Annotated in this window: 44 protein-coding genes and 1 pseudogene (2 of these 45 cut by a window edge); 28 read left to right on the top strand and 17 right to left on the bottom strand. The window is 72.1% G+C overall.

What is annotated here, in order from left to right; all coding sequences use genetic code 11:
* The 3 genes from ACZ6TU_RS06445 to ACZ6TU_RS06435 all read right to left on the bottom strand — a co-directional run.
* Positions 1-133, bottom strand: partial view of a cold-shock protein gene (locus ACZ6TU_RS06445; protein ID WP_030730357.1) — the 5' portion only. Its footprint begins 71 nt before the window's first position; the window shows 133 of its 204 coding nt (coding positions 1-133); the start codon lies at positions 131-133; its stop codon lies beyond the left edge, outside the window.
* Between the two features lie 429 nt (positions 134-562).
* Positions 563-1,804, bottom strand: a complete 1,242-nt coding sequence (locus tag ACZ6TU_RS06440; protein WP_469547094.1) for a PP2C family protein-serine/threonine phosphatase — start codon at positions 1,802-1,804, stop codon at positions 563-565.
* A 128-nt stretch (positions 1,805-1,932) separates the two neighbouring features.
* Positions 1,933-2,124, bottom strand: coding sequence for a hypothetical protein (locus tag ACZ6TU_RS06435; protein ID WP_467674580.1), 192 nt, complete (start codon positions 2,122-2,124; stop codon positions 1,933-1,935).
* A gap of 336 nt (positions 2,125-2,460) precedes the next feature.
* On the opposite strand from ACZ6TU_RS06435, the gene ACZ6TU_RS06430 reads away from it, so the two are divergent.
* Positions 2,461-2,856: a DUF6188 family protein gene (locus tag ACZ6TU_RS06430; protein ID WP_469547092.1), complete on the top strand. Its 396-nt coding sequence runs from the start codon at positions 2,461-2,463 to the stop codon at positions 2,854-2,856.
* Between the two features lie 42 nt (positions 2,857-2,898).
* On the opposite strand, the gene ACZ6TU_RS06425 is transcribed toward ACZ6TU_RS06430, so the two are convergent.
* The 3 genes from ACZ6TU_RS06425 to ACZ6TU_RS06415 all read right to left on the bottom strand — a co-directional run bounded on the left by ACZ6TU_RS06425 (position 2,899) and on the right by ACZ6TU_RS06415 (position 5,078).
* Positions 2,899-3,339, bottom strand: coding sequence for a DUF5990 family protein (locus ACZ6TU_RS06425; RefSeq protein WP_469547090.1), 441 nt, complete (start codon positions 3,337-3,339; stop codon positions 2,899-2,901).
* Between the two features lie 44 nt (positions 3,340-3,383).
* Positions 3,384-3,638 (bottom strand): hypothetical protein, encoded by a 255-nt coding sequence (locus tag ACZ6TU_RS06420; protein WP_467674586.1) that lies wholly within the window; start codon positions 3,636-3,638, stop codon positions 3,384-3,386.
* Between the two features lie 144 nt (positions 3,639-3,782).
* Positions 3,783-5,078 carry a Cmx/CmrA family chloramphenicol efflux MFS transporter gene (locus ACZ6TU_RS06415; protein ID WP_469547088.1) on the bottom strand — a complete coding sequence of 432 codons (1,296 nt, stop codon included), beginning with the start codon at positions 5,076-5,078 and terminating at the stop codon, positions 3,783-3,785.
* A 152-nt stretch (positions 5,079-5,230) separates the two neighbouring features.
* Between ACZ6TU_RS06415 and ACZ6TU_RS06410 the strand changes: the two genes are divergently transcribed.
* From ACZ6TU_RS06410 to ACZ6TU_RS06395, 4 genes and pseudogenes are all read left to right on the top strand, one after another.
* Positions 5,231-6,139, top strand: coding sequence for a helix-turn-helix transcriptional regulator (locus ACZ6TU_RS06410; protein WP_469547086.1), 909 nt, complete (start codon positions 5,231-5,233; stop codon positions 6,137-6,139).
* Positions 6,140-6,299: 160 nt separating this feature from the next.
* Positions 6,300-6,674 (top strand): hypothetical protein, encoded by a 375-nt coding sequence (locus tag ACZ6TU_RS06405; protein WP_467674592.1) that lies wholly within the window; start codon positions 6,300-6,302, stop codon positions 6,672-6,674.
* A 207-nt stretch (positions 6,675-6,881) separates the two neighbouring features.
* Positions 6,882-7,193 (top strand): annotated as a pseudogene (locus tag ACZ6TU_RS06400) (MarR family winged helix-turn-helix transcriptional regulator); the annotation flags it as partial.
* Between the two features lie 550 nt (positions 7,194-7,743).
* Entirely contained in the window at positions 7,744-10,947 is a 3,204-nt protein-coding gene (locus ACZ6TU_RS06395; protein WP_469547083.1) for a family 78 glycoside hydrolase catalytic domain, read from the top strand.
* A gap of 27 nt (positions 10,948-10,974) precedes the next feature.
* Here ACZ6TU_RS06395 and ACZ6TU_RS06390 read toward each other — a convergent pair whose 3' ends face one another.
* On the bottom strand, positions 10,975-11,349 hold the full coding sequence (locus tag ACZ6TU_RS06390; RefSeq protein WP_469547081.1) for an FG-GAP repeat domain-containing protein: 375 nt from the start codon (positions 11,347-11,349) through the stop codon (positions 10,975-10,977).
* A gap of 151 nt (positions 11,350-11,500) precedes the next feature.
* Between ACZ6TU_RS06390 and ACZ6TU_RS06385 the strand changes: the two genes are divergently transcribed.
* The 3 genes from ACZ6TU_RS06385 (at position 11,501) to ACZ6TU_RS06375 (ending at position 17,536) form a co-directional block, all read left to right on the top strand.
* Positions 11,501-14,617, top strand: coding sequence for a fibronectin type III domain-containing protein (locus tag ACZ6TU_RS06385; RefSeq protein WP_469547079.1), 3,117 nt, complete (start codon positions 11,501-11,503; stop codon positions 14,615-14,617).
* Positions 14,618-15,019: 402 nt separating this feature from the next.
* Entirely contained in the window at positions 15,020-16,546 is a 1,527-nt protein-coding gene (locus ACZ6TU_RS06380; protein WP_467674599.1) for an SDR family oxidoreductase, read from the top strand.
* A 156-nt stretch (positions 16,547-16,702) separates the two neighbouring features.
* Entirely contained in the window at positions 16,703-17,536 is an 834-nt protein-coding gene (locus ACZ6TU_RS06375; RefSeq protein WP_469547373.1) for an alpha/beta hydrolase, read from the top strand.
* 223 nt (positions 17,537-17,759) lie between these two features.
* Here the strand turns inward: ACZ6TU_RS06375 and ACZ6TU_RS06370 are convergent, their stop codons facing one another.
* On the bottom strand, positions 17,760-19,133 hold the full coding sequence (locus tag ACZ6TU_RS06370; protein ID WP_469547076.1) for a COG1470 family protein: 1,374 nt from the start codon (positions 19,131-19,133) through the stop codon (positions 17,760-17,762).
* A 274-nt stretch (positions 19,134-19,407) separates the two neighbouring features.
* Here ACZ6TU_RS06370 and ACZ6TU_RS06365 point away from each other — a divergent pair, with 274 nt between their 5' ends.
* The 4 genes from ACZ6TU_RS06365 (at position 19,408) to ACZ6TU_RS06350 (ending at position 26,635) form a co-directional block, all read left to right on the top strand.
* Entirely contained in the window at positions 19,408-20,085 is a 678-nt protein-coding gene (locus tag ACZ6TU_RS06365) for a helix-turn-helix transcriptional regulator (protein WP_469547372.1), read from the top strand.
* Positions 20,086-20,241: 156 nt separating this feature from the next.
* Positions 20,242-23,499 carry a hypothetical protein gene (locus ACZ6TU_RS06360; RefSeq protein ID WP_469547074.1) on the top strand — a complete coding sequence of 1,086 codons (3,258 nt, stop codon included), beginning with the start codon at positions 20,242-20,244 and terminating at the stop codon, positions 23,497-23,499.
* The gene (locus ACZ6TU_RS06355) at positions 23,496-24,200 is read left to right on the top strand and encodes a Pvc16 family protein (RefSeq protein ID WP_469547072.1); all 705 of its coding nucleotides are present in this window, start codon (positions 23,496-23,498) and stop codon (positions 24,198-24,200) included. Before ACZ6TU_RS06360 ends, ACZ6TU_RS06355 begins: the two co-directional genes overlap by 4 nt.
* Positions 24,201-24,583: 383 nt before the next feature.
* Entirely contained in the window at positions 24,584-26,635 is a 2,052-nt protein-coding gene (locus tag ACZ6TU_RS06350; RefSeq protein WP_469547070.1) for an AAA family ATPase, read from the top strand.
* A gap of 27 nt (positions 26,636-26,662) precedes the next feature.
* On the opposite strand, the gene ACZ6TU_RS06345 is transcribed toward ACZ6TU_RS06350, so the two are convergent.
* A complete protein-coding gene (locus ACZ6TU_RS06345) occupies positions 26,663-28,366 on the bottom strand; it encodes an eCIS core domain-containing protein (protein ID WP_467674608.1) in 1,704 nt (567 codons plus the stop codon).
* Positions 28,367-28,612: 246 nt separating this feature from the next.
* On the opposite strand from ACZ6TU_RS06345, the gene ACZ6TU_RS06340 reads away from it, so the two are divergent.
* The 13 genes from ACZ6TU_RS06340 (at position 28,613) to ACZ6TU_RS06280 (ending at position 42,335) form a co-directional block, all read left to right on the top strand.
* Positions 28,613-30,172 carry a phage tail sheath family protein gene (locus ACZ6TU_RS06340; protein WP_467674610.1) on the top strand — a complete coding sequence of 520 codons (1,560 nt, stop codon included), beginning with the start codon at positions 28,613-28,615 and terminating at the stop codon, positions 30,170-30,172.
* Between the two features lie 35 nt (positions 30,173-30,207).
* Positions 30,208-30,648, top strand: coding sequence for a phage tail protein (locus tag ACZ6TU_RS06335; protein WP_086853787.1), 441 nt, complete (start codon positions 30,208-30,210; stop codon positions 30,646-30,648).
* Positions 30,645-31,139 (top strand): hypothetical protein, encoded by a 495-nt coding sequence (locus tag ACZ6TU_RS06330; protein WP_469547067.1) that lies wholly within the window; start codon positions 30,645-30,647, stop codon positions 31,137-31,139. Before ACZ6TU_RS06335 ends, ACZ6TU_RS06330 begins: the two co-directional genes overlap by 4 nt.
* Complete coding sequence (locus ACZ6TU_RS06325; protein ID WP_166681600.1) at positions 31,136-31,294, top strand: DUF6760 family protein; 159 nt, start codon at positions 31,136-31,138, stop codon at positions 31,292-31,294. The genes ACZ6TU_RS06330 and ACZ6TU_RS06325 overlap by 4 nt, the downstream gene beginning before the upstream one ends.
* Positions 31,295-31,298: 4 nt before the next feature.
* Positions 31,299-34,424, top strand: coding sequence for a hypothetical protein (locus tag ACZ6TU_RS06320; RefSeq protein WP_469547064.1), 3,126 nt, complete (start codon positions 31,299-31,301; stop codon positions 34,422-34,424).
* Between the two features lie 92 nt (positions 34,425-34,516).
* Positions 34,517-34,942 (top strand): phage tail protein, encoded by a 426-nt coding sequence (locus tag ACZ6TU_RS06315; RefSeq protein ID WP_467674617.1) that lies wholly within the window; start codon positions 34,517-34,519, stop codon positions 34,940-34,942.
* A gap of 64 nt (positions 34,943-35,006) precedes the next feature.
* A complete protein-coding gene (locus ACZ6TU_RS06310; RefSeq protein WP_467674618.1) occupies positions 35,007-35,729 on the top strand; it encodes a CIS tube protein in 723 nt (240 codons plus the stop codon).
* Positions 35,726-37,549, top strand: coding sequence for a VgrG-related protein (locus tag ACZ6TU_RS06305; RefSeq protein WP_467674620.1), 1,824 nt, complete (start codon positions 35,726-35,728; stop codon positions 37,547-37,549). The genes ACZ6TU_RS06310 and ACZ6TU_RS06305 overlap by 4 nt, the downstream gene beginning before the upstream one ends.
* 33 nt (positions 37,550-37,582) lie before the next feature.
* Complete coding sequence (locus ACZ6TU_RS06300; RefSeq protein ID WP_467674621.1) at positions 37,583-37,900, top strand: PAAR domain-containing protein; 318 nt, start codon at positions 37,583-37,585, stop codon at positions 37,898-37,900.
* Positions 37,900-38,322 carry a GPW/gp25 family protein gene (locus ACZ6TU_RS06295; protein WP_467674623.1) on the top strand — a complete coding sequence of 141 codons (423 nt, stop codon included), beginning with the start codon at positions 37,900-37,902 and terminating at the stop codon, positions 38,320-38,322. Before ACZ6TU_RS06300 ends, ACZ6TU_RS06295 begins: the two co-directional genes overlap by 1 nt.
* Positions 38,322-40,283 carry a putative baseplate assembly protein gene (locus ACZ6TU_RS06290; RefSeq protein WP_467674624.1) on the top strand — a complete coding sequence of 654 codons (1,962 nt, stop codon included), beginning with the start codon at positions 38,322-38,324 and terminating at the stop codon, positions 40,281-40,283. Before ACZ6TU_RS06295 ends, ACZ6TU_RS06290 begins: the two co-directional genes overlap by 1 nt.
* Positions 40,280-40,843, top strand: coding sequence for a phage tail protein (locus ACZ6TU_RS06285; RefSeq protein WP_469547057.1), 564 nt, complete (start codon positions 40,280-40,282; stop codon positions 40,841-40,843). Before ACZ6TU_RS06290 ends, ACZ6TU_RS06285 begins: the two co-directional genes overlap by 4 nt.
* Positions 40,844-40,847: 4 nt before the next feature.
* Positions 40,848-42,335, top strand: a complete 1,488-nt coding sequence (locus ACZ6TU_RS06280) for a zinc ribbon domain-containing protein (protein WP_469547056.1) — start codon at positions 40,848-40,850, stop codon at positions 42,333-42,335.
* A gap of 30 nt (positions 42,336-42,365) precedes the next feature.
* Here the strand turns inward: ACZ6TU_RS06280 and ACZ6TU_RS06275 are convergent, their stop codons facing one another.
* Positions 42,366-43,526: a hypothetical protein gene (locus ACZ6TU_RS06275; protein WP_469547371.1), complete on the bottom strand. Its 1,161-nt coding sequence runs from the start codon at positions 43,524-43,526 to the stop codon at positions 42,366-42,368.
* Positions 43,527-43,889: 363 nt separating this feature from the next.
* Here ACZ6TU_RS06275 and ACZ6TU_RS06270 point away from each other — a divergent pair, with 363 nt between their 5' ends.
* Positions 43,890-45,251 carry a lipase family protein gene (locus ACZ6TU_RS06270; RefSeq protein WP_469547052.1) on the top strand — a complete coding sequence of 454 codons (1,362 nt, stop codon included), beginning with the start codon at positions 43,890-43,892 and terminating at the stop codon, positions 45,249-45,251.
* A gap of 49 nt (positions 45,252-45,300) precedes the next feature.
* Here ACZ6TU_RS06270 and ACZ6TU_RS06265 read toward each other — a convergent pair whose 3' ends face one another.
* From ACZ6TU_RS06265 to ACZ6TU_RS06250, 4 genes are all read right to left on the bottom strand, one after another.
* The gene (locus ACZ6TU_RS06265) at positions 45,301-46,173 is read right to left on the bottom strand and encodes a sugar phosphate isomerase/epimerase family protein (RefSeq protein WP_469547050.1); all 873 of its coding nucleotides are present in this window, start codon (positions 46,171-46,173) and stop codon (positions 45,301-45,303) included.
* Complete coding sequence (locus ACZ6TU_RS06260; RefSeq protein WP_467674634.1) at positions 46,170-47,006, bottom strand: alpha/beta fold hydrolase; 837 nt, start codon at positions 47,004-47,006, stop codon at positions 46,170-46,172. The genes ACZ6TU_RS06265 and ACZ6TU_RS06260 overlap by 4 nt, the downstream gene beginning before the upstream one ends.
* An 83-nt stretch (positions 47,007-47,089) precedes the next feature.
* Complete coding sequence (locus tag ACZ6TU_RS06255) at positions 47,090-48,187, bottom strand: class I mannose-6-phosphate isomerase (protein ID WP_469547048.1); 1,098 nt, start codon at positions 48,185-48,187, stop codon at positions 47,090-47,092.
* A 55-nt stretch (positions 48,188-48,242) separates the two neighbouring features.
* On the bottom strand, positions 48,243-49,085 hold the full coding sequence (locus ACZ6TU_RS06250; RefSeq protein WP_467674638.1) for an SDR family oxidoreductase: 843 nt from the start codon (positions 49,083-49,085) through the stop codon (positions 48,243-48,245).
* 327 nt (positions 49,086-49,412) lie between these two features.
* Here ACZ6TU_RS06250 and ACZ6TU_RS06245 point away from each other — a divergent pair, with 327 nt between their 5' ends.
* Positions 49,413-51,107, top strand: a complete 1,695-nt coding sequence (locus ACZ6TU_RS06245) for an NAD-dependent malic enzyme (protein ID WP_469547045.1) — start codon at positions 49,413-49,415, stop codon at positions 51,105-51,107.
* Between the two features lie 50 nt (positions 51,108-51,157).
* Here ACZ6TU_RS06245 and ACZ6TU_RS06240 read toward each other — a convergent pair whose 3' ends face one another.
* Positions 51,158-52,639 (bottom strand): MFS transporter, encoded by a 1,482-nt coding sequence (locus ACZ6TU_RS06240; RefSeq protein WP_469547042.1) that lies wholly within the window; start codon positions 52,637-52,639, stop codon positions 51,158-51,160.
* Positions 52,640-52,699: 60 nt separating this feature from the next.
* Here ACZ6TU_RS06240 and ACZ6TU_RS06235 point away from each other — a divergent pair, with 60 nt between their 5' ends.
* Complete coding sequence (locus ACZ6TU_RS06235; RefSeq protein ID WP_467674644.1) at positions 52,700-53,671, top strand: helix-turn-helix transcriptional regulator; 972 nt, start codon at positions 52,700-52,702, stop codon at positions 53,669-53,671.
* 268 nt (positions 53,672-53,939) lie between these two features.
* On the opposite strand, the gene ACZ6TU_RS06230 is transcribed toward ACZ6TU_RS06235, so the two are convergent.
* Together ACZ6TU_RS06230 and ACZ6TU_RS06225 are read right to left on the bottom strand one after the other, a co-directional pair.
* Positions 53,940-55,439, bottom strand: coding sequence for an alginate lyase family protein (locus ACZ6TU_RS06230; protein WP_469547039.1), 1,500 nt, complete (start codon positions 55,437-55,439; stop codon positions 53,940-53,942).
* A 233-nt stretch (positions 55,440-55,672) separates the two neighbouring features.
* Positions 55,673-57,671 carry the 3' portion of a GH59 galactosidase gene (locus ACZ6TU_RS06225; RefSeq protein WP_469547037.1) on the bottom strand. The gene runs 977 nt beyond the window's last position, so only the last 1,999 of its 2,976 coding nucleotides appear in the window; its start codon lies off the right edge, out of view — the gene reads right to left on this strand; its stop codon occupies positions 55,673-55,675.

The following is a 57,671-nucleotide window of genomic DNA, read 5'->3' as shown; positions in this document are numbered from 1 at the left end:
CTTCCAGCAGCTCACGGAAGCCCTGGGCAGAGATGTTCGAGTAGTGGGCGAAGACGTCGGCGCCGCCGCCGTCCTGCTCGATGAAGCCGAAGCCCTTTTCCGCGTTGAACCACTTCACGGTACCAGTAGCCATGTCAATTCTCCTTCGGAGACGATGTTCGGAATTCGCCCTGTGCGGATTCCGCGTCGCCGTGCTGATTACCCCGTAGGAAAATGAACCTTCTGGCAACCACACCTGCAACTTGAGATCGACAGTAGCATGGCGCGACCGGCCCTGTGCGGATCGATAATTCCGCCCCGTCCGGTGGCCGAGGAATACTCGCCGTGTGCCGCATAAATTTCTCATCTCGCAAAAACAGATATTGGTCCCGTGTGGCTGCACTGTTCCTGCCGCGTCCTCCCGGCCGCAGCCCCATGACCTCCCTCGATGAGTCCTGAGCCGCGGCTGTCCCCATCAGAGGACGGGACAACGGCGAACGCGCCGGGACGCCACGATCGCGATGAAGGTCACATCGGCATACGGGTGACCTGTTCGTGGAGTGCGTACGGCAGGTGCCCGGAGTCATTCGAGGGCGGCGAGATGATCGGCGTCGCCGCCTCGCCACTCGACGAGGAAGATGGTCGCGTCGTCGGTCGTGATGCCGCCACGCTCGTGTTTCAGGGCGTGGGAGAGCGCTCGCACCACCGCCCGTACCTCGGTGCGGTCGCGGAGGATCCGGTTGGTCCACTCGATGAGCTGTTCCTCACCGAACTCTTCCCCGCCGGTCTGGTGCTCCTCGATCAGGCCGTCGGTGAAGCACAGCAACCGGTCCCCGGCTTGCAGCATCCGCTCGCTGACCACCGGCTCCTCACCGCCGAAGCCGACCGGCAGCGTCGTCGGGCTCTCCAGCCGGTCCACCACGGCGCGATCACGGATCAGGAACGGAGCCGGGTGGCCGGCGTTGACCCACTGCAGCCGGCCCGTGGCGATGTTCAGCACCATCATCTGCGCGGTGACGAAGTGGTCCTGGCCGAACTGCTCGTTGATGGCCCTGTCCATGAACGCGTACACCTGGGACAGATCGGTTTGGGCCCGTCGCGTGTGGCGATAGGCACCGACGGCCACCGTCGCCATGGTCGCCGCATCCAGCCCGTGGCCCATCGCGTCGAGCATGGCCACGTGCAGGATGTCGCCGTTGAGGGCGTAGTCGAAGCTGTCGCCGGCCACGTCGTAGGCGGGCTCCAGGATTCCGGCCACCTCGACCTGCGGGACGGCCATCGACAGCGGGGGCAGCAACGACCACTGGATCTCCGCGGCCACGCTCATCGGGGCGCTGCGGCGGGCCTGGAAGAACTGGTCGGTGTAGGCGTCCTTGGTGACGATCATGTCCGCGACCAGACCGGCGAGTCTGCGGAGCAGCCGCCGGTCGTCGTCATCGACGCTGTCCAGGGTGACGGCCATCGCCCCGATCTGGTCGCTGCCGTCCAGCAGCGGCAGGAACATCCGCACACTGCCGTCCTGCGGCACCTCGACCGTTCTGCGGCTCAGGAACGCCTCGCCGGCGGGAGAGTCCTCGACCGCCTCGGGGCCGCCGACCTTCAGCCTCCGGCCCGGCAGTGGCACCAGCAGCACCTGCTCGTAGTCCTGCAGGAGGATGGAGACCTCCCGCCCCCCGACCCTGGCCACCTCTTCCGCGACGAGTGGGGCGATCAAGTCCGGCGGCATCTCGTGGGCCCGGTCCAGCAGCACACCCAGCAGTCGTTCGCCGAACCCCTCCGACCGGTCCACCCCGATCCTGTCCGGCTTGCGCCCACCGTCCGTCATCGCTGTCTGCTTCCCTTCGTCCCGGGGCAGGGGGAGCCCGTCGGGCGGTGGTGTCCACGCGGTCTTCGCCAGGCGGCCGGGTGCCCGGGGTTCGTCGAACCGACGGGGGCGTCGGGTAACGCCGACGTTCAGGCAGCGCCGCTGACGCCCGGGGCGACGAAGCGCCTGTGGAGAGGGAAGAACTCCGGCCGGGGGTCGCTCTTCACCCCCAGTTCGCCCTTGAGCACAGGGTCGATCCTGCCGGCGATGAACCGGGCGAAGTGCTCCTCCGACTCCCGGATGTCGACCACGTTCAGGCCGTCGGCGGTGAACCACGCCACGTGCGACACGCACCCGTCCGGGTACTCCTCTTCCCAACGCACCCTCTGGCGCGCCGCGTCGTACAACTCGGGCGTGATCTCGGGCCGGACAAAGTCATCGCGACTGCCATGGAGGTGCCTCTCAATCGCCTCGCCTCGTCTCGGCGCGGACTGCGCGGGGTACGCAGACGACGCTAAGCAGCTCGGGCCTGCCAGGCACCTCGGGGCGAGCCATTCGTGCGCTGTGGGCACGGCGCCGTGGATCGGCGGGGTTCAACCCTGGGAATTGGGCTGTGCCATCGGACGTCGAGTCCTATGTTTGCAGCCTGCCGAGGACATGGAGGAGGGGGAGGCCGGGTGAAGGTTCCTACGGCGTTGATCGGTGCTCGGGTGGAGAGCACAGCGTTCAGTCTGCAGGTTTCGCTGACTCTCTGTGCCTTGGACCCGGAGGAGGGGTACCGGCTGGGTGCCGAGTTGGTATTGGACACGCCGTTTCTGTTCCGGGACGCCACCGGCGAGTGGCACGAGCTGGACCCCGGCACAGGTGTGAGTCTCGCCCCCGTTCTGGCGCTCTTCGGGCAGTCAGTGGTTGCGGTCGATGTCCGCGACCGCGGTGTGTTGGTCATCGACTTTCAGGACGGTGCAGGGCTTTGGGTGGGCCCGGACCCGCAGTTCGTGTCCTGGCGTCTGATCGGGAGCGGAATCGAGCCGATCACGGTGGGGCCTGGTGGCGAGGAGAACTGGGAGCGCTGACCACCACGCGGTGGCCGGCCGTCCTCCACGACGCGACCTCTCCTAGCCGGCGTGTTCGGCGGTCCAGGTGATGTGAGGGGGCTCGACGCGTGCGCACAGGGGTCCGCCTTGCGCGTCCGTCAGGCCGAGGCGTCCGACCAGCAGCCCGTCGCGTGCGGCGGCGGCGAGTACGTCGGCGGGGACGACGTCGAGCATCAGCTTGGCTCGGCGGAACATCGTGAAGGTGCCCGACTCGTCGACCGTGCCCCACGACAGGTAGATGAACCGTCGGCCCAGACGGTCCTGCACGTAGGGGCCCTTGATCTCGGTGCCGGTCGGCGAGGCGCTCGTGGTGCACTCCAGGGTCCAGGTCGCGGACGGTGCGTCGCCGGGCTGTGGTTCGAGGAGTTCGGCCGGACGGTCGCGGCGTTGCACGGCGACGTGGAGGTTGCCGTACTCGGGGAATGTGCCGGGCAGGTCGACGGCGTCGATGCGGATGCGCATGGCGGCCATCATGCCGCCATCGTCCGCGCGGATGTCGTCCGCCCTCAGTGGTCGTCGCGGATGGTGGTCGCAATGCCGTTGCTGATCACGACCTCGGCGGTGAAGCCCTTCTTGGCGGCCGTCTCCGGTTCGGCCTCGGTGCACTCGGTGCCGCCCTGGCCGCCTTCGCCCGTGCCCGAGTCTCCGCAGGTGTCGCCGTAGCCCCAGATCTCGGTGTTCTCGGCGACGAGGAACTGCTGCTCGACGCCCTTCATGTCGGAGACCGTGTACTTGCCCGGCGCCAGGTCGCTGAGCGGCACGCCGCTCGGTCACCAGGGTCGCGATGCCGTGCTTCCTCTCCGCGTCGGCGCCCACGGCCTTCTTCTTGGTGGCCGCCTCCAGCTCATCCAGCGTGCACGGCGCGTCCACCTTGGACCCCGCCTCGCCGCATAGTCGCCGGGCGTCTACCGGGCCTGCCGGTGTCGTTCCCGCAGAGCTTCCCCGGCGACACCGTCGCCCTCTACCGCACCCGCGGCGACGACTGGTCGGGCCGCTGGTGGCAGACCCTCACCTGGGAGCACGGCCGGGGCGGGCATGGGCGTCGGGTGCTGGTGGCGGCGGGTGAGGTGCCGGTCGAGCAGCGTGCTCGCGGCAGCCGCAAGGGCGAAGGCCGCTCCGACCCGGCCGATGCCCGCCAGGCCGGGGCCCGCGTCGACGACCAGACCGGACACCCAGGGAGCGACGGCGATACCGACGTTGAGGGCGGCGATGTTCACGGCGCCGCCCAGCGTCCTGGTCTCGCCCAGAACGCCGAACACCCGGGCGTTCACCGCCGGGTTGGTCAGGAAGCCGCCGGCGGCGAGGAGGACCGTGAGCGGCACCACCACCGCTGGGATGTCCGCGGTCAGCGCGATGGCGGCGGCCACGACCGCGACCGTGCCCATGCCGGTCAGCAGGACACCGAACGGCGCCCGGTCGGCCCTGCGGCCGCCCACCGTCAGGCCGACCAGCGCGCCCACCCCGTACAGCCCGAGCACCACCGGGACGAGCCCTTCGGAGAGGCCCGTGACGTCCTCCAGGAGGGCACCGAGGTAGGAGAAGACCGCGATGGTGGCGGAGAGGGTCAGCGCGGTGGTGGCGTAGGCGACCCACAGCCGGGGCACGGCCAGGGAGCGCAGTTCGGTACGCAGCCTCAGGCGCGGTGTCCCGGTCTCACGCCCGCCGGGCAGGACGAGCAGCAGCGCGATGGCGGACAGCGCGGTCATCACGGCCACTGCCCAGAACGCCGCCTGCCAGCCCGCGTGCTGAGCCAGCAGGGTGCCGGCAGGAACACCGAGGATCATGGACAGGCTCAGTCCGGAAACGACCACGGACATCGCCTTCCCGCGTCGGCCGTCCGGGACGAGGGAGACCGCGGCGACCGAGGCCAGTGCCCAGAACCCGGCGTACGCCATGCCAGTGACCACACGCATGACCAGCAGGAAGCCGAAATGCGGCACGAGTGCGGCGGCCGCGTGCCCGGCGACGAACACCACCTGGAAACCGACCAGTGCGGCGCGGCGGGGCGACTTCAGGGTGGCCAGTGTCAGCAGCGGTGCGCCGATGACCATGCCGACGGCGAACGCCGAAACCAGGAAACCCGCCTCGGACAGGGAGACATCCAGATCACCGGCGACGGAGGGCAGCAGCCCGGAGAGCATGAACTCCGAGGTGCCCTGGGCGAAGGTACCGAACCCGAGGATGTAGATGATGAAAGGCATGGTGGGGGTGCTCCGTATGACGACGTCGCCGGGTCTCCAGGTTCACGCCGCCGGAAGGCGGGACAGTCCGCAAGAGTGGCCCAGCCGAGCCTGGGTCCAGCTGGGCCACCCTGGGCCGGACGGCCTGCGTGGCCCGGGCGAATACTGGGGGAATGGAGCAGAAGGCTGAACTGGGCGACTTCCTCCGCACCCGCCGGGCCCGCCTGAGCCCGGCCGACGCGGGCGTGGCCCCGGGCGGCGGCGTCCGCAGAGTGCCGGGACTGCGCCGCGAGGAGGTCGCGCACCTCGCCGGTGTGAGCACGGACTACTACACCCGCCTCGAACAGGGCCGCCACCCCAATGTCTCCGAGGCCGTACTGGACGCCGTCGCCCGTGCCCTGCGCCTGGACGACGACGAACGCGCCCACCTCTTCGACCTCGCCCGGCCCCGCACCCCGCGCACCCGGCGCCGTCGCCCGGAGCGGGTACAGCGCGTGCGCCCCGAGGTCCATCAGATGCTGGACACCCTCAACGGCGTCTCACCGGCCTTCGTCGCCAACCACCGGCAGGACGTGCTGGCCACCAACCAGTTGGCCCGCGCCCTGATCACGGACTGGGACGGACTGCCGTACCGGGAGCGCAACTTCGCCCGCTTCGTCCTCCTCGAGCCGGGCGCCCGCGAGCTGTACCTGAACTGGGACGAGGTCGCGGAGATCGTCGTGGCCGATCTGCGCCTGGAAGCGGGACGTCACCCCGACGACGCCCGGCTGAACGAGCTGATCGGCGAGGCCGTCGTGAAGGTGCCGGAGTTCAGCGCCTGGTGGGACAGCCACCGGGTGGCCCAGTGCGTCCACGGTACGCAGCGTTTCGACCACCCCGTGGTCGGCGAGATCACCTTGCACCACGAGACCCTGGCCTTCCCGTCCGACCCCGGCCAGACCGTGTGCGTGTACACCGCCGAACCCGGCTCCGCCTCCGCACAGGCCCTCGCCCTCCTCGCCAGCTGGAGCGCCCCCGACGCCACCCGGGGTAACGACCCGTCATTCGCTCCCCGGCCCGGCAGCACGGTACGCCCGGAGTGATGTGAGCCGCCTCGACCGCCCGCCCATGTTCTGTCCGGCCCAGCCGGTACTTGCCAGATCGGCCCCTCACCGCTTACCAGGAGCCGCCTCCCGCCGCCGGCGCAGCCACTTTCCGCCCCGCGGGGGTTTTGGGGCAGGCAGCTGAATAAGATGTGCACTCATGTCGAACCCTGATGAGCTGCTCGTCGCCATCTCCGCCGCTGTGGAGTCCGAGCGAAGCAATCAGATGTCACTGACCGTGGTCGTCGGCGGTGCCGTCATCACCGGCCGACTGGCTCCCGAGGCCGTGTGGAGGCAGCGGGTGGCGGATGTCCTGAAGGACTCGGACCGGCTCGGCCCGTTCTCCGATGTCTTCGCCCGCGGCCCACGAGAGAATCGGCCCGGCAGCGGCGATGCGCCCACGCACCTGCACTTCCATCTCGCCAGGATCCTTCAGGGCAGCCTCGGTATCCCCGAGACGGGCGGTATGTACCGAGTCGCGATCAAGGACGTCAGCGCATGGACCGTGGGCGATTTCAGCTACATCGACCGGTGAGTCGCTGCCCCCGCTCCCATGCTCGGCCAGAAGTTCCGAGCGGAGGAGCGGGTGAGGAGCGGCAGGCCACGCAGGTCCTCACGGCGGAGGCCCATGACTGACGCGTTCCGGCGAGGTGAGCGCCCGAGGCCGCACAAGGCATGATCAGTGGATGCATGGTGTGGAGGACCCGTCGGGCGGTGGGGACGTGCGAGAGCCGACGGAGATCTGTTCGCCAAGGAGGCCGCGGACAATGCGCTGGTGCTGGCGTTCGGGCGGTTGCAGGGGGCGGCGAACCGGCTGGAGTACATCCTCGGGCGGTCGCTGGAGCTGGAGTGCGGCATCAGCCACCTGATGTTCGAGGTGCTGCTCATCCTCGGGCGGGCGGGCGATCCCGGGCTGTCGATGCGGGCCATCGCCCAGGAGCAGGTGCTGACCACAGGCGGGGCGACGCGACTGGTGGACCGGATGGAGGCGGCCGGGCTGGTGGAGCGCGCCGAGGATCCCGGTGACAGGCGCGGGCGGTTGGTACGGCTGACCCGCTCGTCGTAAGAGACGTACACGGACAGCGACTTGAGATTGCGGCCCTCGGCCGCGCCCTCGACGGTGACCGGGTAGGTGACCAGCTGGCCGGCGCTGACCCGGTTGTCCAGGCCTGGACCTTGGCGCTCCGCCTGGCCTTCCGGCCGGTGAGCGGGTCGGCGTTCGAGCCGACCTTCCTGCCGCTCCGGTAGAGCGTCGTCCGCACCGAGGTGAGGTCCGGCTCCGCCGCCTGCACCTTGCCGTCGGTGCGGAGCGGGAGCGCGCCGTGGCTCCCCTCGGCGCTGTGGAAGATGCCGTGGACGCGTCGGTGATCGGGAGACCGGCCTCGTCCCGCCTCCCCGGGTACCGCTCGGCGTCGAAGTGCCACTCGGTACCCGCCTGACCTCCCGCAACCATCCGGACGGCGGCGCGGAGACGGAACCTCGGCTGCCGATTAAATCGTTTCAAGGTCAATCAGGCTGATTCCGTTCCATCTGTTGACCGATTTCCGTACCTGCCTCTAACCTCCGGGCACCCTGACTGAAACCTTTCATCCTGAAGGTGCCCCATGCCCAGACCGCTGTCGCGCCGTAGTCTCCTCCAGCTGGGCGGCGCCGTGGCCGCCTCCGTCGTCCTCACAGGACCTCGCGCGGTCGCCGCCGCGCAGGGCGCGGACACCGGCAAGGGCGCGCCCCCCGCGCCGACCGGGATGCTGACCGACCTGCTGCCGAAGGGGCTGGGCACCACCGCCGGGAAGCAGCCGCGGTTCAGCTGGCAGGTCCCCCACTTCGGCGCGGGCACCCTCCAGAGCGCCTACCAACTGCAGCTCGCCGCAACCCCGGCCGGGTTCGAGGCCGACCAGCTGCTCTGGGACAGCGGAAAGGTGGCCTCCGCCGCCTCCACCGCCGTGGCCTACGGGGGACCGGCGCTGAAGCCCCGTACCGCCTACTGGTGGCGGGTCGGCAGCTGGGCGGACAAGGGCGAGCGGTCGTCCTGGTCGGAGCCGGTGCTGCTGGCCACCTCGGTGGAGGACGAGTGGGAGGCCGAGCCCATCTGGGTCAAGGCCGGGCCGACCATGACCGACGGCACCTTCGCCACCCGGCTGAAGATCACCACGGTGGCCGCCGGCCTGTGGTTCCGCGCCGCCAACGCCGCCAACAACTACATGTGGCAGCTGCGCGCCGGCAGCACCGCCGCGGTGCTGCGCAAGCACGTGTGCGTGAACGGGACGTACACCGTCCTCGGCGAGGTCACGCTGCCCTTCCCGGTCGCCACCGGCGAATGGGTGGACTTCGCGGTCAGCATGTCCGGCTCCACTTTCACCACCACCGTCAACGGCACCGTCGTCGACACGACCACCCACACCCGCTACACCTCGGGCAACGTCGGTCTGCGCAACGGCTCCACCGAATCGCAGACGTACGACAGTGTCCGCTTCACCGCCGCCGACGGCATCGTGCTGCTGCAGGACGACTTCGCCTCCGACAAGGGCACCTTCTCCGCCGGCACCGTGGCGGGCGGCGTGCTCACCTTCCCGGCCGGCGCCTCCTCGCTCTCCTCCTACGGCGCCGACGACACCTGGGCCCTGCTCCGCCACGAGTACGACCTGGCCGGCAAGGACATCGCCGCCGCCGTGCTCTACGTCGCGGCCACCTCCGCCACCCCTGCCCGGCAGTACGTGGCCAAGGTGTGGAGCAACGGCAGCCCGGTCGGCCACGCCTCGGTGCGCTCCGGCAGCGGAGTGGCGTACCAGGCCTTCGACATCACCGACACGCTGCGCGCGGGCAAGGCCAACGCCCTGGCCGCGCTCTGCTACACCACCTCGCAGCAGAAGTTCCTGGCCCAGCTGGAGGTCACGTACGCCGACGGCAGCCGGGCCACCATAGGCTCCGGCGGCGACTGGAAGGCCCGCCGCCAGGCCGGTTTGCTGCCGGCCAGGGGCAGCGCCGGCAGCAGCTACTACACAGTTCCGCAGGAGTACTGGGACCTGCGCCGGGAGCCCGTCGGCTGGACCGAGCCCGGCTTCGACGACGGCGACTGGTCCGCCCCCGCGGTCCGCGCCGCCATCGACGGCCTCGTCCCCGCCCCGATCGAGCCGGTACGGCTGCACGACGTCACACCAGCCGAGGTCACCAAGGTCGCCGACGGCCGCTGGCTGGTGGACCTCGGCCGGGAGATCGTCGGCGGACTGGCGCTGGAGGTCACCGGAAGCGTGGGCGACACCGTCGAGGTGCGCCTCGGCGAGGAGCTGAACACCGACGGCACCGTCAAGTACCAGCTGCGCGCCACCAACACCTACCGCGAGGTGTGGACCCTGCGCGACGGCGCCCAGCGCTTCGAGCACTGGGGATACCGCGGCTTCCGCTGGGCGGAGCTGCGCACCTCCCTGGACCTGACCGGGGCGACGGTCAAGGGCCGCGCCTGGAAGCTCGACTGGGACGACTCCGACTCCTCCTTCACCAGCTCCGACAAGGACCTCGACCGGGTCTGGGAGCTCTGCCGCTACTCCATCGAGGCCACCCGCGGCGACCTCTACCAGGACACCCCGACCCGCGAGCGCGGACCCTACGAGGGTGACGCGCTGATCAACCAGCTCTCCGAGTACGGCGTCCAGCGCTCCTACGCGCTCGCCCGCTGGTCCAACGACTACCTGGTACGCCAGGGCACCTGGCCCACCGAGTACCGGCTGATGTGCGCGATATCCGCCTGGGAGGACTACCTCGCCACCGGTGACGACCGACAGCTCGCCAAGGACTACGACCTGCTCGCCGCCAAGAACCTCACCTCCTACCTGGGCTCCGACGGCCTCGTCCACAAGTCGCCCGGCAACACCAGCCAGGACCTCGGCGACCTGGTGGACTGGCCGGCCGCCAGCCGCGACGGCTACGTCTTCACGAGCGTCAACACCGTCGTCAACGCCTTCCAGTACGCGGCCTTCGACGCCCTCGCCAAGTGCGCCACCGCCCTGGGCAAGGCCGCCGACGCCAGGTCCCTGCGCGACCGGGCCGACACCCTCGCCGCCGCCATGCGCGACACCCTGCTCGACCGCTCGGCGGGCAGGTTCCGCGACGGCGCCGGCACCACCCACAGCGCCCAGCACGCCACCGCCTTCCCGGTGGCGCTCGGAGTCGCCGACGCCCTGGACGACGCCGTACTTGCCGGACTCGGCGACACGCTCGCCTCGGGCGGAATGAAGGTGAGCGTGTACGGGGCGCAGTTCCTCCTCGACGCGCTCTTCCGGCTCGGCCGCTCCGACGCCGCCCTCGCCCTGCTCACCTCGAAGGCCACCAACTCCTGGCTGCACATGCTGGACGACCTGAAGGCCACCCTCGTCACCGAGGCGTGGGACCCGTCGCTGAAGTCCAACACGACCTTCTCCCACGCGTGGGCCTCCGCCCCGGCCAACGCCGTCGCCCGGCACGTGCTGGGCGTGCAGGTCACGGAGGCGGGCGCGGCCGAGTTCCGGATCCGGCCAAGGACCGGCGGCCTCACCGAGGTCGACGGCACGGTCCCGTCACTGCGCGGCCCGGTCTCGGTCTCCGTCCGCCGATCCGCCGGTGCCCACTCCCTGAGGGTGACGCTGCCGCCCAACACCCGCGCCGTCCTGGAACTGGAGATCGGCGACGCCGACCCGGCGGCGTACCACGTGACCGCGGCCACTCCGGGGAACAGCGGCCGCCCCAAGGTCATGTCGTTCACCGACCTGACGGGAACAGTGCTGCGGGTCGGCCCGGTCGGCTCCGGCACCGCGACGGTCGCGTTGACGGAGTAGCCCGCCCGCGAGGAGCAGACTCACCGCCTACGAAAGGAACTTGTAGCCGCTCCACTCGCTCCAGCCGCTCGCGATCTGCGTCCGCGGACCGAACGAGCCCTTTCCGTCACCGCTGTTGCGCCACACGTTGCCGCTGGTGTCGCGGGAGACCAGGTCCGGCCTGCCGTCGTCCGTGATGTCGCCGACCCCGACGACCGCGGTGTACGAGCCGCCCCAGTTCGACAGCACCTTGACTCGGGCCGCGAACGTGCCGTCGCCCCTGCCGTCGTAGCGGTAGGGGTTGTGGGACGTGTCCTGGGCCAGGAGGTCCGCCTTGCCGTCACCGGTGATGTCGCCGGTGCCGACGATCTTTGCGTCAGCATCCGGTGCGGCCGCTTCGACGTCTGGGTGCGTGCGAACCACGATGCCTCTTCATTCACGAATTCTGCACGATTTCGCACGCAAATATTCGATCGCATGCCATCATCGCGGTGCAGAAAGTGAGCTCCTGTGGACCACCCGAGCCGTCAAGCCGCAGGTGGTGCACCGGACCTGAGGAAGGATGACGCCCCGCATGGGCAGACCCGTTCCCGCGCGATCCCGTGTCCGGGCGCCGCACCGGCTCCTGTGGCCGGCCACCGCTGCCGCCGGAGCCGCGCTCATCGCCGGTACCGTGCAGGCCCCGCCACAGGCCCGGCCGGACCCGGCGCCGGTCGCGGCCGTGAGCTGCGCCGCCGGCGTGTGGAAGGCCGACTACTACCCCAACGCCACCCTCACCGGCACACCCCGCAAGTCACTGTGCGACACATCCATCAACGAGAACTGGGACAGGGGCCACCCCGCCGGGATATCCCTGCCCAACGACCGCTTCGGCGTTCGCTGGACGATGCGCCGCGATTTCGGCGGGGGCGGCCCCTTCCTGCTGAAGACCGCGGCCCAGGACGGCATCCGGGTCTGGATCGACGGCACGCGCCACGTCAACCTGTGGCGCGACTACGCCTCCACCCAGCGCGCGAGCGTCAAGGTGACCGTGCCGGCCGGGACGCACACCGTGCGGGTCGACTATGTGGCTCTCACGGGCTCGGCCAACGTCGCCGCCAGTCTTGCCCCCACCACTCCGGACAAGGTGGCCCCTCTGGCTCCCACCTCCGTGAAGGCGGCACGCGGTGACGGCTGGGCCACCGTCAGCTGGGCCCGCAACCCCGAGGCGGACCTGGCCGGTTACCGGGTCTACCGCTCCACCAGCACACCCGTGGCGATCGACACCGCACACCGGATCAGCGGCTCCGGTCTGCTGACCGACAACACGCTCACGTCGACCGGGCTGCGCAACGGCACCAAGTACTTCTTCGCCGTCACCGCCGTGGATCGCGCCGGCAACCAGTCCCGTGCCTCGGCCAACGTCTCGGCCGTCCCGGCCGACACCACCCCGCCGCGGGCTCCGGACGTCCTGGGGGCCGACGGCCACGGCGACATCGACCTCAACGGCAACGGCGTGCCCGACCCCGACGACGACCTCGGCGAGAACCACCTGAGCTGGGGCCCGAGTCGGGACGACGACTCCAGCACCCGGGACTCCTTCGCCGGCTACCACGTCTACCGCGCCACCGCCCCCGGCGGCCCCTGGAGCAGGATCAGGAGCGCCGACGCCCGAGTGGTCCAGGACAACGCCTACGCCGACAAGGCCGCCCCGATCGGCATCACCGCGTACTACCGGGTGACGGCCGTCGACACCGCCGGCAACGAGTCCGCCCCGGCCACCACCGAGCGCGGTGAGTACGCCATGACCGTCGCCTCCGCGCTCCGCCCCGACACCGGGCTGTACCCGCCCCAGCAGCCCACCGGGCTCAAGGGTGAGCTCAGCGGTGACAACGCCGCGCTGGACTGGGCCGACAACCCGGTCGGCAGCCCCGTGCACGCCCTGACCGGCGGCTATCAGGTGCAGTCCGCGTCCTCGGCCTCCGGCCCCTGGACCCTGCGCGCCGGCGACGGCGCACCGCTCACCTCGTCGCAGTTCACCGACACCGCCCTGCCCGCGGGCGGCACCCGCCACTACCGGGTGCGCGCCGTCGACGACGCCGCCGACGTCGGCACGCCACGCGCGTACTCGGCCTGGACCGAGCCGGTCGCCGTCAGCCGCCCGCTGCCACCGGACACCACACCGCCCGCCGCGCCCGGCGCGCCCGAGGTCACCGCACCCGACGGCGGCACCACCGCCACCCTGACCTGGACCACCAACGGCTGGCCCGGCTACGAGCAGGACTTCGCCGGTTACCAGGTCACCCGCAGCGCGAACCCCGACGGCCCGTTCACCGATGTCGGAAGCCCCCGCACCCCCCAGTGTGCCGCCGTGCCCGACACCGACGAGCAGGTCCGCTGCACCCTCACCGACGGCCCGATCGCCGCCGACGCCACCCCCTACTACCGGGTCGTCGCGGTCGACCAGCTGGGCAACCGCTCCTCCGGCACCGTGGTGCGGCTCAAGCGGCCGGCCCCGTCGGCGCCCAAGCCGTCCACGCCCACCGGGCTGACCGCCACCCGCGACGACAGCGGCGGCATCCTGCTCGACTGGGACGACTCCCCGGCGTCGGAGGTCCACCTCTACTACCTGTACCGCACGACCTACGGCAGCCCGTGCGACGCAAACGCCTGGACCTTCGAGACGGCCGACTCCTACTACCTGGACACCGACCCGTCCCGCAAGGCCCGTTACTGCCTGACGGTGCGCGGCTTCGAGGGCAACTACAGCGACCCGATCTGGATCGACGTGCCCGACCCGAACGAGGGGCCGGCCCCCGCCCCGCAGGCGCCCGAGATGCCGACCGCGGCGGGCAGCACTGACGGCATTCGGCTGACCTGGACGGTCAACGACCCCGCCGCGGCCCGCTACGAGGTCTGGCGCCGCACCGAGACCGACGCCGTGTACATCAAGGCCGCCGACATCCCCGCGACGACATCCCCGGACTGGACCGACACCGGCGCACCGGCCGGAGTGCCCTCCTGCTACCGGACCATCGCCGTGGACGCGGCGGGGAACCGCTCAGGCTTCTCCGAGGACGACTGCGCGGTGCGCCCGTATGCCGAGGGCACTGTGCGCCCCGACCGGCCCGCGGACCTGGCCGCGCGGCGGGACGGCGACCACGCGGTGCTGTCCTGGCAGCCCGTCTCCGGCGCCACCGGCTACCTGGTCTACCGGTACTGGGGCGACGCCGCCGACCCCGGCACCCGGATCCAGGACCAGCCCGTGACGGGCACCACCGTGACCGACACCGCCGCACCTTCCTCCTCCTCCAACGCCTATTACGCGGTGGTGGCCGTGGACGCCGCCGGGGTGCGTTCCGAGGCGGCGGTGCTGCCGTGGATGGGCGACGGCTACGGCGCCTCCATGAGCCTGGCCGCGAGCGGCTCCGCGGACGGTGTGCTGCTCGACTGGACGTGGTCCTGCCAGAACGAGTGGTGCCCGGCACCGTCCTCGGTCACGGTCGAACGCTGGAACCCCGCCACCCAGGTGTGGGACGAACTGACCTCGACCCTGCCCGGCACTGCCGTGTCCTACCTGGACACCACCGCACCGGCTGGGGCCACCTCCTACTACCGGGTGCAGGTCTACGGCCAGGACGGCGACACTCCCGAGCAGATGGGTTACGGAGCCGTCCCTGGTACCCGCCCGGGGGCGCCCGCCCCGAACTGACGCACCACCGACATGCCCGCCCCGCCGCCCCGATGGGTGGCGGGGCGTGTTCGACACCGCGACTCGTCGTGCGCCGCCGGCAAGGTCAAGGCCAAGACGGGCACCCTTAGGCGTGCCTGCGTCAGCGATGCCCAGCGTGCCCTCCGCGTGCCCCATCTTCGGGTCCTGATGTGCCGGAAAGGGCCGGAGCGGTCCACAGATGCATCAGCCCCAGGCCACTGCCGGTCCGGAGTGTTCGTCGCGACCGCGAGGTTGCGGTGCTCGTCCGCGGCTCCAAGCATGGGCTCAGGGGGACAGCGACAGAGCCCCTCGAAGGGGCACGCCTCGAGGAGGCATGAGAGCCATGGCGTTTCCTGCGGCCCGGTCCTCCGGCCGTCGCCGGGCATGGCGCACTCGACCGGCATGAGTGCGATCGGCATGACCGACGGCGACCGGCCGCTGCGCTGTCTGGTCACGGGCGCCACCGGTTACCTGGGCGGCAGGCTGGTGCCGGAGTTGCTGGCCGCCGGGTACTCGGTGCGCTGCCTGGCCCGCTCGCCCGGCAAGCTGCGGGACCATCCGTGGGCCGGGCAGGCGGAGGTCGTGCGCGGGGACGTGACGGACGAGGAATCCGTGCGCGCGGCCATGGAGGGAACGGACGTCGCGTACTACCTGGTGCACGCGCTGGGCACCGGGCGGGGTTTCGAGGAGACCGACCGGCGCGCGGCCAGGATCTTCGGTGAGCAGGCGCGTGCCGCCGGAATCCGGCGGATCGTCTACCTCGGCGGGCTGAGTCCTTCCGGAGTACCCGAGCACGCGCTGTCACCCCATCTGCGGTCTCGTGCCGAAGTGGGCCGCATCCTCCTGGCCTCGGGCGTGCCGACCGCCGTACTGAGGGCAGCCGTGATCATCGGGTCGGGTTCGGCCTCGTTCGAGATGCTGCGCCATCTGACCGAGCGGCTCCCCGTGATGGTGACCCCGAGCTGGGTGCGCACCCGCATCCAGCCGATCGCCGTCCGCGACGTGCTCCGCCTCCTCGTGGGGTGCGCGCGGCTGCCGTACGAGGTGAGCCGGGCCTTCGACATCGGCGGGCCGGATGTCGTCACGTACCAGGAGATGATGCGGCGGTACGCCGCCATCGCGGAGCTGCCGAAGCGGATCATCGTGCCCGTTCCGCTGCTCACCCCGCGGTTGTCCAGCCTCTGGGTCGGTCTGGTCACGCCGGTGCCGGGCGCTCTCGCGCGCCCGCTGGTCGAGTCACTGAAGCACGAGGTGGTCTGTGCCGAGCGGGACATCGTCCGTTACGTGCCGGACCCGCCGGAGGGACCGGTTACCCTCGACCGGGCGATCCGGCTGGCTCTGAGGCGCGTGCAGGACGCGGACGTGGCCACCAGGTGGTCCTCGGCCTCGACTCCCCGCGCCCCCAGCGACCCGCTGCCGACCGACCCGGTCTGGGCGGGCGGGAGCCTCTACACGGATCACCGCGAGCGCACGGTCGCGGCGTCGCCGCAGGCGCTGTGGCGGGTGGTGGAGGCGATCGGCGGCGAGAACGGCTGGTACTCCTCCCCGCTGGCCTGGTCCCTGCGAGGCTGGCTGGACACCCTGGTGGGTGGTGTCGGCCTGCGCCGCGGCCGCCGGGACGCGATCCGGCTGCGGGTCGGCGACAGCCTGGACTTCTGGCGAGTGGAGGAGATCGAGCCGGGTCGGCTGCTCCGGCTGCGCGCCGAGATGCGGCTGCCGGGCCTGGCCTGGCTGGAGATGGTCGTCGACCGGGATCCACAGGGGCGCACGGTGTACCGGCAGCGGGCCCTGTTCCATCCGCACGGCCTGGCCGGGCACGCCTACTGGTGGAGCGTGGCCCCCTTCCACGCCGCGGTCTTCGGCGGCATGGCCCGCAACATCGCCACCGCGGCCGCATCGGCCGCCCCTGAGCCGGCCCGTTCCCACTGAGGGGCTCTGAGGGGCGGTGCGCTCACTGTTGCGTGATGCGGGACCAGCAGGCCATTATCAGGAATCCTGTTATTTGAACTTGCGACGATTGTGAGCCGGGCCGTGCCATTCACCAGGATCCAGGCCAGAGGTATTCAGCTGCTGCTCGGCGGCATGATGGCCCGCGTGCACAACGACCTGCGCTTCACCGACATCCCCAAGCGCACCGAATCCCTCCAGGTGGAGACCGCCGCCGGACCGGTGACCTGCACCGTCTACCGTCCGCCGGCCACCGACACCCCCGCCCCCGTGTACGTCAACTTCCACGGTGGCGGCTTCGTCGTCGCCCGCCCTGAGCAGGACGACCACATCTGCCGCTACATAGCTGCCACGGCCGGCTGCGTCGTGATCAACGTGGACTACGCCGTCGCCCCGCAGCGGCAGTTCCCCGCACCCGTCACCCAGGCGTACGACGTCACCGCGTGGGTCGTCGAGAACGGCCCCGCCAACGACTGGGACGGCTCGCGGCTTGCCGTGGGCGGACACAGCGCCGGGGCCAACCTGGCCGCTGCCGTCTGTCGCACGGCCCGAGACCGCGGCGCCTTCTCGCCCCGGCTCCACATCATCGACTCCGCACCGCTCGACCAGCTCTCCGACCCCTCCACCAAGCTTTCCCCCATCGCCAAGCCGCTGCTCAGCCCCCACCTCATGCGTGTCTTCACCGCCGCCTACGTCCCGGATCCCGCCGACCGCGCCCACCCCCTCGTCTCTCCCGGTCTGGCCGACGACCTTGCCGGGCTCCCGCCCGCCCTGGTCATCGTCGCGGAGCACGACCGCCTGCGGGATGAGGGCGACGCCTACGCCAAGGCCCTGGACGCCGCAGGTGTCCCAGTCGTCCACCGTGTCTTCGAGGGCGTCGACCACTACTTCACACACACCGGCCCGGTGTCGGCCGGCAAGGAGGCCATCGAACTGATGGCCAGCGTGCTGCGCACCGCGCTCAGCAACTGACGCCGGCCGCCGCGTACCTGGGCCGGTCTCGTGGACCGTGCGGACGGGGCGTTGCGCGGTCGGCGGCTCCGGTGCTCCGGGGGTTGGCGCCGAGGCAGGATGAGTCCGTCCGGGGCCGGTGCCTTTTTGGTCCCGAGTTATCGATTTCCGGACGGAACAAGATCCAACTCTTACAGACGACGTCAATACTGATCGACAATGTCTGGGAACCGTGACGCACGATTCACCGCGTGGTGCGGCTGAGCACACCGCTCACGTTCAGGACCTCGTGGCACCCCTGCGCCCGACGGCCGGTGGCCGGTGTGCCCGGCTTGTCACAGGTCACTTCGACGGTCACGGTGTCGTTCTCAGGGATCTTGATGGGGGTCACCCAGTGGTAATCCTGGTTACGGAAGGTCTCCAGCGCGATCGTGGTGATCTTGCGATCGCCGAAGCTGAGCGTCAGCACCCCCTCGTCACCCTGGAAGTTGGCGACAACGATGTCCGTCACCCCGAAGACACTGCCCTCGGGCACCTGGTAGGTACCGGTCTTGCTCTCTCCGCCGGACGTCTGCAGGTCGATGGTCGCCGAGCTCTGCTGGCCGCCGCCGACCGATGTGCCGCCGCCGACCGATGTGCCGTCACCGGCCGACGTGCCGGCGCCGGCCGATGCGCCGTCACCGCCCGCTCCGGACGGCGCACCCGGCTCCTGGCCGCCGGGCCGGGCGTCCGAACCGCCGCCGGAACCGGTGCCCGGAGTCTGCCCGGCCTGCCCCCCGGCCGGCGTGGGACGCGGCTGGACCGCCTCGGTGGCCGCTTCCCTGGCGGCGCTGCGCACCGCCGGACGGACCAGTGTGAACCAGGCGAGCAACAGCGCAAGCAGCACCGCGAGCACCGCGAGCAGCCACTTCGGAAAGACCGGGATCTGGACGAACTCCGCGTCCAGCGGCGCCCGGACGGCACTCGCGTCCTGCTGTGTCTCCTCCTCGTCACCGGATTCGGAGGTGTCCACGGTGAACGGCCACACCACGGGGGCGCCGAACCACACCGGCTTGCCCGTGCGGACCCGCAGGCCGACCTCCGCCGACTCGCCGGGCTCCAGCTTCGGCTCCGCCGGGCTGAAGGCGAACGCCAGCTCCTCGCCCGCCTGGCCGGGAGTGAAGCCCACCTGCACCGGGGTGTTGCCCTGGTTGCGAACCGCCAGTCGGTAGCGGCCGCGCAGCCAGCCACGCCGGCGGCGCGGGGTCAGCTCGGTGTGCAGCTCGCGGAACTCCTCGACATGCACGGTGGTTTCGAGAACCCGCACCGAGTCGGGGTGCTCGGCCGGCAGGACCCGCACGCCGAGGGGCACCTCACCGGCCCGGATCTCCGGAGAACGCGGGGGCTCCAGACGGATCGTCACCGTCTCGGAGGTGCCGGGATAGAGAGAGACCCGCGGCGGTTCCACGGTGGCCCAGGAGGCGCAGTCCCCGACGACCTCCAGGGTGTACGCCTCGACGATGTCGCTGTCGTTGCGGACGGTCAGACTGGTCGTGGCGGTGCCACCCGGCGCCACGGTCACTTCCGGAATGTCGAGGCCGGGCGCACCGGGACGGGAAGAGGCTGCAGAAGGCGTCACGCCGCCACCGTAGGACCGCGTCCGGGCCGCCACGACAAGCGCGAGGGCAACGCCCGGGCAGGCGCGCTGCCCTGGGGGTCAAGGACGACCCCCTCGCGTCGGTGAGCCGTTGACACGGCCCTTCGCCTCGCGTGCACCGCCTTCCGGTGGTCGTCCCGCGGCCCCCGTCATCCCACGAACTCCCGCATCGTCCTCCACGAACTCATGAAACAGGTACGCCCTCATGTCCATAGCAGAGAAGACCGGACTGGCCATGTCCGCCACCACCTCACGTATGCCCACGTCGGTTTGGGCCATGCACAGGACCCCCCGCTCCGATCGCCAGGACCGAGTGACCGTGGCCGTATACGCCGCTGATCCGGTCCTGCGCCTGGGCGTCGTCCAGCAGTTACGCCAGCGCCCGGAGGTCGAGCTGCTCGCCGATGCCGACGCCGACGCGGAGCGGGCCCAGGTGTCGCTGGTGGTCGTGGACCACGTCGACGACGACGTGGCGGCCCTGCTGGACCGGCTGCGGCACAACACCGCCACCCGCACGGGCCTCGTGGTCGCCACCCTCGGCTCCGGCTCGCTGCAACGCGTCATCGAGTGCGGTGTGGCGGCGGTGCTGCGCCGCGCCGAGGCCGACCAGGACCAACTCCTCCACCTGGTCCTGGCCATAGCCAACGGCGAGGGCGTGCTGCCCGGCGACCTGCTCGGCAAGCTGCTCACCCACGTGGGCAGCCTCCAGCGTTCGGCGCTCGACCCGCGGGGGCTGTCCCTGTCCACGCTGACCACGCGTGAGGCGGACATGCTGCGCATGGTGTCGGAGGGCCTGGACACCGCGGAGATCGCCCGCAAGACCGCGTACTCCGAACGGACCGTCAAGAACGTCCTGCACGAGGTCATCACGCGGCTGCAACTGCGCAACCGGGCCCACGCGGTCGGTTACGCGCTGCGCAACGGTCTGATCTGACCGGCCGTTCCCCCGACGGCCGGGAAGCGGCACTGCCCGAAAGCACACCGCACGCTTCCCCTGGATGTGGCCCCGCCGCCCTGCCGCGCCGCGCGCGGCCGTCGCAGGGTGGGCGGGGCACATCCTGATGCCGCACCAGAATGCGAGGGGGCCGTGATGGGAACCGCTGGGCCCGGTCGGCGGTACCGCCTGGGGAGGCTCGGCACGTCGTTGCTGCTGCTGATCCCGCTGCTCGGGGTGACGGCGGCCGCCGGGCAGGGCAGCGCCGAGCCCGGGCCACGGCTGGCCGACGCGGCGGACACCCGGGTCGCGTACGCCGGTACCCGGCACCGCAGTCTCGGCGAGGTCTCCACCACCACTTCCAGCACACCGCTGTTCGGTGCGGGTCCGGCCCACTTCGACGTCCAGCCGTCCGCCCTCGGCGACCAGCTGGCCTTCGCGAGCCGCCGCGACGAGAAGACCCCCCAGATCTACCTGCGGTCCGCCGACGGTTCCGTACGCCGCCTCACCAGCGGTATGGACGCGGCGCACCCCCGGCTGACGCCGGACGGCCGGGCCGTCGTGTTCGACTCGGCCGCGTCCGGCGGCCCGGACGGCGGGACGCAGCGCGACCTGTGGCTGGTGCGCACCGATGGCACCGGACTGACCCGGCTGACCGACACCCCCTCGGACGAGGAGTGTCCGACGGTCTCCCCGGACGGGCGGCGCCTGGCGTACTCCAGTGACAGCGACCCGTCGGCCGGACAGCAGATCTACGTACGGCCCCTGGCCGGCGGCACCACCATCCGAGTCACCGACCCCGCGAACGGCGCGGCCACCGAACCGGTGTGGAACCCGGTCGACGACGACGCGCACCGGGACCTCATCGCGTACACAGCCACCGCCTCCGGGCAGAACGGGCCCCGGCTGCGCGTGACGGACGGGACCGGCGGGAGCACCGACGGGCCGCTGCTCGGGGGCGCGTTCGCGCAATGGCGCGCCCACGGGGCGGCGTGGCTGCCCGACGGGGACGGGGTGCTGTTCCTGAGCCCTGAAATCACCTGTGAGTGCGAGGGCGACTGGGACCATGTGTTCCGGGCGCCGGCGCACTCCGCCGACACTCCCGCGCTGGTGCTCGACGAGGACCGGGAGGTCCTCTCGCCCACCTGGCTCGGCCCGCTCGACGGCGGCGGTGTCGTGGTGGAGCGCACCTCGGCGTCCGGCCCGCACGTGGTGACGCTGCAGGACGTCCGTTCGGACGGGGCCGACCCCCGCGACCTGGGGCTGACGATCCTGAAGGAGGACCCGGCGGCCGACACCGACACCGATCCCGCCAAGGACCCGCTGTTCCGGCCCGCGTCCGGCCACGACCCGTGGACCGAGCGGCAGAACTACACGCCGGACGGCCGCCGGATCGTGGTGACCCGCTTCGAGGACAACCCCGACGGCCGGCGGATCGAGCGGATCTGGATGGCGGACGCCGACGGCTCCGACGCGGCGCCCATGCCGCTCGCGGGGCGCGGCCCGAGGGACTGGGACACCGACCCGACGTTCTCCCCGGACGGCAAGTACCTCGCCTTCACCCGGACCTCGCCCGGCGGCGTCGGTGAGGCGGCGGGACCCAGCCGCATCCTCATCGCGGACGTGGCCACCGGCGCGATCACCGGCGAGGTCACCCCGCCGGCCGGTCAGCTCCGGGGTGAGGACGCCCAGCCCACCTGGTCCTCGGACGGCACCACCCTGGCCTTCACCCGCAACCAGGTGATCGACGGGGGCGGCGGCAACAAGCACATCTGGACCGTGCCCGTGAACGACCTGGGCCGGCAGCGCGACCTGAGCGCCGCGAACTGCCCGGGCAGCTGCGAGGTCATCGACGACAGTCCGGCGTTCTCCCCGGACGGGCAGAGCATCGCCTTCAACCGCAAGAACGGCGGCGGCCGGATCGACGAACGCAACGGCATCCTCCTGACGTCCCTGTCGGGCGACGACTGCCGGGTACTGCTGCCCGCCGCCGCCCGGGACCTGCCCGGCGCCTGCGGCCGGGAGCTGCCGGACACCTCGGCCACCGGCCCGCACCAGCCGCGGGACGCCGCCTGGACGGCCGACGGCACGGGCCTGGTGTTCAGCTCCCGCGCCGGGCTCGCGGTCAACAGCCCCGAGAAACTGCGGATCCTGGACATCGCGTCCGGCGACCTCACCCCCCTCACCACCGGTCTCCCGGGCCGGCAGAAGGAACCCAGCGTCCAGCAGTCCGTGGACCTAGCGGTCCAGGCGCCCGGCACCGTTCCCGGGGTCACCGTCGGCCGTTCCACCACGGTCGGCGTCGACGTGGTGAACAACGGCCCCGCCGCCTCACCCGGCACCCGGCTGACCATCGCTCCGCCGTCCGGCGTGCGGATCACGCGGCTGACCTGGCCCGGGGGTACCTGCGATGCCGCCTCCCTCCAGTGCGACGTCGGCGTGGTGCCGCCCGGCACGACCGTTCCGGTGGACGTCACCCTCACGGGGGTCACCCCCGGCGAGGCGCCGGTCGACTGGTCGGTCACCGGCACCGTCCTGGATCCGCGGCCCGGCGACAACGCCGGCCGGACGGTCGTACCGGTGCGCGAGGTTTCGCAGCCCCCGACGACACCGCCGACCACGGTGCCGCCCACTCCCGCGCCGCCGACCACGGTGCCGCCCACTCCCGCACCGCCGACCACGGTGCCTCCGGCCCCTGTGCCTCCCGCCCCCGTGCCGCCCGCCCCCGCGCCACCCACCGCCGTGCCCCCGGAGCCGGACGATCCCGAGGCCGGCCCCGGGGTGCGCGTCACGGCCCAGCCGAACCCCGGCTACGTCGGCGGGCGCGTCGTGGTGACGTACACCGTGCGCAACGGCCGCAACGCGCTGGCGACCGGGCTGCGGCTGCGCATCGGCCTGCCCACGGGCATCCCGGACAACGGTCCGCCGCCGGGCTGCGACGCCTCCTGGGTGTGCGCGCTGCCGGACCTCGACCCGGGCGAGAGCACCGTCGTACGGGTCGTCCTCAGCCCCGACAAGGCGCTGACCGGCCGCGTCACCGGCGACCTCACCACCACCGGGACGGACGCCGACCGGAGCGACAACACCGCCCGGCAGCGGCTGCGCATCCTCCAGCCGCGCATCGTCGCCGTGCCGGACATCGGCAAGCCCGGCTTCGTCACCTCCGTGCGCGGCAAGGACTTCCCGCCGGGAGTGCCGGTGCGGTTCACCTGGAAGCCGGGGATCACCGCGGCGGCGGCGCCGACCGTACCGAAGCCGGACGGCACGTTCATCGGCCAGCTGCTCATCCTCGCCAAGGACCAGACCGGGCCGCGCGTCATCATCGCCAAAGGCCCCGGGTTCTCACCGGTGAAGACCGACTTCCTGGTGGTCAGCGGCACCGTGCAGCCGCCCGACACGGTGACCCGCCGATGATCCACGAGGTCGACGAGGGGCTGCGCCGTCTGCTCGGCGAGTCCGGCCTGGAGGCATCGGGGGTCGAGGTGGTCTTCGACGCTCCCACCCGGGACTGGGCCGCGCGCCGCAGCGCGCCGACGGTCTGCGTCTTCCTGTACGACATCCGCGAGGACGCGAGCCGGCGCGGCAGCGGCGCCGGGGAGGTGTACGACGAGGACGGGCACCTCGTGGCGCGGCGCACCCCGCCACGCTGGTTCGAGCTGACGTATCTGGTCACGGCGTGGGCGAGCCGCCCGCAGGACGAACACCGGCTGCTCTCGCAGGTGCTCGCCTGCCTGGTGGCCACCGACACCCTGCCCGCGCGGCTGCTCACCGGAACGCTCGCCGAGCTCGGCCTGACCGTGGGAGTCGACACCGCCGGGGCGGGGGCCGACGCACCGGCCGCCGCCGATGTGTGGTCGGCGCTCGGCGGGGAGCTGAAGGCGTCGCTCGGGGTGCGGGTGCGGGCGCCGCTCGCCGGGGTGACCACGGCCGTCGCGCCGCCGGTCACCGATGGGCTCGTCGTGCGCTCCGCCGCCCGGCGCGAGGGAGGGGAAGCGGTGCCGGGGCGACGGCTGCGCTACACGGAGACGAGTGATCCGGGCCCGGAGGGCTTCGCCGGCCCGCGCGAACGAGGGGCGGCCCCCACCCGGCGCCGCCGGGGAGACCGCCAGCCGTGACAGACACCACCGACCCGGTCGCCGCCGACCGTCTCACCTCTCAACCGGGCGCCGATGCCGCCGGCCGGCCCGGCATCCAGCCTGACGGTGGGTCCGGTGCCGGTGCCGCCGCTCGGCCTGACGCCGTATCGGCTGCTCGGTCCGGAGCCGATACCGCGGACCGGCCTGACGCTTGGCCCGGCGCTGATGCTGCCGCTGGGCCCGGCGCTCGGCTCGACGCTCCCCGCGAGGCGGATGCCGCCGACCGACCGGCCCCGTCGCCTGACGCCCGACGGGCCGCTCCACCCGAAGCCGATGCCGCCGGCCGACCCGGCACGCTGCCTGACGGTGGGTCCGGCGCCGGTGCTGCCGCTGGGCCCGGCGCCGAAGCCGGATCGGCCGGCGTGGAGCACCTGTGGACGCGGCTTCGGGCGGTCGAGGAGCGGGTGCGGCACGCGGTGGCGGTGCGTCGCGCCGCCGACCCCGACCCCGACGACCCGTACCGGGGCCAGTACCTCACCCCCGAGGCGGCGGCCCGCATCCTGGACGAGCCGGGCGGCCTCGACGTACCCGCCCACGAACCCTGGCATCCGCCGGCCGGTTCCGTCCTCGACGGACTCGCCGGACGGTTCGGCCTGTCCTCGCTGGACTTGGACCTGCTGCTGGTCGCGGTGGCACCCGACCTCGACGCGCGGTTCGAACGGCTCTACGGCTACCTCAACGACGACCTGACGCGCCGCCGGCCCACGGTCGGGCTCGCCCTGGAGCTGTGCGGGCTGGCCGGGGCGGCATCCGCCCGATTCCGGCTCGTCCCCGGAGCGCCGCTGGTCGCGGGTGGTCTGGTGGAGGTCACCGAGCCGGAACGGCCGCCGCTGTCCCGGGAGTTGGTGGTTCCCGACCGGGTCACCGGGCACCTGCTCGGCAGCACGCGGCCCGACGCCCGGCTCGCCGGGGTGCTCGACGAGGCCCGTGAGGACCCGACCGCCGAGGCCGCGGAGGTCCGACGGACGGCGGCCGCGGCCGGGACCGGCGTCGGCCTCGTCCACCTGCGCGGCCGGGGCGGCGACGCCGAGGGCCTCGCCACCGCGGCCCTGCGCGCGGCCGGGCTGCGCCCGCTCGCCCTGGACGCGGTCGCGCTCGCCCGGCGTTCCGGCGACGTACCGGAGCTCGCCCGGACAGCCGCGCTCGAAGCCCGCCTGACTGGTGCCGGGATCGTCCTGGGCCCCTTGGAAGCGCTGCCCGCGGAACCCGCCGAACGGGCCCGAACACTGAGGACGTTGTGCGCGGCGCTGCGGGGGATCCCGCTGCTGACGCACGGTGCCGTCGGATGGGATCCGGCCTGGGCGGCCGACAGTCCCGTCGTCCTGACCGTTCCGTCGCCTTCTCCCGAGCGGCAGGCCGCGCGCTGGCGGCACGCCCTCGACCGGGCCTCCGCTGCCGCCGGTGACGGCTCCGTGACCGGCGACGCCGAGGCGCTCGCCCGGGCGGTCGCCGCACACCGCCTGGACTCCGGGCAGTTGCGCCGTGCCGCCGACGTGGCGGTGCGCACGGCCGCCCTCGCGGGCCGCCCGGTCCGCCCCGACGACCTGCGGACGGCCGTGCGTGCCCAGAACGGCGCCGGACTCGACCGGCTGGCCCGCCGGGTGGAGCCGCAGGTCGGCTGGGACGACCTGGTGCTCCCGCCGACCACCCACCGGCGGCTGCGCGAACTCGCGCTGCGTGCCCGCCATCGCGAGCAGGTGCTAGGGCAGTGGGGCATGCGGCCCGGCGGCGGCCGGGGCCGCGGCGTGATCGCGCTGTTCGCGGGTGAGTCGGGCACCGGCAAGACCATGTCCGCCGAGGTCGTCGCGGCGGACCTGGGCATGGACCTGTACGTGGTGGACCTGTCCACGGTCGTCGACAAGTACGTCGGGGAGACCGAGAAGAACCTCGAGCGGATCTTCACCGAGGCGTCGGCGGTCAACGCCGTGCTGCTCTTCGACGAGGCCGACGCGATCTTCGGCAAGCGCTCGGAGGTGAAGGACGCGCACGACCGGCACGCCAACATCGAGTCGGCGTACCTGCTCCAGCGCATGGAGTCGTTCGACGGGATCGCGGTCCTGACCACCAACCTGCGGGCCAACCTGGACGAGGCGTTCACGCGCCGCCTGGACGTGGTGGCGGACTTCCCCGTGCCCGACTCCGGTCAGCGCCTCGCCCTGTGGGAGCGCTGCCTGGGCGACCGGCTGCCCCGGGCCGGCGACCTGGACCTCGGCTTCTGCGCGGACCGCTTCGAACTGGCCGGCGGCTCGATCCGGGCCTGCGCGGTGACCGCGGCCTACCTCGCGGCGGAGTCCGGGGAGCCGCTCACCATGCGTCAGGTGGTGACGGCGGTCGCGCAGGAGTACCGCAAGCTCGGACGGCTGGTCCTGGAGAGCGAGTTCGGGCCGTACCTGGCGGAGGCCACCGGCGCCTGAGGTGCGGGCCGAGCGGCCCGCACCCGGTCAGTCGGAGTCGATCGACATCGGGTCGTAGTCCGAGTCGGAGCTGCTGCCCTGCGAGCCGAACTGGATGCTGGCGAACGGCTGTCCCGGCGACTGCGGCTGGGAGCCGTCGGACATGTCCACGTCGGACTCGCTGCTGGAACTGGTGTCGCTGTCGGACGCGGGAGCCGGGACGTCGTGCAGCGTGTACGTCACGGCGGGACCGGTGCCGCTCTTGGTCACCCAGCCCGTGGCGATGTACGAGGCGATCAGCTTGTCCCGGCGCTCCTTGGTGATGTCCGAGCGGGTCATTCCCTGCGCATGGGTGTCGGCGGTGCTGGTACCGGCGGCGGGGGGCTTGCCCTGGGCACTCAGGTCCTCGTAGTCCTGGTACGCGAGGAAGGTGGCCTTGTCGCCGGCCAGCGCCTTCAGGGCGAACGCGTCCATCTCCGTCTCGTTCAGCGTCGTCCGGCCCCCCAGCCCGTCCTTCACCGCGGTGTAGAACTCCGCCAGGTCCACCGGGTCCCGGCCCGCCCTGATCAGGTCGTTGATGTCCGGTTCGTTCTCCCAGCTCTTGCTGAGGGTGCCGTTGAGGTAGATGTCAATCTTGGTCGGAACCATCACCCGGCGGTAGTTGCCTTCCGACCCGTCGTAGCTGACCTCGAAACGGAGGTTTCCCCCACCCGCCTTCACCATGTCCTGCTCCATCCGGCGCCACACGCCGGTGCCCTGGTTCAGCGACCACTGGGGGACGATGTTCTCGGTGACATCGCTGCCGCCCACCTCCAGACCCATGACGTGGCCGCGGTCGTAACCCGCGCCGCCGAACAGGTCCTTCCACACCAGGGCCTCGGAGACCCTGTGCTTCTTGGACTTTCCCTGGTAGGCCGCGTGGAACGTCTTGACCGCGATGGGGTTCGGTGCCTGAGCCCGGCCGGCCGTGCCCGTCGGGGTGATGGGACCGGTCACCCTCCTGGGACGCTTGATCTTCAGCTTCTCCGCCGACGGGGCGTTGGGCTTGCTGGGGTGGTAGGTCGCCACCTCCGCGTCCTCCAGCACGGTGGTGCTGGCCCGCTGCACCGTGTCCGCCCGCGCCGCCCCCGCCGTCACGTCCGGCTCCGACCCCGGCAGGCGCTGCACGTCCGGCGCCGGCCCGGACATGACCTTGTGCGCGTTGGCCTCCGCGGCCCGCTCGAAGCGGTCACCCGGATCCGACATCGCGAACCCGTGCCCGGTGTCCGTGCCCGACACCGGACCGTTGCGCTGCTGGACGACATGGGTGAGCTCGTGGGCGAGGGTGTGCTTGTCGCCGCCGCCGTCGCCGAGTACGACATGGCTGCCGGAGGTGTAGGCGCGCGCCCCGATGGCGCGGGCCGAGCGGGCGGCGGAGGCCCCGGTGTGCAGCCGCACGCCGGAGAAGTCGGTCCCGAACCGGGCCTCCATCTCCTGGCGCACCGGCGCGGCGAGCGGTTTGCCGGCCGAGCGCAGAACCTCGTGCACCCCGGTGTCCGGCTGCTGCTCGGGGGCGGGCGTGGTGCGTGCGCGGCGGGCGATCATGGCGGTCGTCACGGCGTTGCCGGCGGCGCGCTGCACCGCGCGGAGCGCGTCGGCGGTGAGCGGGGGCGGCACGGCGGCGCCCCTGGCCGTCTCCCGCCGGGCGGCGGCCGGGCCGGGCGCCGGCTGCCGGTTCTCGGTCCGCTCGGTGCGCGGCCTGGACGTCTGCACCCGCTGCCTCCTTGTCGGCGCACGCCTGCTGCCGCCCCAGTGGACCGCCCGGACGCACTCGGCGTCCAGAGTCGTGCGGGCAGTGCGGGGGCAATCCCGGGTGGCGCTCGGGCGGTTCACGCGGGACTCCGGAAGGCAGCGGTCCTGCCCCCGCCCAGGTCCGCGGGTCTCTGTCCCCCGTCGGAACCGCCGCGCAGACTCGGCCTGGACACAGGTGACTGACCCGCAGGACGCGAAGGAGCGAGCATGCCGACGTACCTCACCCCGGGCGTGTACGTGGAGGAGGTGCAGTCCGGTGCCCGACCGATCGAAGGGGTCGGCACCGCCGTCGCCGCGTTCGTCGGGTTCGCCGAGACCGGCCCGTTCCACGCGCCGACGCTGGTCACCGGCTGGGACCAGTACACCCGGCAGTTCGGCGGCTTCACGGAGGGCACGTACCTGGCCCACGCGGTCTACGGGTACTTCGCCAACGGCGGCGGCGCCGCGTACGTGGTGCGGATCGGCGGCTCCGCCGAGGACGCCTCCGCCCCGGCGGCCGGCGGTGACCGGCGGCGGGGGACCAAGGCGGCGGAACCGGTGCAGCTGGGCGGCTTCCTGGTAGCGGCCCGGTCGGGCGCCTCCGGCGTGTCGGTGGAGATCGCCGACGCCGGCGGCGAGAACCCGCCGGAGGACCGCTTCAAGGTCCTGGTCCGCAAGGGCGACCAAGTGGCTGAGACGTACGAGGCGTCCACCCGCAAGAACGTCAAGGGTTACCTGGTCAACCAGGCCCGCGCCTCCAAGCTGATCGAGGTCACCGAGCAGCAGGACGCCACCCAGAGCCGGCCCGCCAACCAGACCGTGACGCTGGCCGATGCCCCGGCCGCCCCCGCCACGCCCGGCTCCGGCGAGGTGTCCCGTCTCGACCCGGCCGAGTACGTCGGCGACGCCGGTGCCCGCACCGGGTTCGGCGGCCTGGAGACCATCGACGAGATCACCATGGTCGCGGTGCCGGACCTGATGAGCGCCTACCAGCGCGGCGACATCGACGCCGAGGGCGTGCGCACCGTGCAGCTCGCCGTGATCTCGCACTGCGAGCAGATGGGCGACCGGGTTGCCGTCCTGGACACCCCGCCCGGGCTGACCGCCCAGCAGGTGCGCACCTGGCGCAACGACGAGGCGGGTTACGACTCCCGGTACGCCGCCCTCTACTACCCGTGGGTGCGGGTCTTCGACCCGGCCGCCGGACACAACACCACCGTCCCGCCGAGCGGTCACATCGCCGGTGTGTGGGCGCGCAGCGACGCCGAGCGCGGTGTCCACAAGGCACCCGCCAACGAGGTGATCCGCGGCGCGGTGGACCTGGAGCTCCGGCTCAGCAAGGGCGAGCAGGACCTGCTGAACCCGATCGGCGTGAACTGCGTACGGGCCTTCCCCGGCCGGGGCATCCGGGTGTGGGGTGCCCGCACCCTCTCCTCCGACCCGGCCTGGCGCTACCTGAACGTGCGCCGCCTGTTCAACTACCTGGAGGAGTCGATCCTCCTGGGCACCCAGTGGGTGGTCTTCGAGCCGAACGACGACCGGCTCTGGTCGAGCATCCGGCGCAACGTCACGGCGTTCCTCACCGAGGAGTGGCGCCGGGGCGCGCTGTTCGGCCGCACCGCCGAGGAGGCGTTCTACGTGAAGTGCGACCGCGACAACAACCCGCAGGAGTCCATCGACCAGGGCCGCGTCGTCTGCGAGATCGGCGTCTCGCCGGTCAAGCCCGCGGAGTTCGTGGTGTTCCGGCTGGCCCAGTTCTCCGACAGCACCAGCCTCATCGACGAGTGACCCGCGGGTCAGGCAAGGATAGGTGACAGACAGTCATGGCAACGGGCGATGCTCTTTCCACCCACGTCTTCGGCGTGCAGCTCGGTGGCTACCTGGTCGAGTCGATCCAGGAGATCAGCGGGCTGACCGTCGAAGAGGATGTCGTCGAGATCAAGCAGGTCAGCGCGGAGGGCAAGCAGATCATCCGCAAGCAGCCCGGCGGCCGGCAGGCGGGCGAGATCACGATCACCCGGGGACTCGACCAGAGCAGCGAGTTCACCAACTGGATCAAGGAGACCCTGAACAACGGCGCCGTGAACACCGCGCGGCAGAACCTCACCATCGAGATCAAGGACTCCGAGGGCACCACGGTCCGCCGTATCCAGCTGATGCAGGGCTGGGCCTCCAAGTGGGAGGGGCCGGCCCTGAAGGCGGGCGAGTCGTCCGCGGCCACCGAGTCCGTCACGATCGTGTTCGAGGAGATCATCGTCGAATGAGGCGCCGTACGGTGACGGCGGGCAACCTGGAGGAGATCCTCCAGGTGACGGCGCCCGCCCAGGCGACCGAGCAGGCGGCGGCACAGCCGGCCGCCGTCCCGCCGCCACGGGAGGACCACGGGCTGCGCACCGAGTTCGAGTTCGAACTGCCGCGCGGATACGTCGACGAGGCGGGCACGGTGCACCGCCACGGGGCGATGCGCCTGGCCACCGCTCGTGACGAGCTGCGGCCCCAGATCGACCTGCGGGTCAAGGAGAACCCGGCGTACCTGAGCGTGGTGCTGCTGAGCCAGGTGATCACCCGGATCGGCACCATCACCGATGTGCACGTCGGGGTCGTGGAACGGATGTACGCCACAGACGTCGCCTTCCTCCAGGACTTCTACCGCCGCGTCAACAGCGAGGGCCACACCCGCGCGGCGGTGACCTGCCCGCACTGCGAGGGCGGCTTCGAGGTCGACCTCTCGGGTGGGCGCCTGGGGGAATCGTGACGTACGCCCTTCCCCGGCTCCGGGAGGAGATCGCGTACATCGCCTATCACTTCCACTGGCCACGCGAGGAGATCCTCGACCTGACCCACGGCGAACGCCGACAGTGGGTGGCCGAGATCGCCCGCATCAACACCCGCGTGAACGAAGGCGGTTGAGCACATGGCATGGCGGGACAGGCTGCGCCGCCGGGCCGCCGGACAGTTCGCCGCGGACTCTGCGCGGCGTACGGAGGACTCCGGTTCGGGTTCTGCCGCGCCCGGCGCCCCGGGACCCGCCGTGCCCGGGGACTGGGACGGCGGTTGGCGTCGCACCGCGGCGCCGGAACTCACCGTCTCCCGTGCCCCGCTCGGCGTCAGCGACGGCCTCGCCTTCCGGGCGGGCCTCGCCGCCTGGCAGAACCCGTCGTTCGACAGCGGCCTCGGCCACGCCCTGCTGCCCACGGCCCCGACCGGCCTGGTGCGCGGCGTCACTCGCCCGGCCGCACCGCAGCCCACCCACACCGGCGGAGGGCCGCTGCTGCTCCGGGCGCTTCGGCCGGAGGGGGCGGACGGGGCGCGGGACGGTACACCGGACGCCGGGACGTCGAACGGTGCGGCCGGGCCGTCGGATGCCCCGCCACCGCAGGTCTCGCGCCGGACGCGTCCGGGGGTACGGCCATCCGGCCCCGCGCGGGCCGCTTCGGTTGCGTCCGGCACGGTCTCGTCCGGCTCGGTCCCGTCCGGCTCGGGGTCCCCCGCCGCACGGCCTTCCCGCAGCGGCTCCGGCGGTGGGGGGTCGGCGAACAGGGCCTCCGGGTCAGAGCCCGCGGTGGCCCGTCCCGGCGACAACAGCGCTGCGGAGCAGGGCCGTTCGGGCGGGGTTCCTCGGGCTCGGGGCATCGCGTCCGCGGATTCCCCCGCCGTGCTCTCCCCTTCGTCACCCTCCGTCCAACGGGCCGTGGAGCCGGGCTCCGGGCCGGTCGTGGCCCCCGACGACACCGGCCGCGAGCCGGCCGCTCCGGGGATTCCGCTGGTACGGCGTGTGTCGGTGGTCCCGGGCGCAGCCGCCGACGGGGCCGTGGTCCGGCCTGCTTCCGGTGAGAACGCCCCGCGGGCACGATCCGGCGGTCCCGAGCCCCACTCCGGGGGCGCATCCCGGCCGAGGGCCGGCTCCGAGGGCCGTACGCCTTCCGGCCCGCCCGTCCAACGCGCCGCTGAGGGGACGACGGGGACACGGTCCGCCCAGAGACGTGACCTGCCGGAGGCATCCCGTGCCTCCGGCGCCGACGTGTCCCGTCCGGCCGTCCGGCTCCGCCGGGTGGGGCCGACCCTGACCGTCGCCCGGCGCCCGGCCGGACCCGTGCGCCGCGTCCCCGCACTGCGCCCCGCCACCACTCCGGCTCCCGGCAACGGCACGGTCCCTGACGCACCCGGCGCCCCCGCACCGGCCGGGACGATTGCGCGCTCGGCCGCCCCCGCACAGGGCGCGGCCACCCGCGCGCCCCTCGGTGCCCCGCTAAGTGAACTGCCCTCTACGGCAGCCCCGTTGACGGATACCGTCCCCGTGCCGGGTGCCGCCGCCGCGTCCGGTCCGGCGCTTCCCGTCCTCCAGCGCCGCGCGGAAGGCACGGCCGGCACCCCGGGCCCGTACGACGACAGGGCGAAGGGAACGGCTCACGGCACCTCGGACGGCCCCGCCGCACCGGCCGACACCCCGCACCGGCCCCCCGCCCGCACCGGGGCACGCGCGCGCGGCGGCCTGGGCGCACCGCTGTCCGCGCTGCCGCCGAGCGCCGACCTGCCGGGCTCCACGGCGTCCGGCCCGGATGTCCAGCGCGCCGCGGTACGACAGGACCGGGGACCCGGAGTCGCTCCGGTGCCGCCCACGACGGATCGCGAACGGACGACCACCGAGTCCGTGTCCCCCGCGACGGGAGGAAGCGGGGCGGACGCGCCGCTGCTGGGGGCTGGTGACGTGCAGCGCCGTCTCGCAGCCGAGCCTTCCGGCGGGAGCACCACGGAGCCCGGCCCCGCGCATCATGGAAGCGGGCCCGCCACGCCGCTGGTGACGCCGTCCACGGTCACCGCGTCCCAGGGCCAGGCACCGGCAGGCGCCGCAGGAGACGCGCGACGACCCGGCACGGCGTCCGGCGGGCCGGGCTCCGGCGGGCAGCGGCCCCTGAGTGGCCGTGACGAAGTCAGCTCCGGTCCGGCAGCGCCCCAAAGGGGCGCGGGACTGCGTACCTATGCGGCTCCGCCACGGGGCGCGACCAGCCACGACGGCGCCGCAGAGGCCCGACGACCCGTGGCGGCACCAGCAGCGGAGCGCTCAGGCACGGCCGCCGCGGGCCCGGTCGTCGTCGTCCGGGCCGTGACCGAAGCCACGTCAGGCGCCTCGGACGCCCGGACCCCCGGCGCGGCCGGCCCGCACCCTCTCACTGTGACCCACTCCGCAGTGCGCTCCGCCCCAGCGGCGCCCCGCACCCTCTCGCTGCTCGCAGCGCGCCCGCTCACCCTGAACACCCGGGCCCCGGAAGGGGTGGCACCGCCCGCCGGGCCCCGCTCCGGCGACCGTCCCGTGGTGGCGGCGCGCTGGCCCGGCACACCGGCTGCCGCCCGGACCGCCCCGGCACAGCCGGCCGCCTCCCACTCCGGCGCACCGGCCGCCCTCCAGGGCAGCTCCGTGCCGCCCGCCGTGGCGCCCGTGCGGCCGACGCCGGGCAGGTCCGCGGCCGCCCCGGCGACGCCGCGGATCCAGCGGGCCGCGACCGTCCGCCCCGGGCCGATGGACTCGGGCGAGGGAAGCACCGGCTCCGTGAACTCCGTTCAACGCGTCCCGGTCGTCCGGCCCGCGCCGCCCCACCGGGAGACACCCGGGCCCGGGGCGCTCGCCCAGGCCGCCGCCGCACCGGCGAGTTCCCTGCCGGTGACCGCCCCGCAGGGGCCGCCGCTCACGGACCGCCCGCCGGCCGCGTCGGCACCCCCACCGGCACCGGTGGGGCCTGTCCCTGTTGTCCGGCGGGCCACCCCGGTCCAGCGCGACGTCTCCCGCGCCGGTGGCGCCGTACCCAAGGGCGCACCGGCCAAGGCGGTACCGACGCGCGGCCGACCGCGGCCGGCCTCCGCGTCCGCCACGTCGTCCGTCTCCGGCAAGAGCCCCTCCCAGCGCGCGGCGCCACCGCAGGATCCCGGCCTCGACCTGGACGACCTGGCGCGGCGTCTGCTCGACCCGGTGGCCCGGCTGCTGCGCGCCGAACTGCGGCGCGGCCGGGAACGCACGGGCCGCCCCCACGACGGACGCCGCTGAGGCCACGGAACGGATGGGGCCACGGAACGGATGAGGCCACGGAACGGATGAGGCCATGGAACGCATGAGGCCACGGAACGGATGACGGACGAATGACGGACAGCATCTTCGCGACGAGCGTGTTCTTCCGGCTCGCGATCGGCGGCAACGACCTGGGCGCCTTCCACACCTGCTCCGGCATGGGCGCCGAGGTCGAGATGGAGAGCTACGCCGAGGGCGGCAACAACGGCTTCACCTGGCAGCTGCCCGGGCGCGTGAGCTGGTCGAACATCACGCTGACCCGGCCGGTCACCGCGGACACGGCGAAGATCGGCCGCTGGCTCGACGAGACGCTGAAGCGGGTGGAGCCCAAGGACGGCGAGATCGTGGCGCTGAAACCGGACCTGACCCGGATCATCGGCTGGCAGGTGTTCGGGATCGTCCCGGTGCGCTGGCAGGGGCCGTCCTTCGACCCCTCCAGCTCGGAGCCGGCGGTGGAGACCCTGGAGATCGCCCACGAGGGCCTGCGCCCGTCCTGACACAGCCTCGGCTCTCCACCCTCGCTTTCCACCCACGTATCCGCCCCCGAAAGGAAGTCCCGGCATGTCCCCAGCGGTCCGCTCCAGCCGGGCCAGGGCCCAGCTGACCCTGAAGGAGCCCCCCGCTTCGGTCGGCGCGAAGCCCGGCGGGACGATCGCCCGGCTCGACCTGCAGTTCAACCCCTCCACCCTTCAGCTGAGCAAGTCCACCGAGTGGCGGCGCTCGCCGTCCCGGATGGCGGGGCAGTCGGCGCTGCCCGAGTTCGTCGGCAGCGGCCCGCGCGAGCTGAGCCTCGAGGTGTTCCTGGACGCCACCGCCACCCACGACAACTCCGTGGAGCAGGCGGTGGAGAAGCTGATGAAGGCGTGCGTGCCGACCCCGGCCAGCCTGGGCCGCAAGAAGCCGGCCAGTCCCTGGGTGCGGTTCGAGTGGGGCACCGCGCGGACGACCTCGTTCGACGGGGTGCTCTCCAGCCTGTCGGTGACGTACACGCTGTTCGACGTGGACGGCAAGCCACTGCGGGCCACCTGCGCGCTGTCGATCGAGGAGGCGAGCGTCGACCCGCCGGGCCAGAACCCGACGTCCGGGGCACGCACCGCGCGCAGCACGCACACCGTGGTGGCGGGCGACAGCCTGGCCCTGCTGGCCTGGCGGGAGTACGGCGACGCGACGGCCTGGCGGGTCATCGCGGAGGCGAACGGAATCGACGACCCGATGGCGCTCGTGCCCGGCACCGAACTGGTGGTGCCGGGGCTGCGGGACGCGGGCGGTGAGGAGGAACGGTGACCACACCCGAGGCACGGGGCGGCCGGTCGTTCGCGGCGGACCCGGTCATCGAGACGCCGGCCGAACTTCCGCCGGTCTGGGCCGCCCAGCTGGTGAGCTGCGTGGTGGACGAGAACGTGGGCCTGCCGGACGCGGCACAGCTGACCTTCCGCGACCCCGACCACGAGTTCCTCAGGGCGGCCGGCATCACCATCGGCACCCCGCTTCGGGTGTCGGTGGTGACCGTGTCCGGGCAGGCCCGCGAGCGGCTGTTCGACGGTGAGGTGACGGCCCTTGAGGTGGACCGGGACCGCACGGGCTCGTTCACCGTGGTGCGCGCCTACTCCAAGGCGCACCGCCTCCAGCGGGGCCGGAAGGTCGTGGCGTACCGGAACATGACGGCGGCGGCGATCGTCCGCAAGGTCGCCGCCGGGGCCGGGCTGGCCTGCGGGACCGTGGAGGCCGCGCCGGTCACCTACCAGCAGCTCTCGCAGCCGAACGTGTCCGACTGGGACTTCCTGCAGTACCTGGCGGCCGAGAGCGGCGCCCAGGTGCGCGTCGACGACAAGGGGCTGCTCCAGTTCACCCGGCCGCGGAAGGCGTCCGGGGCGCCCGCGCCGTCGACCCCGGCCACCCGGAACCCGATGGTGCTGGAGTACGGGCGGAACCTGCTGGCGCTGCGGGCCTCGCTGTCGGCCGCGGACGGCGCGTCCCAGGTGGAGGTGCGCGGCTGGGACGTCACCACGAAGCGGCCGCTGGTGGCCCGGCAGCCGTCGGTGACCAGTGACACGGTGGTACCGGGCCTGAGCCCGGCGTTCGCCGCCCGGTTCGGCAAGTCGGCCAAGTTGACGGTCACCGACACCCCGTACCGCACCCAGGCCGAGACGACGGCGGTCGCCGACGCCCTGGCCGCTGAAGTCAGCGCGGGTTTCGGGGAGCTGGAAGCGGTCGCCGAGGGAAACCCCCGGCTGCGGGCGGGCAAGCCGGTGGCGCTCGGCAACGTCGGGCAGGCGTTCTCGGGCAAGTACACGGCGACGGCGGTGCAGCACGTCCTGGAGCCGCACGGCGGGTACCGGACGACGGTGTGGGTCAGCGCCAGCCCGGACCGCTCCCTGACGGGTCTGGTGACGGGCGCCAACGCGCCGAGCCGTGGACCGCGCATGCCGGGGCTGGCGATCGGCGTGGTGACGGACGTGCGCGAGCCGGGCGGCGCCGAGAGCGGCGCGGTGAAGCTGAAGTTCCCCTGGCTGGACGACACGTACACCACCGACTGGGTGCGTACCGTGCAGTGGGGTGGCAAGGGCGGCGGAGGCGTGGTGAGCCCCGAGGTCAACGACGAGGTCCTGGTGGGCTTCGAACAGGGCCTGCTGGACAGCCCGTACGTCATCGGAGGGCTCTACAACGGCGTCGACAAGCCGTCCCCCCACGACGTCCCGCTGATCGACCAGACGACCGGGAAGGTCAACCGCCGCTCCATCGTGTCGCGTTCGGGGCACCGGGTGGAGCTGCTCGACGCGAGGGCTCCGGGGCGCTCCGGGGTGCGGCTGACGACCGGTGACGAGCGCCTCGAAGTGTTCCTGGACGACCGGCGGGACCGGATCGAGCTGACGGTGTACGCCAGGGGCCGGCAACCCCTCACCTCCGTCCTGCTCGACAAGCAGGGCATCACCCTGGACGCGGGACGGGGCGACGTGAGCGTGTCGGGCCGCAACGTGGACATCCAGGGCAGGGTCGGGGTGAAGATCGGCGGCCGTTCGGTGAGCGTCACCGGCAGCTCGGACGTCACCGTCGACGGCGGTCTGCTGGGCGTCCTCAAGGCCAAGCTCATCCGGATCAACTGACCCCTGTCCCCTAACTGCCGTAAGGAGCGCCGCATGCCGGCCGCAGCCCGTACCGGTGACCCCACCAACCACGGTGGCCGGATCGCCACCCCGCCGCCCGCCGCCGCCCGGGCAGTGGCGACCGTGCTGATCGGCGGCCGCCCCGCCGCCGTCGTGGGCAGCCTGCACGTCTGCCCGATGCCACCGCACGCGGCCACGGGGCCGGCCAACGTGATCCTGCCCAACCCGGCCGCGGCCGCCGCGGGCACGGTCCTCATCGGCGGGTTGCCGGCCGCGCGGGCACGCGACCAGACCGCGTGCGGCGCGATGGTCCTGACCGGCGCCCCGAACGTCCTGATCGGGGGCGTGTGATGAGCGAACGGTTCATCGGGCGCGGCTGGGCCTTCCCGCTGCGGGTCGGGCCCACCGGCGGCATCGCCATGGTCGAGAAGGACCGGGAGATCGAGGAGGCGATCCGCCTCGTGCTCGGCACCGCGCCCGGCGAACGCCCCATGCGCCCCGAGTTCGGCTGCGGCATCCACGACTACGTCTTCGCCCCCGGCGACGGCGCCACCGCGGGACGCATCGCGCAGCAGGTGCGCGAGGCCCTCGAGCGGTGGGAGCCGCGCATCGCGGTGGACGACGTGGTGGTCGCCTTCGACTCCATCGAGGACGGCACGCTCTACATCGACGTGCACTACACCGTGCGTTCCACCAACGACCGGCGCAACCTGGTCTTCCCCTTCTACACGATCCCCTCCGAGGAGGGGGCCGAGGAAATGGTCGCCGACTGATGGCCCTGCCCTCCCCGAACCTGGACGACCGGCGGTTCCAGCAACTCGTCGACGAGGCGAAACGGTACGTGCAGCAGCGCGCCCCGGAGTGGACCGACCACAACGTCTCCGACCCGGGTGTCACCCTGATCGAGACGTTCGCCTACCTCGTCGACCAGTTGCTGTACCGGCTGAACCGGGTCCCGGACAAGAACTACACCGCGTTCCTCGACCTGTTGGGCATCCGCCTGTTCCCGCCGGCCGCGGCCGTGGCCGAGGTCGACTTCTGGCTGTCGGCGCCGCAGCCCGACACGGTGGTGCTGCCCGCGGGCACCGAGGTGACCACCGCGCGCGGTGAGACCGACGAGGCCGTGGTGTTCACGACCACCGACGAACTGCGCATCGTGCCCAGCGAGTTGACGCGCCTGGTGTCCGCGTACCGGACCGGTGACCAGACCGACCGGACCGGGACGCTCGCCGAAGGCCGCGACATACCCTGCTTCCAGGCGGCACCGGAGCCGGGTGACGCGCTGCTGTTCGGCCTGCCGACGGCGGTGCCGCGCTGCGTCGTCGCGGTGCGCCTGGACAGCCGCGTGGAGGGCGTCGGCGTGGACCCGCGCCAGCCCCCGCTCGTGTGGGAGGCGTGGGACGGCGGCGGCTGGCGGATGTGCGAGACCGGCACGGACACCACCGGCGGGCTGAACCGGCCGGGCGAGGTCATCGTGTACGTACCGGCCGGGCACACGGCGTCGGTGATCGGCGGGACCCGGGCCGGCTGGCTGCGCTGCCGCGTCACCGAGGCGGAGCCGGGCCAGCCGTTCTACTCGGAGTCCCCGACGGTACGCGAGGCGGCGGTGTTCACCGTGGGCGGCACCATGTCCGTCGAGCACGCCGAGACCGTGACCGACGTACCGCTCGGCACCTCGGAGGGGGTCGCGGGACAGACGTTCCGGCTCGGCCGCCCGCCCGTCCTCCTCGATGGCGAGCCCCCCGTGGTGGAGGTGTCCTCGGCCGAGGGATGGCAGCGCTGGGAGGTGGTGGAGCACTTCGGCCGCTCCGGGCCGGCCGACCGGCACGTCCGCGTGGACGCCACCACCGGCGAGTTCGGTTTCCCCCCGGCGCTGCGCGAGCCGGACGGCACGATGCGGCAGTGCGGCGCCGTGCCGCCCAAGGGCGCCCAGGTGCGGGTGGCCCGCTACCGCACCGGTGGCGGCCCGGCCGGCAACGTCGCCCGCGGCGCGATCTCCGTGCTGCGCAGCTCCGTTCCGTACGTCGCCCGGGTCACCAACCGGGAGGCGGCGCGCGGAGGTGTCGCCGGAGAGACCGTCGAGAACGCCAAGTTGCGGGCGCCGGACGCACTGCGGATGCAGGAGCGCGCGGTGACCGCCGAGGACTACGAGATCATCAGCCGCCAGGCGGCGCCCTCGGTGCGCCGGGTCCGGTGTCTGCCCGCCGCGGACGGTGCGGGCGCGGTGCGGGTCCTGGTGGTGCCGGACGCGGTGTCCGACGAGGGCGACGACCGGCTCCGCTTCGAGCAGCTGATCCCCTCCGACCAGGTGCTGGAAGCGATCACCAACAGCCTCGACGAGCGGCGCCTGATCGGCACCCGCCTCGTGGTGGAGCCGCCGGTCTACCAGGGCGTCACCGTGGTGGCACGGCTCGCGGCGGCGCCGGGCGACACCGACCGGGTACGGGACGCCGCGCTCGCCGCGCTGTTCCGGCACCTCAACCCGCTGGTCGGCGGCCCGGACGGCACGGGCTGGCCCTTTGGGCGACCGGTCCAGTACGGCGACGTCTTCGGCGTACTCCAACGCGCCACCGGCAGCGCGCTCGTGGAGGAGATCCGCCTCTTCCCCGCCGACCCGATCACCGGTCGGCGCGGCGCGCCGACGGACCGCGTCGACGTGGCCGCGGGCGCGCTGGTCTTCTCCTACCAGCACCAGGTCGTCGTCACGGCTGCCGAGCCGGGGGTAGGAGGATGAGCCGCGCCGCCGTACCCGGCCTGCCGAGCAGGTACCCGATCGGCGGGCAACTGCCGGCCCTGTACACCGACGACGACTTCGCGCAGCGGTTCACCGCCGGTCTCGACACCGTCCTCGCCCCGGTGTTCGCGACCCTCGACAACCTGCCCGCCTACCTCGACCCACGGGTGACGCCGCCCGACTTCCTGGCCTGGCTGGCGTCGTGGGTGGGCGCCGCCGACGACCCGCAGTGGCCCGAGGAGCAGCGCCGCGAGGCGGTCGTCCGCGCGGTGGAACTGCACCGGTGGCGCGGCACCAGGCGGGGCCTGGTCGAGGGCCTGCGGCTCGCGCTCGGCGTGCACGCCGAGGTGACCGGGGACGGCGGCGCGGCGTGGTCGAGCACCGCCGGTGCCGACCTGCCGCCGGAGCCCTCCGGCGAGCCCCTGGTCCGGGTGTGGCCGGGCCGCGCGGCACGGGTGGACCCGGACCGGGTCCGCGAGATCGTCCGGGCCATGTGCCCGGTGCACACCATCTGCCGGGTGGAGGTCCTGCCCGGCCCACCCGCCGACGAAGGGAGGTGACGCCATGCGCGCGTGTCCCTCGTGCGGGGCGTCCAACGGCTCCACGGACGACTTCTGTGGCAACTGCGGTGCGTACCTGGGCTGGTCGGACACCGGGCCGTCCCGGAGCACGCCCGCGCAGCCCCCGGAAGCACCGGACCCCACCCCACCGGACTCCACCCCGCCGGACCTCCCCCCGCCCGACGCCACCCCGGCGTCCGCACCACCCCCGGCGGACGAGCCCGAGTCCGCCGCGCCTGGCCGCACCTCGTCGTCGCGCAGCCGGCTGACGGGCCGTAACCGCAGCGAGGCGAGGGCGGCGAGCGCGACGAACGCCGCCGGCTCACGCCCCGGCGACGACGAGGGCGCCGGGGCCGCTGCCGGCCCGGACGCGCGTACGAACCCTCCGTCCCGGGCCGACGATGCCGGTACCGAGCCCGCTGCTTCTGCGCAGCGCTCCACCACCAGCGACGACGAGGCCTCCCGCACCGACGGGACGCCCCGCGGCGGCGAGGGCACCCGCACCGCTGACGCTCCCCCCACTGCGACCCCCGTGTCCGCGTCGTCCCCCAGGCCTCCCGGGTCCGGACCCGCCGCGTCCGGACCCGTCGCGTCCGGATCCGGGGCACAGCCACCGCGACCGCCGGCCACACCACCCGCCCACACCCCGGCCACCCGCGACATCACAGGTCCTCGAACCCCCGCCGCCCCCACCCCCGAGGCGTCGGCTCCCGACCCGATACAGCCCGTACGCCCCGCGAAGCCGGTCGCCCCACGCCCCGTCGTTCGACCCGTGGCGGAGCCGGACGAAGGGGCGGGGACGCCCTGCCCCGCCTGTGGCACACCCAACCCGCCGGGCCGCCGGTTCTGCCGGCGCTGCGCGACCGAGCTGAACTCCACCACGAAGCCCGCCCCGCTGCCGTGGTGGCGGACCGTGTGGCCGCTGCGCCGTCGGGTGCGGGCGGGCTCGGGCCGAGCGGTCCGGCTCCTGGTGATCCTGGCCGTGGTGGTGGCTCTGTGCGCGGGCGGTCTCCTGCTGCTGCCGGCCGGACGCGCCCTGGTCGAGGACACCCGGGACAAGCTGGGCAAGCCGAAACCCGTGACCCCGGTGAACATCGAGGCGAGCGCCGAGGTTCCCCGGCACCCGGCGACGAACACCACGGACGGGCTGAACAACCGCTACTGGGGTGCGCCCGCGTCGGGTGCTTCGGTGACCTACACCTTCCGCAAGCCGTTCCGGCTGGTCGACCTGATCATCACCAACGGCGCGTCCGTGTCTCCGGAGGACTACGCCCGCCAGGCCCGCGCGCTCCAGCTGGACCTGGAGGTGACGACGCAGGACGGCAAGCAGCAGCACAAGGAGATCACCCTCAGTGACAAACCGGGCCCGCAGACGATTCCCACCGGGATCAGCGACGCGAAGACGGTACGCCTGGTCCTGCGCTCGCCCGTCGGCCTGGCTCCGGGCCGGCACCTCGCCCTGGCGGAGGTGGAGTTCTTCCAGCGAAGCTGACCCGGCGGCACGTGCCGGGTGCGAAGGGTTCTACGACGACTGATCCGTCGGCTGCCCCGTGGTCCGGCGGGCCTGGCTCCGGCGGTCGTACGCTCCCTGTGCCGCCTCCCGCAGCCGCAGATAGAAGAGGTTGTCCGGGCTGGTCTGCCACATGTGCAGATAGATCAGCATCTGGTTGAGCACGGTGTCGTACTCGACCAGGGTGCCGGACGCGTCTCCGGCCGCCCTGCCCCAGCCGATCAGGCGCTCCTTCTGCGCGGCGGTGATCTTGCCCGCCTTCTCGTAGGACTCCGCGTACCGCTCCAGCTTGTGCGGCTGAGCGCCATAGCCCAGCTTTTCCTCCAGCATCGCTTGCTGGAATTCGTCGAACTCGGGGTTTCCGGCCAAGGCCGCCTTCAGATCACTGAGCGCCCGCTTGCGCTCCGTCGCCAGCGCCGCGACCTCCTCATCGGTCGCCCCGGACTGCACCAGCTCCATCACCGGGCTGCTGCCGAACGCCTGATGGGCCGCGACATGGGTCAGCTCGTGGGCGATGTGCCCCAGCAGGAAGGAGGTGCCACCCCTGGTCTGGGTGTCGACGTTGAACGTGTACGCAGGGCCGCCGCCGTCGGTGGCCGGGTCGAGCTTCATGCCCGGCATGCCGCCCCGCGGGTACTGCATCACCGTCACGAGGGGCACCACGGCCATCAGTTCCCCGATGATGACGCGTGTCTCCTCAGGCAGTACCCGGTCCTCGCGGAGCGCCCCCAGCTTCTGGACGAACTCGCCCATCATCGCGTGGAACCGATCCGCGGGGATGGCCTGGGCCGCCTTCTGGGCCTCACCGGCCGGACCCCGGATGTCGAGGTCCGGGTTCGTCCCCTCGCTCATCATGCGGTCGAGTTCGGTCAGCAGGTCCCGGAAAACCGCCTCGGGGTCCAGCTGCCCCTGTGCCGCTTGGGCCTGCTGGCCGAGTTGCTCGGTGCCCCTGACGCGCGAACCGCCCTCGGCCTTGTGGGTGGCGTAGTCGCTGCACGCCCTGACGATGTCCTTGAGGGCGAGCAGCCGGGCGCCCTGTCTGGCGTCCGGCAGGGCGTAGAACGCCCTGAGCGCCTTGTCCACCCTGGTGATCTCGGAACGGCCACGCAGTCCGGACGCCGCCGTGCTCTGCTTGAACTCGCCCTCGGTCATCATCCGGGACACCGTGATCATCTGCGCCACGGCCGTATTGCCCGCGGTGCTTTGCAGTGCCGCGAGCGTGCGAGGGCCACGGCTGTTCCGTACAGAGGACGCGGGCGGCGCGCTGTGTGCCTGCCCGGGGATCTCATGGCTACGCATGGAGCCACGTTAGGCGGGCGGGGCCGCCGGCCCCAGGGACGGAAGGGCACGGTGGGGGCAGCACACCTTGCCCGTCACCGCGCGGCCCGGCACAAACCCTGGGCCCGACCCGCTTCACCATGCGCACCCACTCCGGCAAGTCTTTACCGAAGCGTAACTTATCGAGGCGCTACTGGATTTAACTAACGGTGCTAGTTTTTCGCGCACCCTGCAACGAAGCAGCGCGAGGAGTGCACTGTGAGCCGCTACAGAAGCCGTCCGCGTTCCACGTCCAACCGCCTGACCGCCGCCGCGATCGCCGCTGTGGCCTGCGTCTGTGTCGGCGCGACCCCCGTCGGCGCCGCCACCGGGACCGACACGGAACCTGTCGTGTCCCGGGGAGTCACCATCCCGGCCTTCTACACCCCGCCCGCCCGACTGCCCGCCGCCAACGGCGCCTTGATCCGGCAAGAGCCCTTCCCTCTGGGACTCTCGCTGCCCGGCCTCGACGGCCGCCCCCTGCCCGGCACGGCCACCCGCCTGATGTACAAGTCCACCGACTCGAGCGGCAACCCCGTCGCGGTGACCGGCGCCTACATCGAGCCGTCGGCGCAGTGGAAGGGCGCCGGGCCCCGCCCCCTGGTGGCCGTGGCCTCGGGGACCATGGGCCAGGGCGACCAGTGCGCGCCCTCGTTCGCCCTGCAACACCCGCTCACCGTCAACGGGGAGACGCTGTCCGTCGGCTACGACAACCTGGCGATCTACCGTCTCCTCCTCACCGGAGCGGCCGTCGTCGTCACCGACTACGTCGGCCTGGGCGCCACCGACCGTCTGCACACCTACGTCAACCGCCTGGACGAGGCGCACGCGGTGCTGGACGCCGTCCGCGCGGCGCGCGCCCTCCCCGGCACGTCCCTCACCTCGGGCTCCCGCATCGGCCTGTACGGCTACAGCGAGGGCGGCGGCGCCAGCGCGTCGGCGGCCGAACTCCAGCCCACCTACGCGCCCGACGTCCAACTGGCCGGCACCTACGCGGGCGCGCCGCCCGCCAACCTGACCGCGGTCATGAAGGGGATCGACGGAAGCGCCCTGGTCAGCGCCCTGGGCTGGGCGATCAACGGCTTCTCCCAGACCTACCCCGACGTGCGCAGCGTCACCGAGGCGAACCTCAACGACGCCGGACGCAAGGCTCTCGCCGACACGTCGACCATGTGCGTCGGTGAGGCCGTCATCGGCTACGGCTTCACCCGGAGCACGGCGTGGACGACCAGCGGCAAGTCCATCGCCGACATCATCGCCGCCGAACCCCGCGCCCAGGCCGTCCTCGACGATCAGCGCATCGGGACGCTCAAGCCGGCCGGTCCGGTCCGTGTGGCCACCGGCATCAACGACGACATCGTTCCGCACGGCCAGGCCCGTCAGTTGGCCGTGGACTGGTGCCGCAAGGGCGGCAACGTCACCTACGAAGCCGTCGAACTGCCCAACCTCGGCGACAGGATCCTCACCAACCACCTCGCCCCCCTCCTCACCGACCAGGGAGCGGCGATCTCCTGGCTCACCGACCGTCTGGAGGGCGAACCGACCGGGTCCAACTGCTGGACGATGCCCTTCCAGCCCTGATGGCGTCATCCGGCGGCCCGCCCGCCGTGGCGGGCGCTCCCGCCCGCGCTCAGCCCGTCCGCCAGGCCGACTCGAGGGCCGTCCGGTTGGCGCGCAGAAGATCGTCCAGGTCCGTCTCGTAGAGCGAGTCCGGCACGTCGTCGGAGAAGATCTCCAGGACGCAGGGGCCGCGGTAGCCGGTGTCGTGCGCGGCGTGCAGCAGTGGGCCGACCGGGATGTCGCCGGTGCCGACCGCGCGCCGGTCCATCCGCGAGCGGGGTGTGCGCCAGTCGCTGGCCTGGAGCAGGAACAGGCGGTCGGGAGCGTCGCCGAGGCCGGTGACGAGGTCCGGGTCCTGCCACAGGTTCCACAGGTCGAGGCAGACGCCCACGTTCTCGCGGTCGACCTCCTGGACGATGTCGAGCGCCTGCCGGTAGGTCCAGATGGCGGTCTCCGCGTTGAGCAGGACGGGATTGAGGGGTTCCAGCGCGATCCGTACGCCGTGGTCGGCGGCGATGTCCGCCAGTTCGCGGTGGTGGGTGACGACCTGGCGGATCGCCTCGTGCAGGTTTCCGTCGGGCGCCGGCCCGGTGTTGGTGACGAAGACCGCGCCCGGGGCGAAGGGTGCGATCAACTCCACGCTGCGGCGGAAGCGGGCCAGCCGGTCACGCCGACCGGCGGGGTCCGGCTGGGTCTCGCTGGGGAACACGGTCCGTACGAGGGGCTGGACCGAGCTGATCGGCAGTCCCGTCTCGGCGACCGAGGCGAGTTGTGTCTTGGCACGGTCGTGGTCGTCGTGGAGCTTGGTCTCGCACAGCTCCATCGCTTCGACGCCGAGTCGGGAGTAGTGCGCCAGGTCCTCCTCGAAGGACCAGGGCATGGTGGTGAACTGGTTGACGCCGTAGGGGAACGGGAACGGGAACGGGGGCGTGGGGCTGTTCATACGAGTACTTCCGTGTCGTTCCTGCTGTCGGTCAGGAAGCCGGTGACCGTCCGCTGGAACCTCTCCGGCTCGTCGAAGAACGGCGCGTGGCCGCTGTGCTCGAAGAAGACGGTCCGGGCGTCCGGGAGCGCCTCGCCGACCCAGGCGGGGCCCTGCCAGGGGAAGACCTGGTCCTGACGGGCCACTAGGACCAGGCTGGGCAGCCGGATCGTGGGCAGCAGGTCGCGCCAGTCGTGGCGGGTGTGGTCGGCCATCAGCGCGTTGCGTGCGTACGGGGGTGACTTGGCCATCTCGGCCAGCAGCAACTCCCGCTCCTGCGGAGTGGGTTCGCTCGCGAAGATGGTGTCGATCTGGTCCTCGTCGAAGGCCGGGGGATCGCAGGTGAGCTGCGTCTGCAGGGCGGCCAGGGAGGGCTCGTCGTAACAGGTGGCGTGTGCGTGCTTCCAGTCCGGTGCGTAGTACTGGCGGGGTGCCTGCTCGACGTACACCGCGCGGGCCAGGCGGTGGCTGCCGAACAGCTCCAGATAGCTCCAGATGACCGGGCAGCCCAGTGACCAGCCCAGGACGGTGACCTCGCGCAGGTCGAGTTCCTCGAGGAGCTCGAACAGGTCCTTGGCCAGCCTCGACACCCGGTAGCCGTGGCGGGGTTTGCCGGAGTCGCCGTGACCGCGCAGATCGACGGTGATGACGCGGGCGTGTTCGGCGAGGGCGTCCACGTTGCGGGTGAAGAAGCGGCCGCTGAAGCCCCAGCCGTGGAGAAGGAGGAGAGGGGGACCGGAGCCCCGTTCCTCGTAGTGGATCGTGACGCCGTCGCTGGTGGTCATGTTGCCCATGGCTCTCCTTCGACGTGGATGGTGTGTCCCGCCGCGGTTCCTCATCAGCGGTGGTTTGCCGGGGTGTTCCCGGAGTGCCGGTCTCAGTGCCGCTCGGTGCCCGGCCCCGGCGGCACAGGGGAGAGGTCCTCACCGAGGGCGGCCACGGCGGCGGCCCCGTGCCCCGCCGCGAGCAGGGGCGTGCGAATGTCCTGCTCCAGGTCGGGCAGGTAGCCGAGGAGGACGTCGGCGGGGCCCTGGATCCGCACGCGGCCCAGCGCAGCCGGCAGCAACAGGCTCCGGGCCCGCCCCAGCCGCTCGGACCGGCCACCGGACTCCACGGTGACCGGGGCACCGGCGTTGCTGACGATCAGCGCCGTGGAGAAGTCGTGCACCAGTGGGGCCGTGGTGCCCGCCCGCCACCGCTCCAGCGCGAAATACGGGCCGGCGCACAGCACGGTGCGCTCCACACCGTCGTCGACCTGGATGCTCAAGCCGGAGTGGAACTCGGGGCGTGGTCCGGGACGCCACTCGTCGAGCAGCCGCCCGAGGTTGGTGTGCCACTCCTCGTCGTCCAGTTCCGCGCCGTCCTCCATGCGCCGGCGCATGGCGTGCTGCTGGATGTCGGAGGTCTGCTCGATCTCGTAGACCAGGGTGTCCGGGCCGAAACCGTGCAGGGCGCCGCCGGGTACGTAGACGGTCTGCCCGGCCCGCACCGGAAGCCGGCGCATGACCGCGTCGAAGTCCTGTGCGAGCAGGGCCCGGTGCAGCGTCTCCCGGTCCACACCGGCCTTCACCCCCACCAGGGCGGTGGCTCCCGGGGCCGCGTCGAGGATGTGCCACGCCTCGGTCTTGCCGTGAGGCTCGCCCTCCAGCCGGCGTGCGGTGACGTCGTCGGCGTGCAGATGGACCGGGAGGGCACCGGCGCCGTCGATGAACTTGGTCAGCCACGGGAAGTGCGGGCCGCGCCATCCCGGCCCCACGAGTTCGTCGGGGTGGTCCTCGGCGAGCCGTCGTAGCGTGAGCCCGGCCAGCGAGCCGTCCGCGACCTGTGCTCCCTCGCCGTCCACATCGCTGACCTCCCAGGTCTCGGCGACCGGGCCGCCGGGCAGGCCGGTGCGTCCCAGCCGTTCGGCGAGGGCCCGGCCGCCGAAGACGTGCTGCTTGACCGGGGTGGTCAGCCGCAAGGGATACCAGTCCACGGTCACTCCTGGTTCCTGATGGCAGCTTCCTGGTGGCATGCTTCCTGATGGGGCGTCAGAGAATGGGCTGACCGCCGGTGACGGCGATGCGCGCGCCCGAGACGTACGCGCCCTCGTCCGAAGCGAGCAGGACGTACACCGGGGCGAGTTCGGCCGGCTGCCCGGCCCGTCCCAGCGGTGTCTGGCCGCCGAAGCCCTCGACCTGCGCGGGCGGCATCGTGGCGGGGATCAGCGGCGTCCAGATGGGGCCGGGTGCGACGCTGTTGACGCGGATGCCCCGCTCGGCGAGCGACTGGGACAGCGAGCCGACCATGTTGGCCAGGCCCGCCTTCGTCGCGTTGTACGCCAGCAGGCCCGGTGGCGGCGTGTCGGAGTTCACCGAACTGGACGCGATGATCGACGCACCTGGCTTCATGTGCGGCACCGCCGCCTTGCAGAGGTGGAACATGGCGCTGAGATTCGTCGCCAGCGTGTGGTTCCACTCCTCGTCGGGGATCTCCTCGATCGAGTCGCGGAACATCTGGAACGCCGCGTTGCTGACCAGGACGTCGAGCCGGCCGAACTCCTCGACGGCCCGTGCCACCACCTCTCGGCAGTGGGCGGGATCGCTCAGGTCACCGGGCACCACAACCGCCTTGCGGCCGGCCTCCTCCACCCAGCGCGCCGTGTCGCGGGCGTCGTCGTCCTCCTCGTCCAGGTACGAGATGAGCACATCGGCGCCCTCGCGGGCGTAGGCGATCGCGACGGCCTTGCCGATGCCGCTGTCGCCACCGGTGACCAGGGCCGCCTTCCCGGCAAGTCGCCCCGATCCGCGGTAGCTGTGCTCACCGTGATCGGCCCTGGGCCGCAGTTCCGCCTCGGTACCCGGAGGCTGTTGCTGCTGTGCGGGCTTGTTCATGGGGACGTACCTCGTTCTCTTTCTTTCTTTCTCTTTCCTTGCGTTTCCGGTCGCCTGGCAGGGTGCGTGCCTTCCCGCCTTCGGCCGGGGCCCCGTCGCCGCGGCCGCGGGACCGGCAGGGGTGCCCCGACCGAGCGGGGACTGGCTCACCGGAAGGGAGGTGGTGGTGCCGTCGGACCTGAGTGGATGGCGACGTCAAAGGACCCGAAAAAAGGGAGGGGCGTCAGTGCCCCGTCCTGTCGAGCGGGTTACCCGGGTGCGTGGGGACAAACGAGTCCTCACGGGACAACGAGTCCTGACGGCAAGCGCCCGACGTAAGGAGACCCGATGGCCCCGCCCCGGAATCGTGCACAGGATGTCCACAAGGGAGAGGGGAAAGGCCACACCGACCGTGAGGGACCGAGCGGCCGCGCGCTGCTCACGGACCCGCTGAACAACAAGGGCATCGCCTTCACCCACGAGGAGCGGGAACGCCACGGGCTGGTCGGGATGCTGCCGCCCGCAGTGCTCTCGCTGGAGCTCCAGGCGCGCCGCGCCTGGGAGCAACTACAGGCGCAGCCGGATGACTTGGCGAAGAACGTGTACCTGGAGCAGCTCCACGACCGCAACGAGGTCCTCTATTTCCGGCTGCTCTGCGACCACCTCACCGAGCTGCTGCCGATCGTGTACGACCCGACCGTGGGCGAGGCGGTCAAGCGCTACAGCCACGAATACCGGCGTCCGCGCGGCGTCTATCTCTCCATCGACCGCCCCCAGGACATCCGCCCCGCGTTCGAGGCGCTCGGCCTCGGCCCCGACGACGTCGACCTGCTGGTGGCCACCGATGCGGAGCAACTCCTCGGCATCGGCGACTGGGGCGTCGGCGGCATGCAGCTCTCGGTCGGCAAGCTGGCGGTCTACACCGCCGCCGCGGGCATCCACCCGGGGCGGGCCGTTCCGGTGATGCTCGACGTCGGCACCGGAAACCAGGCGCTGCTCAACGACCCGCTGTACGTCGGCAACCAGCACAACAGGGTGCGCGGCGAGGCGTACGACTCGTTCGTCTCCGCCTTCGTGGAGGCGGTGGGCGAGCTGTTCCCGCACGCGCTGCTGCACTGGGAGGACTTCGGCCCCGGCAACGGCCGTCGGCTCCTCCAGCGGTACGGCGCGAAGATCTGCACATTCAACGACGACATGCAGGGCACCGGCGCGATCACGCTGGCCTGCGTCATGAACGCGGCACGGGTCACCGGCACGCCCATGCGGGATCAGCGGATCGTGGTCTTCGGCGCCGGGACGGCGGGCGTGGGGATCGCCGACCAACTGCGCGACGCCATGGTCCGCGACGGACTGGACCGCGAGGAGGCGACCCGCCGCATCTGGTGCGTGGACCGCCAGGGCCTGCTGCGGCAGTCCACCGAGGGACTCCGCGACTACCAGCAGCCATACGCGCGGCCCGACGACGAGTGGCCCGACGACAGGCCGGCCGACCTGTCGAGCGTGGTGGACCAGGCACAGCCGACCGTGCTGGTGGGAACCTCCACCCAGCACGGGGCCTTCACCCAGGACGTGGTGCGCTCCATGGCCCGCCACGTGGACCGGCCGGTCGTCCTGCCGCTGTCCAACCCCACGGAGAAGATCGAGGCCATGCCGGCGGACGTGCTGCGGTGGACCGGCGGCAAGGCCCTGGTCGCCACCGGCATCCCGGTACCTCCGGTCGAGATGGACGGCACCACGTACGTCATCGGCCAGGCGAACAACGCCCTCATCTACCCCGGGCTGGGGCTGGGAGCCGTCGTGGCCCGCGCCGAGCGGATCACCGACGGCATGCTCCAGGCCGCGGCGGAAGCCGTCGCCGGCCTCGCCGAACTGTCGGAGCCCGGCGCCGCCCTGCTGCCGGAGGTGGAGAACCTGCGCACCTCGTCGGCCGTGGTCGCCGCGGCCGTCGCCCGCCGCGCCGCCGAGGAGGACGTCGCCCGGGCCCGCCTGGACGACGTGATCCAGCAGATCCAGGACACCATGTGGCAGCCCGAGTACGGCTGACAGGACGAGGCAGCGTGAAGGCTGAGCGAGCGCTGCGCTTCCCCCGGTGGTCACTGTTCGACGTGCCCGGCCGCGGTCTTCGGGAGCGCGAGCATCACGAGTCCCGCCACGAGGTAGAGCACCGCGGAGATGACCAGGACGATGCTGAGCGCGTGACCGTAGTCGGCCCGTCCCGGCACGCCGGTCGTCGGTCCGTCGACGGCAGCGAAGAAGATCGTGCCGAGAACGGCGATGCCGATGGCGCCGCCGATCTGGTTGACGGTGGAGAGGACGCCGCCCGCCGCGCCCGCGTTGCGTCCGGGGACACCGGCGAGGACGACGTTGACGAGAATGGGTGCGGCGAGGCCGAGTCCGAGGCCGCCGATGAACAGTGCGAGCGCGAGCAGCCAGTATCCGGGGACGCTGCCGTCCCGGATGACGGCCAGGAGCACCAGCTGAGATGCCGCGATGGTGAGCGAGCCGGTGACCAGCAGGGTTCTGCCCGCCTTGGCGGCGAGAGCGACGCCGACTCCTGAGGTGACGATCGAGCCGAGGGCATAGGGCAGGATCACCAAGCCGGTCTCCCACGCGGTCCGGCCGGTGCCCGCCTGGAGGTAGACCGACAGGGTGAGGAAGAACGAGCCGATACCGCCGAAGAAGAGCGTGGACGCGCCCAGACCGATGGCGAAGGCGCGGATCCTGAGCAGGGCCGGGTCGAAGGCGGGTTCGCCCCCACGCCTGGCGAGGCCGCGCTCGTACGTGAGGAAGATCGTGAGCACGACGATTCCGGCTGCCAGGAGAACGTAGCCGGCCGCGGTCCATCCCCATGTCCCGGTCTGGATGATCGGCAGGAGGAGGAGCAGGATGCCCGAGGCCGCGAGAAGCGCACCCACGAGGTCCAGTCGCGCGGTAGAGGCGGAACGGGACTCCGGCAAGACCTTGGCCCCGACGACGAGGGCCAGGACCGAGATGGGGACGTTGATCCAGAAGATGGTGCGCCACCCCAGACCGAACAGGTCAGCCTCGACGAGGAGCCCGCCCAGCAGTGGGCCTGCGACCGAGGCGAGCCCCTGGACGGCCCCGTAGGCGCCGAACGCCTTGGCGCGCTCTGCCGGGGCGAACGATGCCCGGATCACGCCGAACACCTGCGGGACCATGATCCCCGCGGTCAGTCCCTGCGCTGCGCGCATGCCGATGAGCATCCCCGGATCGACGGCGAGCGCGCAGAGCGCGGAGGTGACCATGAAACCGGCCAGCCCGATCATGAACAGGCGCTTGCGGCCGAACTGGTCACCGAGCCGGCCGCCGGTGATCAGTCCCGCGCCCAGGGCGAGGGTGTAGGCGGCGATCGTCCACTGGATCTGAGCGTCGCTCGCTCCCATGTCGCGCGCCATCGCCGGGGCCGCGACGGTGATGATCGTCGCGTCGACGAGGTCCATGAAGGAGCCGAACAGCACGACCAGGAGCGCCAGGTTCGCGCCTGCGCCGGAGACGAGTGCTGGGGGAGTGATGGGGGCCAGTGTGCCCTCTCGGGGGGTCTGTGGAGCGGTCATGCCGGACAGGGTCACAGCTATAGTTGCCATCGAATGACCGTTTTCCGGAGGGATGGGCTCATGGCTGTGACCTCCGCGCGAACGCTCAGGCTGCTGTCCATCTTCGGCGTCGGCGCCACCCTGACCGCCGAGCAGCTCGCCGAAAGACTCGGAGTCTCCGTCCGGACCGTGCGACGCGACATCGACACGCTCAGAGACCTCGGGTACGAGATCGAGGCCGTGCGCGGGGCGGGCGGAGGCTACCGGCTCGGCCGCGCCACCCGGCTGCCGCCGGTCGTCTTCGACGAGGATCAGGCGGTCGCCGCGGCCGTCGCGCTCCAGACCGTCCCCGCGATCCTCTCCGGCATCCGCGAGAACTCCGCCCGCGCCCTCGCCACGCTGCAGCAAGCGATGCCCGCCCGCAGCCGCATCCGCACCGAACCGTTCACCGTCTCCGCAGCGCGCAACTACTGGGAATTCCCCGCAGCGCCCATCGACGCCGAGATCATCCGGATCATCGGTGGTGCGATCAACCGGCAGCACACCGTTCGTGTGGACTACACCGGCGCGAAAGAACCGACGACACTCACGCTGGAACCGCACGACCTCGTCGTGTGGGCGGCACGGTGGTACCTCGTCGCGTTCGAACCGGCTGCGGACCGATGGCGCGCGATGCGCGTCGACCGCCTCGAACCAGGCATGCCCACCGGGAGAACTTTCGACCGCCGCGATATCCCGCACGGTGATCCGGTCGCGTTCGTCATGACTACACACGACCGCGGTGACACCCCGGCGGAATGGCCATGTCGCGGGTCAGCGCTCGTCGCACTGCCTGCGCCCGTCGTCGCCCGGTTCGCCCCCGGCGGGTCGACCGTCGAGTACGCCACCGACTCCAGCTGCCGACTCACGCTGGGCGCGTGGTCCTGGGCGGGGCTGGCCGGACTGCTTCTGACGTTCGACGCAGACCTCACGGACATCGAACCGGCGAAGCTCAGACAGGCGCTGCGTTCCCTGCGCACCCGCATCGACGAAGGACTCAGGTGTGACGCGTGAGTTCAAGGGATCTCGGTCGATGACCTCCTCGCCCGTGATCCGGCACGCTCGCGCTCTCAGCTTGGGAAGCGATGGCGCTTGCGCGCCCGATGTGGCTCTGACCTGCGCAGATGCCTAGCTTCCGAGAGCGTTGCGCGGGGTGGATCCCACCGCTGTTGACCGTGGTTGACCGCCCTTACGGGCACGCTGTGGGCACGACGTCGGAGTACGCGGTCCGGGGATGGCCGACGGACCTTCGGAGGTCCCAGCCTGGCTCAGGCGCCGCGGATCACGCGTCGGATCCGGGCGTGTTCGCTCCGCGCCCGCGACGGCGGAGCAGGAGCAGCCCCCCGAGGAGGGCCGAGGCCCCGGCAGCGGACCAGGCCAGGACGCCGTCCGCCCCGGTGTCGGCCAGATCGTGGGGGGCGCCGCCCTGCGGGCGCGTCCCGCCGCCTGCCGCGCGGCCCGAGGCGTCGTCCGCCGTCTTGGTTTCGCGTGCGGCGCCCGGCGCGGACGCGCCGGCGTCCTCCGGGTCCCGGGTGTAGGTCAGCGTGCCGTAGCCGAGGTGGTCGTAACTCCAGCCGGCCCCGCCGCGCGTCCCGCCGCCGTCCTCGGGCGTGAGCTTGTCCTTGTAGGCCGTGATGTTCGGTACCTCCAGCCCCCGGCGCACCGCGTAGTGGTTGTGGATCAGGGCCCAGATGGGACGGGTGCTGCCCCGGCCCTGCTCGCTGATCTCCGGTTCGGTGTGCAGGGCTCCGGCCTGGCCCGCCACGCGCCGGCCCATGCGGCGTGAGTACGAGGTGTAGGGAACGTCCTTGCCGAGGTTGTAGCGGGCGACGTACTCACAGCCCTTCATGAACCGGTCGTCGTCGTACCCGTACAGGTCCTCGCCCAGGTTCCAGGCCATCTCGCAGAGCGCGCCCATCCAGCCGACACCGGCCATGGTGTGCTCCTGGTCCCGGCCGCTCTCCTCCCACTGCCCGAGGACGACGCCGTCCGCCTCCTCGTGCAGGACGGGGACGGCCCGTCTGACACAGCCGTTGCCGTCGCCGTTCTTGAAGTACTCCACCGCCCGGTCGATCTTGGCCTGGTCCTCGGTGAGCCCGCCGATGGCGATGATGGACGCCAGGGTGCACAGTTCCCAGTTGGCCCGGTAGTTGCTGGGGACGGCGTCGTTGTGGTTGACCAGGAAGGAGTCGTTCATCGGGTAGAAGATGTCGACCAGCATGGACTGGAACCGGCCGAGGTCGAATCCGTCGTAGTCGCGCATGATCTCGCCGGCGTTGGCCAGCTGATACCCCTGGATGCCCGCCATCAGGTACCGGTCGGCGTTCCCGCCGAGCTCCTTGAGGGTGGCCGACCAGGAGTTGAGGATGTCCCGCGCCTTGTCCGCGTGCCGGGCGTCCCCGGTGATCTTCCAGCGCAGGGCGTTCTGGTAGGCCGCGGCGGTGTCCCGGAAGAGCAGGTGGACGTTCGCGTCCTCGCCACCGCGGATGACGGTGGCGACGGGCCGTGGCCGGTAGTCGGTCGCCGAGTCCCGGCTGCTCAGCAGCCGCTTCCAGCCGTCCGTCCAGGGCTGCGCACCCGCCTTGACCTTCTCGGCCATCCGGTCGAAGTCGGCCTGCGTGTGCAGCAGCGCCGGGTGGGCGAACCCGCGCTTCGGGGCCGTCGGCACGGCTGACGCGGTCCCCGTGGCCGCCCCGATCGCGCCGGCGTCGGCACCGGCCGCGCCGGCGAGCTTCAGCATCCCGCGACGGCTGAGCGAACGGTCTGTGGTGGCCTGCTCCATCGAACTGTCTCCTGGTTCTTCTCCGGTCCTGTACCGAGGAGACGCGCGCCGCACCGGTGCATAACAAAAACTGTCCGGCGGCCCGATGGGCGAGCGGTGTCGTGTGTGCGGGCGCGGTTCGCCGAGCCGAGCGGACGGTGCCTCGCCCCCATGCAAGGGGCCGTATCGGAGGAATCCGATACGGCCCCTTGAACATGTACGGCGAACGCGCGGGGCCCGCAGGCCCGGGGCACCTACGGGGTGGCGGTGCCGTCCTTGCGCACCAGCCGGTCGTGAGCCTCTTCGAGCCGGTCCGTGATCTGCTCGACGCCGATGGCGTCAAGGCCCTTCTGCCGTCCGGACACGGCAGCCTTCGCCGCCGACGACGCGGAGGCGAACAGGGCCCAGGATTCGGCCGTGTGGTCCGCCTGCTCCGGACGTCCGATCTTCTCCAGGGCGTCCCGGATCGGTGTCGTGTCCACCGTGCGGTCCACGTCCCCGGAGATGGCGTTGAACGCGTCGAGAACGATCTTTCCGGACTTGAGGACGAACTTCGCCGTGTGCGCGCCGTCGGGTAGACCGCGGAGCGCGTACGTCGCGAGGCGCTTGTCGGTCGCGGCCGTCTTCGCGTCCCGTGCGATCAGCTTTCCGTCGACGTAGACGTCGAGGACGGCGGTGCCGTCGTTGCCGCCGATGACGTCGATGCCCGTGCCGGTGAACGGGACGGTGAACGACGAGCCGGCGGTCGTGCCGGTCGACGTCGACCGGTACCAGTCCATCGCGTCGCCGAAGGAGGCTTTCCGGCTCCACGTGCCGTCGTAGGCGACCGAGCTGTCCATGTTGTCGAGCTGTGCGCGGGCGTAGGGCGTGTACCCGTCGATCTTCTCGACCTTCAGGTTGTCGAACGCCGTCTTGTGGAAGTCGCTTCCGAGCTTGACGCGGCCCTCGGTCTGCGGAGTCGGGTCCTGGTACGTGGAGACGGCCTTGCCGTCGATGTAGGTCGTGATCGTCGCGCCCTTCGCCTCGATGGCGAGGCGGTAGCCGTCGGACGCCGCGACCGTTCCCGACGTGACGGCCCTGCCGTATTCGTAGAACGTCCAGGCGCCGGTCGGTGCGATGCGCACGTTGTAGGCGGCGTCGCTGATCGCCATGCCCTTCTGCTGACGGACGCCCAGGGAGGCGAGTCCGCCGGCCGGGTCGGGGAACGAGACGTCGACCGAGGCCCGGTAGTTCTCCCAGCGGAAGTCGCCGACCGTCGTGTTCGGGGTGTGGCGGTTCCAGGCGCCGGTGTCCTTCATGGACTGGTCCATGTACTGGTACAGGACGTTGTCGCCGCTCGCGTCCTCACCGACCTCCCAGGCGCCGGTCTGGTCGACCATGTAGCGCGGCTGGTTGCCGCGGGACCTCAGGTAGGGCTGGGACGCCTTGTGCGCGCCGTCGCCGGTACCGACCTGGACCCTGCCCTCCTCCTCGTACCCGAAGTCGTCGGCGTACAGGACCTTGTCGCGGGTGTTGTGCTTCTTGCCGGTCGCGTCGGTGTCCAGCACCGTGCGGTCCCGGGACTCGGGCAGGCGTTGCTTCGTCGCCTTGTCGTGGCTCTTGTCGAGCGTCGTCAAGGTCACGATCGACCTCGGCTTGACCGTGTAGGTGTAGTACCCGGCGCCGCCGGGCCGGATCTCGTCGACGAGGCGCTTGAGGTTCGCGTCGTAGGGCCGGCCCGCGTCCGGTCCGCGGGTTTCCCAGATCTCCATGGTCGGGTCGGAACCGAGTCGCATGTTCTCGGCCTTGATCCGGTAGGTCTTGGGCTGGTCGCTGTCGTTGACGACGATCGTGGAGAAGTCCTTCTTACGGGGGTCCGCGAGCGTCATGTAACTCGGGGCCCCGTTCGAGCCGTCGACGTTCTCGGTGCCGCTCACCCCGCTGTAACTGGCCTCCGGCACGGTGCGCCAGATGCCCGCCGTGTTCGTGTCGTTCTCCCAGCCGGTCTTCGCGAACTGGGTGAAGTGCTGCATCACGTAGATGGCCGCGTCGTAGTGGAGGTGGCCCGACCACGGGTCTCGCGCGCTGACGAGTTCCTTGTGGCTGTACTGCGCGCCTTCGTAGAAGGAACCGATCGCCGGCTGGAAGACGTAGTGCGTCCGCTTCGAGTTGGCGTAGCCCTTGACGGAGCGGTTCGCGAGATCGAGGGCGCTCTGGACGCCGCCGATACCGGTGCTCGTTCCGTTCGGGCCCTCGGTGTTGTTGACGCGGTAG

The sequence above is a fragment of the Streptomyces sp. NPDC052064 genome (assembly GCF_055585925.1).
The sequence above is the reverse complement of the archived record's forward strand: the minus strand, read 5'-3'. Positions and strand labels throughout refer to the sequence as shown.

Excerpts from the sequence above, each read along its gene's own strand:
- ACZ6TU_RS06415 (WP_469547088.1), bottom strand. The coding sequence starts at position 5,078 with ATGCCTTTCATCATCTACATCCTCGGGTTCGGTACCTTCGCCCAGGGC.
- ACZ6TU_RS06365 (WP_469547372.1), top strand. The coding sequence starts at position 19,408 with ATGCCCACGTCGGTTTGGGCCATGCACAGGACCCCCCGCTCCGATCGC.
- ACZ6TU_RS06290 (WP_467674624.1), top strand. The coding sequence starts at position 38,322 with ATGGCCCTGCCCTCCCCGAACCTGGACGACCGGCGGTTCCAGCAACTC.
- ACZ6TU_RS06375 (WP_469547373.1), top strand. The coding sequence starts at position 16,703 with ATGGCCCGCGTGCACAACGACCTGCGCTTCACCGACATCCCCAAGCGC.
- ACZ6TU_RS06330 (WP_469547067.1), top strand. The coding sequence starts at position 30,645 with ATGAGGCGCCGTACGGTGACGGCGGGCAACCTGGAGGAGATCCTCCAG.
- ACZ6TU_RS06230 (WP_469547039.1), bottom strand. The coding sequence starts at position 55,439 with ATGGAGCAGGCCACCACAGACCGTTCGCTCAGCCGTCGCGGGATGCTG.
- ACZ6TU_RS06245 (WP_469547045.1), top strand. The coding sequence starts at position 49,413 with ATGGCCCCGCCCCGGAATCGTGCACAGGATGTCCACAAGGGAGAGGGG.
- ACZ6TU_RS06385 (WP_469547079.1), top strand. The coding sequence starts at position 11,501 with ATGGGCAGACCCGTTCCCGCGCGATCCCGTGTCCGGGCGCCGCACCGG.
- ACZ6TU_RS06280 (WP_469547056.1), top strand. The coding sequence starts at position 40,848 with ATGCGCGCGTGTCCCTCGTGCGGGGCGTCCAACGGCTCCACGGACGAC.
- ACZ6TU_RS06295 (WP_467674623.1), top strand. The coding sequence starts at position 37,900 with ATGAGCGAACGGTTCATCGGGCGCGGCTGGGCCTTCCCGCTGCGGGTC.
- ACZ6TU_RS06240 (WP_469547042.1), bottom strand. The coding sequence starts at position 52,639 with ATGACCGCTCCACAGACCCCCCGAGAGGGCACACTGGCCCCCATCACT.
- ACZ6TU_RS06380 (WP_467674599.1), top strand. The coding sequence starts at position 15,020 with ATGAGTGCGATCGGCATGACCGACGGCGACCGGCCGCTGCGCTGTCTG.
- ACZ6TU_RS06355 (WP_469547072.1), top strand. The coding sequence starts at position 23,496 with ATGATCCACGAGGTCGACGAGGGGCTGCGCCGTCTGCTCGGCGAGTCC.
- ACZ6TU_RS06395 (WP_469547083.1), top strand. The coding sequence starts at position 7,744 with ATGCCCAGACCGCTGTCGCGCCGTAGTCTCCTCCAGCTGGGCGGCGCC.
- ACZ6TU_RS06310 (WP_467674618.1), top strand. The coding sequence starts at position 35,007 with ATGTCCCCAGCGGTCCGCTCCAGCCGGGCCAGGGCCCAGCTGACCCTG.
- ACZ6TU_RS06440 (WP_469547094.1), bottom strand. The coding sequence starts at position 1,804 with ATGACGGACGGTGGGCGCAAGCCGGACAGGATCGGGGTGGACCGGTCG.
- ACZ6TU_RS06410 (WP_469547086.1), top strand. The coding sequence starts at position 5,231 with ATGGAGCAGAAGGCTGAACTGGGCGACTTCCTCCGCACCCGCCGGGCC.
- ACZ6TU_RS06320 (WP_469547064.1), top strand. The coding sequence starts at position 31,299 with ATGGCATGGCGGGACAGGCTGCGCCGCCGGGCCGCCGGACAGTTCGCC.
- ACZ6TU_RS06275 (WP_469547371.1), bottom strand. The coding sequence starts at position 43,526 with ATGATCACGGTGTCCCGGATGATGACCGAGGGCGAGTTCAAGCAGAGC.
- ACZ6TU_RS06235 (WP_467674644.1), top strand. The coding sequence starts at position 52,700 with ATGGCTGTGACCTCCGCGCGAACGCTCAGGCTGCTGTCCATCTTCGGC.
- ACZ6TU_RS06300 (WP_467674621.1), top strand. The coding sequence starts at position 37,583 with ATGCCGGCCGCAGCCCGTACCGGTGACCCCACCAACCACGGTGGCCGG.
- ACZ6TU_RS06285 (WP_469547057.1), top strand. The coding sequence starts at position 40,280 with ATGAGCCGCGCCGCCGTACCCGGCCTGCCGAGCAGGTACCCGATCGGC.
- ACZ6TU_RS06315 (WP_467674617.1), top strand. The coding sequence starts at position 34,517 with ATGACGGACAGCATCTTCGCGACGAGCGTGTTCTTCCGGCTCGCGATC.
- ACZ6TU_RS06260 (WP_467674634.1), bottom strand. The coding sequence starts at position 47,006 with ATGGGCAACATGACCACCAGCGACGGCGTCACGATCCACTACGAGGAA.
- ACZ6TU_RS06250 (WP_467674638.1), bottom strand. The coding sequence starts at position 49,085 with ATGAACAAGCCCGCACAGCAGCAACAGCCTCCGGGTACCGAGGCGGAA.
- ACZ6TU_RS06405 (WP_467674592.1), top strand. The coding sequence starts at position 6,300 with ATGTCGAACCCTGATGAGCTGCTCGTCGCCATCTCCGCCGCTGTGGAG.
- ACZ6TU_RS06425 (WP_469547090.1), bottom strand. The coding sequence starts at position 3,339 with ATGCGCATCCGCATCGACGCCGTCGACCTGCCCGGCACATTCCCCGAG.
- ACZ6TU_RS06335 (WP_086853787.1), top strand. The coding sequence starts at position 30,208 with ATGGCAACGGGCGATGCTCTTTCCACCCACGTCTTCGGCGTGCAGCTC.
- ACZ6TU_RS06265 (WP_469547050.1), bottom strand. The coding sequence starts at position 46,173 with ATGAACAGCCCCACGCCCCCGTTCCCGTTCCCGTTCCCCTACGGCGTC.
- ACZ6TU_RS06340 (WP_467674610.1), top strand. The coding sequence starts at position 28,613 with ATGCCGACGTACCTCACCCCGGGCGTGTACGTGGAGGAGGTGCAGTCC.
- ACZ6TU_RS06360 (WP_469547074.1), top strand. The coding sequence starts at position 20,242 with ATGGGAACCGCTGGGCCCGGTCGGCGGTACCGCCTGGGGAGGCTCGGC.